This window comes from Abiotrophia defectiva ATCC 49176 (assembly GCF_037041345.1).
In the GTDB taxonomy this organism is placed as follows: domain Bacteria; phylum Bacillota; class Bacilli; order Lactobacillales; family Aerococcaceae; genus Abiotrophia.
In genome coordinates this window covers 1,763,947-1,821,617 of sequence record NZ_CP146287.1, presented here as the reverse complement: position 1 = coordinate 1,821,617, position 57,671 = coordinate 1,763,947, and the positions used below count along the sequence as shown (strand labels likewise).

Here is a 57,671-nt window from a genome sequence, read left to right as displayed (position 1 = left end):
GATAATGGCCTCCTGCTTGGCTTGGGGCAGGGCATAAAATTTAGGATTCATTGCTTTCTTGGCTCCTTTCATTAAGAAGTTAACTTCATTATAGACCCATTGACCGTTTTTGAGAAGGGGGTCAGAAACTTGTGTACCCTATCTACTAGTTCTACTAGTAGATAGGGTGTAAGGTGGGTAGAATTACGTGGTGAGATGGTAACAAAATGGAGGAAAACTTGATATATAGGGGATTTAGCTAGTGAAAGCGATTTTCCCATTATATCATATATGATATAATGGGAAAAAGGAGGTGCGTGTCATGGACGCACATTACAAGATTCCAGAAGACATTCTGGCCCTGGTAGAGGGCTTGCCCTACCAGCAAGCAGTCAAGGCAGTGGCAGCCTTAGAAATCATTGAGCGGGAGGGGTTGACACCCGCTGTGATTGAAAAATGGGGCCGAGGCAAAGGTCAGGCTAAGACACTGGTTATTCCTTTGGGTGAGACCAAAACAAGAAAGGAAGGTGAAGAGCATGTCACTCGAGTCCTTAAAGAATCGCTTAGCATCCCAATATCCTGATTTTACTTTAGATTTGGCGGAGGAAGCTGCCCGGCAGGAAGTGGCCCTGAAATTAGTGGCCTTGCGCCTAGAGCGAGGCTTAAGCCAAGCTCAGATGGCAGAAAAACTAGGCTTACGCCAAGCTAACCTATCAAGGCTAGAGAGTGGCCAAGCCAATCCGACAGTGGGGATGTTGGGGAGGATAGCGGAAGCTCTAGCGTGTAAACTTAAATTGTCTGTGGAAGAAGGAAATAGTAATCACAAAAAACACGCTAATAGTAATTAGCGTGTTACATGAATTGAAAATTATAAGGAGCTAGATTCAGAGCTTTCATTCGATAGTGCACTAGAATCAGAGGGAACTTCCGGTAGTTCGTCAACGAATTCAATTTTATAGTGATCTTTGATATCGGGGTCCATTTCTAGGAGTTCCTGGATAACTGTCTTGGCAGTATCTTTTGCATAACTTAGTATTTGACAATCATAAATAAGCTGTTCAATGTTAGTTTCCTGAGTCGCCATGAAACCTGAGATATCAGTAATTTTTATTGGATTAAATAGTCCAGCACGTTCATCTAAGGTCTCGACAGAATTATGGTCTACGGCATGAGATAGTACTTTTGCGTCAGGTAAGCGAATATAAATGGTATCATCAATAACGACAGACTGCATAGAATCGAGGTCAACACCAGCGTGGATAATCCCGTTATACTTCACAATGAATGATTTTTCTGTGAAAGGAATACCTACACCCCAAGCCACGTGATTGTTCTTGAACAAACCGGCATTGGTATAGAAGTACTTTTCAGTTGTTAGCTCTTTCGCTTTCTCAATGCGCGAACTTACAATTTGACTAGTGATGATTGGCTTCTTAGCACTTTCTACAGGAGCCGGTTGTGGCGTTGGTACGGGCTGTTTGTTCCAGTTTCCACCAGCTACAAAGCCAGAAATAAAAATTATAATCAAAAGTACAATGCGTAGGAGACGCCGACCAAAAGGTTTTTTAAAATAGACGACAGAATCACCAAGCCAATCCGGCAATGTAATGGTCTGCTTGCTAGACATGTAAAATTCCCCCTAAGAAATAATGATTTCATCACAAAGAGCAAGTGCTATCCTTTCACATTCGGATGCTAGAGAATGAATGGGCTGGAGAATAGATAGGCGTCATATAGCTTATTGACGCATATAGCTCTTCTGCTATCACCTATTATAATCAAAAATAAAATAAATACAAGCGCTTGAGTTGGATTGTGAGGGAATAATTTTATATATAGGGGTAGTTCAAGCACCCTAGATTTCTCGCCCCCCAATTCTAGGACTTCCCCCTAAAATTTCAGCTATACTCAACTTGTCAGGAGGTCATACACATGAATATGATGGAAGCTTTTAACCGGACGTTGGACTATCTGGACTCTACCCTGGATGGGGAGCTAGATGAGTTGCGGGTGGCGCGACTGTCGGGTTATCCTTATGCCATGTTCAGCCGGCTCTTCTCCATGCTGACGGGGACGTCACTGTCAGAGTATTTGCGGGAACGTCGCTTGACAGAGGCAGCGCTGGCCCTGCGCCAGTCTGAGGCCCGAATCATCGACATAGCTATCCAATATGGCTATGAATCAGCCGACGCCTTCGGGGCAGCTTTCAAGAAATTTCATGGTGCGACTCCGACACAAATTAGACAGGGTGCGCCTTTCCGCCTAGTCGGGCGGCTACAGTTGCGGCTGACCCTGCAAGGAGGAGATAGTATGAAAATCAATATCCAGAACAAGCCTGCCTTAACAGTGGCAGGGTTCAATGCCAATAATATCCCTAGCAGCCAGTGCCCTCAGATCTGGCAAGATCTCTACAGCAAATTCTCCCATGAGGACTTGGCTAGCTTAGGTAGGGGCCAAAGCCTGGGAGTCTGCCACGACATTGACACACCAGAACGCCTCAACTATATGGCCGGCTATGAGGTGACCGACCGAAGCAAGGCTCAAGAACTGGGGCTCGATATCTTGGAGGTAGCAGCCACTGAATATGCGGTGGTTGAATTGAATGGGCCAGTGCCGGACTGTATTCATGCAGGTTGGCGCTACCTCATGGAAGTCTTCTTCCCTGAGCAAGGCTTCCAACATTCGGGCGCGCCTGATTTCGAGGTTTATAGTGAAGGCAATATGGGGGCGCAAGACTACCGTATGGAACTCTGGGTGCCGATTGTCAAAGTCGATTAAGCCAGGACAGATTTAAACAGACGGGCGGACTGCTAATAGGCGTCCGTCTTTTGCTTGCGTCAGATTTTGTGAGTGCCTGTGCATTTTGGACAGGAGCCGGCAAGTGGACTATAATAGGAAGCATCATTAAATTAGAGAGGTGATCCCCTATGGATAGACTGAAGAATATGTTTCAATCCCTCAACCGTGATTGGTTAATCCGCCATTATTTATTTGGTTTTGCTTTTTACGCCTTCTTCGTCTTTACATCCGTCAGCCAAGTCGGGAGATTCGATGCTAAGCTGCTGATTTTACTGCCTTGTGCCTTGCTTTATCCCTTTGCCATGTTTGTCTATGAGAGTCTAGTCGACTTCATTGTCGGCGACAATGTCTTCTTCATCAGTGGCCTCTTAATGATAGCCTGGAAGATTTTTCGTTTTATCATTATCTGGTTCTTGGCGGTGCCAATTGGCTTGATTGGTTTCATTTATCTCTATTTTGTTTGCGGACGTCAATAATAGTTTGCTGTCTCAAGGCCCCGTCATTTTCGAGTGATGGGGCCTTTTGAAATGCCTTTTGTTACCCTGCAACAAAAGGGCTAAATAATCATTTGCTATGTATATTTGGGGCGACTTATGGTACACTATAAGTGATATGCAAAGAATCATCGAAGATTGAAATTAGGGAGTTATATATAATGAAGAAACTAGTCATCCGCGGAGGCAAGCCCCTCACAGGTGAAATTACCATTAACGGGGCCAAGAACTCTACAGTTGCCTTAATTCCAGCTGCTATTTTGGCTGATTCAGAAGTTGTTCTAGAAGGCGTGCCAGATATTGCTGACGTCTATTCTTTAATCGATATTTTGGAGGATTTCAATGTTAAGGCCTCTTTTAAGGATAATGTCTTAACCATTGATCCAAGTGATATTAAATCCATCCCAATGCCAAGTGGGAAAATTCAGAGCCTACGTGCCTCTTATTACTTTATGGGGGCGACTTTGTCGCGCTTTGGTGAAGGGGTCATCGGCTTACCTGGGGGCTGCTTCTTGGGACCTCGCCCAATCGACCAACACCTCAAGGCCTTCCGTTCCTTAGGGGCTAAGGTAGAGGACGACTTCGGTGTAGTGACTCTGACGACCGACCAAGAAGGCCTTGTTGGGGCACGTATCTACATGGACGTGGTCAGCGTAGGGGCAACCATCAACTGTATCTTGGCAGCCGTTAAGGCCAAGGGCAAGACCATTATTGAGAATGCTGCCCGCGAACCGGAAATTATTGATGTCGTTAACCTGCTTAACAAGATGGGGGCTAAGATTCGCGGTGCCGGTACTAGCGTCATCAGGGTAGAGGGCGTGGAGCATCTGCATGGCTGTACCCACACCATCATTCCGGACCGAATTGAAGCCGGGACCTATATTACGGCTGCCGTGGCAGCTGGCCAAGGGGTCCGCGTCAATAATGTCATTTTTGAACATATTGAAGGCTTCATTGCTAAGGTTGAAGAAATGGGCGCTCAATTGGAGATTGGTGAAGATTCCATCTACGTTCATCCAAGTCCAAACCTCCGCATGGTCAGCGTCAAGACCCAGCCTTATCCAGGTTTTGCCACTGACTTGCAACAACCGCTGACGCCACTCTTGGCGATTGCGGCAGGTAACGGGACTATCATCGACACCATCTACCCAGCCCGTGTCAAGCATATTCCTGAACTCAACCGCATGGGGGCCGATATCAAGGTCGAAGGGGCCATGATTCGGGTCAATGGGCCAGCCCAGCTGAGTGGGGCGCAAGTTAAGGCCAGTGACCTACGGGCAGGGGCCTGCCTAGTCATTGCCGGCTTGGTGGCGGATGGCGTAACCGAGATTACTGGCGTCGACCATATCTTACGTGGCTACTCTAATATCGTAGGCAAATTGCGCGATTTGGGTGCCGATATTGAAATGATTGAAGTAAGCGAGATGCAAGAGGCCTAAGGGCCTTTTGCTGTTTAGTGGAGGCTCTTAGCCATGAAAATACATAAAACCAATGCTATGCGACTACTCGACCAACACAAGGTGACCTATCAAGTACGAGACTACAGTCAGACGGGCGCCTTATCAGGCTTGGAAGTAGCAGAAACCTTGGGCCAGAATCCTGACCAGGTCTTCAAAACCCTGGTGACGGTCGGAAAATCAGGTGGCCATTATGTCTTTGTCATTCCCGTGGTGGCTAGCCTGGATTTGAAGAAGGCCGCGCGTGCCGTAGGCGAGAAGCATATCGCCATGATTAAGGAACGCGACCTCCTGCCCCTAACGGGTTATGTTCACGGCGGTTGCTCGCCCTTAGGCATGAAGAAGACCTTCCCAACCTATGTTCATGCTAGCGCCTGGGATTATCCTTCTATCATGGTTTCGGCTGGCAAGATTGGCCTGCAGTTAGAGCTAGATGTTCGGGATCTGGCTTCTGTCCTAGCTCTGAGCGCGGATGATTTAATTGAATAAGTCATGGTAAGCAGCAGTCCTCAGGGGCTTGCTGCTTTTGATTTTCAAAAAAACCTTGCTTTAGCATAGACGCAAGGGGCGTCTTGCGCTATAATAGAGTTAAGAAAACGTATACATAGCAGGAGGGGTCAACATGTCAGACTTAAACAAGCAACAACACGTGGTGACCGTCATTCAAGCTAATGGGCAAAGCGAATTTGAAAGTATTCCTATTGAAACCATTGAAGGGGATAGTCAATTGTGGCAGATGCTCGGCTTGAGTGCGGCCCAACTTACTTATTTCCTAGAAGATGAAATTCTAGAGAATCCCTTCATTGAACTAGACTATCCTAAGACCAAGCCCCAGCAAGCATCGGTTACCCTACAAGAACACAGTGCCATTATTGGGGTGGATCCGCAGATGCCGGAAGCACCGCGTAATCTGCCTATGTTTCTCTTCGAACAGATTATGATGTACCGCCATACCATCATTCGGGACGCCATGGTGCGCTTGATTGATTTATTAAATCCTCAAGGTTATCTGCCATATAGCTACCAGGAAGTGGCCAAACAACTAGGCATCGAACCCATTATTGCCTTGGATGCCATTACCCTCTTCCAACAATTGGAACCTGCCGGGATTGGGGCCTATGACTTACGCGAATGCTTGATGTTGCAGACCGAGCAAGATGCTCATGCCCCTAATGTGGCCTACTACCTCTTAGAAGAATATTTTGACCAACTCAAGTCAGAAGATTATCAAGCCATCGTGACGGCTACTGGCCTGCCGCTAGCAGATGTCCTGGCCTGCGTTAGCTACTATCAAACCTTGCGGACCAGTCCAGCCGACCTCTTCCAAGTGGAAGAAGAGGACCATCTATTAGATGATGTGACGGTTCTCCAAGACCAGGAAGGCATGAAGGTGCGTTATAACGCCCACTACTATCCAAAATTAATCTTCAATGAGCCTTACTATCAAGAGATGTTAGCGACCCAAGATCCTGAGGTCGTCGCCTTCTCCAAGCCACAGAAACTCATGTATGATCGTCTAGCCCGTAACTTGCGGGTGCGGGAGCAATTGATTCTGAAAGTCGCGCAAGCCATTGCAGCGGTTCAGCACGATTACTTTAGCCAACTTTCAGATTCTAAGGTGCCACTCTTGCTCAAGCAGGTGGCGGAGATTACGGGCTTGCCTGAACCAGTCGTCAACCTCTTGGTGTCTAACAAGAACATGGGCTTTGGCCAATATGTCCTGCCAATGACGGACTTTATCACAGTGGCGACACGGGAAGACCGAGATGGCTTCTCCGCTGAAAAGATTAAGCAAATTATTCATGAGATTCTACATGATGCGCCAGCTGACTTAAGTGACGAGGAGCTGGTGGAACGCTTAGAAGAACGTAAGATTATGATTAGTCCTTTCATGGTGCGTAACTACCGCCAAGCACTGGGCCATTAAAAGTAAACACCCGCTCTAGGCTTGACACTAGAGCGGGTGTTTTATATTAAATTGAAAAGCAAGATTTTAGGGCGAGTTGTGGTTAACCACAACTCACCCCAAAATCCTGATGCAACAAGAAATTGATAGCTTGTGCCACAACCATCGTCTCAATAGGATGTACGCTTAAATTTATGCTTGAAAACGCGATTTTGAAAATATCGTATTTTAGACAAAAAGAATCCCCCGACTTCCATCAAGGAGTCCGGGGGATTTTTACGAAGCTACTATTTAACTTCGGCGCGGTTGAAGAGTTTGACCGCAATCCAGAAGAAGAGAAGGAAGTAGGCCGAGGCGACGACTGGTGTCAAGTCGAAGTTTAGGTTGCCCCAGGTCAGCGGCTTTCCTACTTTTAGGAAGGTGAAGAAGAAGGCAAAAACCTTATCCGCACTCAGGAATTTTTGAACCACATTCCCCATGTTTTGGGTGTTAGTGGTTAAGAATGAATAAACACCGCTTATGATTTGGTTAATGAAAGTGAGCAGGAGATAAGTAAAAATCAGTGGGCCCTGGCCAGCGAAGAGGAAGGCAGGGATGCTTAAGAGGGCGATGTAGCCTAGGAAGAGAGGGATGCTAGGAATCAAATAGCTAGTGAAAAATCCGAGGATTTCATCACCCTTGAAAGTAGCTCCCGACATGCTGCCCCCGATTACGAGAGAAACTAGGCCCAAGCATAAAGCCAGTAAGAGGTAGAAGAGTCCTACCAGGATCTTGCTGAGGACTACAGAGCGACGGCGGTGACCATAGCTGATGGTGTTAATCAAGGTCCGGTTCTTAGTCTCATTGTTAAAGGTCAGGATCTGAGCCACGAAACAAAGAAGCAGAGGTATTTCCTTGAGGCCAATGATATAGAAGCTCAAAACTTGGCTACCCACAAACCCCTTTTGCAGTTCAGTGATTTCCTCAGCCCTTAGTCCGGCGAAAAGCATGATGGTGGCCAGATAGGCAATACCGAGTGTCGCCAAAAAGCTGAGTAGCAGCATAGTAAAAGGCGCCACCCGATGGCGGATTTGATAGAATTCTGCGCGTAATAGCTGGAACATCTTAGTTGCCTCCTTCTGTAAGATTCAAGAAGACGGATTCGAGGTCATTCTTGTGGCTACCCAGGAAGAGAAGTTCGAAGCCTTCATTTACTAGGCGTTTGGCAATTTCAGGTAGGGGCACTTCTAAGTCATAGATGGCAATTAGCTCTTTGCCATCTGCTGCCACCTTATCTTGGCCCAGCCATTGGCTTAAGAAGTCAAGGGCCTTGGCATTGTCGGTCGTTTGAACCTGATAATAGGTGCTAGCTTGATGAGCGAGTTCTTGAGAGCTAATGTCGGCCACCTTGCGGCCTTTGTTAACGAAGACGAAGCGACTTGCCAAGTGCTCCAATTCCGACAGGATATGGGAAGAAATTAAGATGGTCATGTTCTTTTCCCGGTTGAGTTTCAAGAGTAGCTCCCGCACATGGATAATCCCAGCAGGGTCCAAACCGTTAATAGGCTCGTCCAGAATCAAGAGGTCGGGATCATGTAAGAGGGTTAAGGCAATGGCCAAACGTTGCTTCATCCCCAGGGAGAAGTTCTTGACTTTCTTATTGCCGGTCTTGTCTAAGCCAACCAAGGCCAAAACTTCGTCGATACGGGCGCTGCGGTCTTTGACCTTGCGTTGCAGGGCATAATGAATCATATTCTCCTTAGCGCTCATGTTATCGACAAAGGCAGGGGCCTCAATCAAGGCGCCGACGAAGTGGCGGTTGGTTAAGAGGGCCTCGTAGTCTACCGAGCCAAAGAGCTGAATGTTCTTCTCAGATGCAGGGGTTAGGCCCACGATGCTACGTAGCAGGGTGGATTTACCAGCCCCGTTGGGTCCGATGATGCCGACGATTTCACCGCGCGAGACGGAGAGATCGAAGGAATCTAAGGCCCGTTGCTTCTTATAAATCTTAGTCAGCTGGCTTACTTCCAAGACAGACTCTAAGACGGATTCAGTCATGTAAATCTTCCTTTCTTAAAGGGAATCGCTATCTATAGTATAGCAAGGATGCCTCTTGATTCCAAGCCAGACGGGTAATAGGCGGGTGTGTCTGAAGCAAAAAGATAAAGATTACGGTTGACATCTAGTCAGAAAGGCGTATAATAAATTATGGAAAAAGTAACCATTACATATTTTCATAGGAGGAAGATTTAATGAAACGTAAATTATCTGCACTTTTAGCAAGCCTAGTATTAGTACTTGGCTTATTGGCACCATTGGCTCCTACTGTCTCAGCTGCTGGCAAGAAGAAGGTCATGACCACTTTCTATCCAGTTTACTACTTAGCTCAACGCATTGCCGGGGATAAGGCAGAGGTTTCCATGCTCTTAGAAGGCAACCAAGATGCCCATGACTACGAAATGAGCGCCCGCGACGCAGCCAAGGTTCAAACTAGTGACCTCTTTATCTACCAAGATGATGAGATGGAGCACTTTGTTGAAGACTTAACCAAACTCTTGGATACTGACAAGACCAAGGTTCAAAAGACAACCGAAGGCATTGAACTTCTCAAGGGTGATGCCGACCATGAAGACCACGACCATGAAGCGGAATCTGGTCAATCTGGGGAAGAGCATCATGAAGAGGGCGAAGAAGGCCATCACCATGAATTTGACCCACATACTTGGATGGACCCAATGACTTATGCTAAGCAAGCTGAAAATGTGAAGAAGGCTTTGGTTGCCTTAGACCCTGAAAATGCGTCTACCTATGAAGCCAATGCCGCTAGCTTAACAGAAGACCTTAAGAAATTAGACAAAGAATTTAAAGAAGGCACCGCTAAGCTGAGCGACAAGAACTTTGTGGTACAACACGCTGCCTTTGGCTACCTAGCGCATGCCTATGGTTTAGAACAACATGCCATTACGGGTATCTCTTCTACAGCAGAACCAAGTGCGGCTGCCCTAGCTAAGATGCAAGAATTTGTTAAGGAACACAAGACCAAGGTCATCTTCGTTGACCCATCCTTGGATGATGCCATTGCCAAGACCGTAGCATCTGCTACAGGTGCTGAGCTCCGTCCATTGCGTACCTTGGAAACTGTCAGCGCAGAAGAAATTGCGGCTGGCGCTGACTACTTCAGCCTCATGCGCGAAAACCTAGCTAATTTGACCAAGTAAGCTAGTCAAGATTAAGACACCTCAAGCAAGCGGTGGCATTGCCACTGCTTGCATTTTTTGTCCTAAGTGGTCTATAATAGGAGGGGTCAAGTGTAGCAATTACTATCCAATTAATTGCTAACTCTTCAATTTTTGTCCCAACTAGCAGGCGGGACCTTTTTAGCCAGCAAATTATCTGCCAAGGAGGCAAGTCATGACCCTAGTCAGTGTCAAAAACCTCTCCTTCTACTATGATCGGGAGAAGGTTCTCAATGAAGTAAACTTTGAAGTCAACCCCGGCGAGTTCGTCATTCTGACCGGAGAAAATGGGGCGGCCAAGTCCACCCTCTTGAAGAATATCCTAGGCCTACTTAAGCCAGCGTCAGGAACGGTCACGATTGCCAAGACTAATGCCCTAGGCAAGCCCTTGTCTATTGGCTATGTGCCACAGAACGTCAACTCTTTTAATGCCGGCTTCCCTAGCCGGGTTCAGGAGTTTGTCGAGTCCGGCCGCTATCCAAAGGGGCGTTGGTTCAAGCGTCTAGACGCCCATGACAAAGAACACGTGGATCGAGCCCTATCGGCTGTCGGCATGAGCCATTTGCGCCATAAGAAAATCGGAGAATTGTCAGGCGGTCAGAAGCAACGTATCTGCTTAGCGCGGGTCTTCGCCACTGATCCGGACTTCTTCGTCTTAGATGAGCCAACCACCGGTATGGATATTGAGTCCCGACGGGCCTTCTACCGGCTCTTACGCCATGCCTGTAAACATCACGGCAAGTCCATCCTCATGGTGACTCATGCCGACCAAGAAATTGAAGGTTTCTATACCCGAGAAATTAGACTAGTGAGAGAGGAGGGAACCCCATGGAGATGTTTCAGCTTGACTTCATCCAACGCGCACTCCTAGCAGGCCTGGCTATTTCCTGCATTACGCCTATTATCGGCCTCTTGCTGATTCTGAAGCGCCAATCCATGATGGCCGATACTTTGTCCCATATCTCCTTAGCGGGGGTAGCCTTGGGGATGATTCTACGGGTCAGTCCAACGGTGACCACTCTCCTAGTCGTCATTGTGGCTTCGGTCTTACTAGAATATTTGAGGCTCATTTACCGCGACTTCTCCGAGGTGTCGGTGGCTATTATGATGGCTGGTGGCATGTCAGTGGCCTTGGTGCTTATGAATCTTAACCGCAACGCCTCAAACTTTAAGATTGAGCAGTTCCTTTTCGGTTCTATTATTTTGATTTCACCTCAAGAGGTAATTCTCTTGGCCGTCCTAGCGGGCATTGTCCTAGCCCTCTACCTGCTCTTCCGTCGCCCTCTCTACGTTATGAGTTTTGATGAAGCGACGGCGCATACGGCGGGTCTGCCTGTCAAGTTCATGTCCATTCTACTGTCTGTCGTGACAGGGGTGGCCATTAGTGTCATGATGCCGATTGTGGGGGCCTTACTGGTCTCTGCCCTCATTGTAATCCCGGCCGCGACTGCCATTAAGCTGTCCTCAAGTTTCAGACAGACTATCTTGATTGGCTTTGTTATTAATGTGGTAGGGATTATCGCTGGTTTGATGGCCTCTTACCATCTAAATACGCCGCCAGGGGCTTCCATTACCTTAGGCTTCGTGATTTTATTTATCGTTATTTCTCTAGGTCAAGGCTTCCTTGGCTGGTGGCGAAATCGTACCTAGTTACACTTAATACTCCGATTGAGTCGTTGGATTCAATCGGATTTTTAGTTTTTTGATGAAATAGACAACAATGATTTGACAGTCAATAAACTATACAGAGAGTTATATATTGCGAGACTGGCGTGAGTGTTTTAGATATTTTATGAGCATATTTTTTATATAGATGCTCATGCTTAGCCTTTCTTAATGTCTAGACCTATATCGAGAAATTTCGTACGCAAGACGAATATTGTGAAAAATAACTATGGAAAATGTTCAAGTATCTGATATAATAGAGTCAAACCAAAAAGGAGTTGTGTATCATGGGTGTAGAAGCCAAGAAATTTAAACGCAATCATCGGATTGTTTTCATATGCCAGTACTTAATGGAACATCCCAATCAGCTAGTCACCTTGTCCTTCTTTGCAGATTACTTTGATTCTGCCAAGTCCTCGATCAGTGAAGATATCAACTTTGTACGCGACGTGTTTCAAGAGAATGATTTAGGGGATATTCGGACTGTAGCAGGGGTGTCCGGCGGCATTATCTTCTACCCCACCATTCAAGATCGTGACTTGAAGGATCTTTTTCAGCGTGTCGCTAAGAAAATGGAGTCCGGCAAGCGGGTCCTGCCTGGCAACTATATTTATATGGGCGATGTCTTGCAAGATTCTGACATTCTTAACCGTTTAGGTAAGTTGATTGCCTCTCGTTACCAACGTAGTGGCGTGGATGCTGTTATGACCATTGAGACCAAGGGGATTGGCTTGGCAGTCGCTGTTGCTCGCTATCTCAATGTCCCTCACGTGGTGGTGCGTCGTGACTCACGTGACGCTGAAGGGTCAACTATTTCTATTAGCTATCTATCTGGCTCTCTGCAAACCGTCAACAAGATGGAGCTATCCAAACTAGCCTTAGCGCCTAGAAGTAAGGTTTTGATTGTTGACGACTTCCTCCGCAATGGAGGGACTATTTTTGGTCTCTTGTCTATGCTGGATGAATTTGAGTGTCAGCTAGCCGGTGTCTGTGTCTTTGCGGAGAATACGGACCAAGAAAAGCAAAAATTGCCACCTCACGAGTCCTTGATGAAGATTCAAATGGTCTATAACCCAGAAATCGAACATTTTGAGCTCTATACGGAACCTGGCAGCTTCTTCACAGAAGGAGAGGCTTTCGAACCATTCACAACGTCTCTACACTAGAAAATAACAAATTGATAAAAAAAGATAATTCGATTGGATATCTGCGCCTGAAATCGGTATAATAGTATCGGTAGATTACGAAATCAACGTGCCATGTCGTACGTAGTAAGCAAAGGAGTATGATGAATGGAGAATCGGATGGCAGTCATTCTAGCTGCAGGGAAGGGCACACGCATGAAATCTTCCCTCTATAAGGTGCTACACCCCGTGTGTGGTTTGCCTATGGTAGCCCATGTGGTGCGAGCGGTTGAAGCCAGCGGTGTCAATCAAATCGTCACCATCGTGGGGCATGGAGCGGAAGCTGTACAAGCCTACTTGGGCGATAAGTCTAGCTATGCCTTACAGGCAGAACAACTAGGGACAGGCCACGCAGTCTTACAGGCAGAAGCTGCCTTGGGACATTTAGCGGGCAGCACTCTGGTGATTTGTGGTGATACACCGCTCTTAACTGCTGAGACTTTATCGGCCCTTTTTGACTATCATCAAGCGCAAGGGGCAGGGGCAACCATTTTGACCGCTGTTACCGAAGACGCGACAGGTTACGGACGGATTGTCCGTGACGCTGAGGGACAAGTTCTGAAGATTGTGGAACAGAAGGATGCCACAGAGCAAGAGGCGCTGATTCGTGAATTCAACACGGGGACCTATGTCTTCGACAATCAATTATTGTTTGATTGCCTCAAACGTGTCGGCAACGACAACGCCCAAGGCGAATACTACTTGCCGGATGTCATTGCTCTAGCCCGTCAAGCAGGGCGGACTGTAGCTGCTTACGTTATGGCAGATGAGACCGAAGCCATTGGGGTTAACGACCGAGTAGCCCTAGCGGAAGCGACCCAATCTATGCGCCGCCGCATTAATGAATATCATATGCGCCAAGGCGTGACCATGATAGATCCAGCTTCAACCTATATTGAAGCCGATGTGGTCATTGGTTCAGATACCATTTTGGAAGCTAATGTTAGCCTCAAGGGCCAAACCCGTATTGGGGCTCAGTGCCAAATCGGGGCCAATACTGAAATCCATGACAGCCAATTAGCGGATGGCGTATCTGTGACCCAATCCGTTATCGAGTCTTCGACGGTCGCCACTGGTGCTACTGTGGGACCATTTGCCCACTTGCGGCCAAATAGCCACCTAGGCCAAGATGTTCATATCGGCAACTTCGTCGAAGTTAAGAACTCTACTTTAGGGGCAGGTGTCAAGTCAGGCCACCTAACCTATATTGGCGATGCTGACCTAGGTCGTGATATCAATATCGGTTGCGGGACTATCTTCGTCAACTATGATGGTAAGAAGAAGCATCGTTCGACCATAGGTGACCAAGCCTTTATCGGCTGTAATGCTAACATTGTCTCACCAGTTAAGATTGGCGACCAAACCTTTATTGCGGCGGGTACCACCGTGACACGCGACGTGCCAGATCAAGCCTTGGCCATTTCCCGTGTCAAGCAAGACAACATTCCCAACTATTGGCAAAAATTTAGCAAAAAGTAATTTTTAGGAGGAACCATTGTGGGTAAACATTATAAAGATCCGAAGTTGAAGATTTTCTCTTTGAGTTCAAACCGTCCTTTGGCAGAGAAGATTGCAGAGGCAGTTGGTTTAGAACTAGGGAAAATTAGTATTTCGCGTTTTTCAGACGGTGAAGTCAAGGTCAACGTGGAAGAAAGTATTCGGGGGGCGCACGTCTACATCGTGCAGTCGACTTCTGACCCAGTCAACGACAACTTGATGGAACTCTTGATTATGATTGACGCTTTACGCCGGGCAAGTGCCAAGACTATTAACGTAGTCATGCCATACTACGGCTATGCGCGTCAAGAACGTAAGGCTCAGTCGCGTGAACCAATTACCGCTAAATTAGTTGCTAACATGATTACTATTGCCGGGGCAGACCGTGTCTTAACCTTAGACTTGCATGCACCGCAAATTCAAGGCTTCTTCGATATCCCAGTGGACCACTTAATTGGGGTGCCACTCTTGGCTGACTATTTCTTAGAAAAAGGCCTCTTCGGGGAAGATGTCGTGGTTGTTTCTCCTGACCACGGTGGGGTAGTGCGGGCTCGCAAACTGGCCGACTTCCTCAAGTCGCCGATTGCCATTATCGACAAACGCCGTCCGCGTCCTAATGTCTCTGAAGTCATGAACATTATCGGGGATGTGGCAGGCAAGAAATGTATCATTATCGATGACATGATTGATACCGCAGGGACCATTACCTTAGCGGCAGCCGCCCTCCTAGATAAGGGTGCTGATTCCGTCTATGCTTGCTGTACCCATGCTGTCCTATCTGGTCCAGCTGTCGAGCGCTTAGATGAATCTGAAATCAAAGAAGTCATCGTGACCGACTCTATCCAACAACCAGAAGGTCGCCACTTAGACAAACTCCAAACGATTTCTGTCGGCACTTTAGTCGGGGAAGCTATCAAGCGTATCCACGAAAACCGTTCAGTAAGTCCACTCTTCCAAGAAAAATTCAAGTTGGAAGATTTAAGCAAGGAAGACTAATCCTATTCCAGTCTAGAAAGGAAGAACCCCATGAAACAATTCTTCAAAAAAATGGCCGCTCTTTTAATGGCCCTGACCCTGATTTTCATCTCTTTACCTAAAGTACAAGCAGAAGATTTAGCAATCTCTGAACTTTTAGGCCGTAGCTATGAAGCCTACCGTGGCCTCAAGAGCTTCCACACCCAAGGGACGCTCAAGGCTGCCATTGATCGTCAGACCCAACATATGGACCTAGGCCAAGTGCAAGTCGATGGTTATGTCGATATCCAAAACCTAAACGTTGATCTGAATATGGTCATTGATTCAATTTTCCTGCCGCAATTCCGCAATATTCGTTGGGGTCTGAAGGATAATCAAACCTTCTATGAAATTGATGATCGCATCGCCCAAGTGGAAGATACTGGCGCGGAAAAAGCTGATTTTAAGAGAACTTTAGAGCGTGAAGGTTTCAACTTCCCTGCTAAAGACGAAGTCGTTAAGGCTTTGGCTCAACATGATGAGCTAATCAAGCAAATTTTCAAGCTCACTGAGACAGATAGCGAGTATGTACTTAGTCTTCGCGATGATATTGATGCCAAGAAACTCTTCGATGATAACAAGGCTGCTTTGGATGAATTTAAGCAACGAATCTATGATGAGATGGAAGAGCGTGGCGAAAAAGTGTCGCCAAGCTACAAGGCACAAGTTGACCGTTTCTACAGTGCTGAGACCTTAAGCAAGTTCTTGGAAAGCAAGCCGGTTTATGAAGTTCATTTTGCTAAGGATAGCTACCTGGTGACATCTTATAAGGTGGAAGTGACCTTGCGCTTCACAGACTTCCTAGATAGCAAAGAAGTTGAACAATTTGGTCTCTATAGCTTCTACTACAATGCAGAAATGACCTTCGACGGCTTCAACGAGAGCCGCGAGATTAGAGTGCCAGAAGAAAAATTACCTGGTTCAGAGTCTGAGTCAAGTCGCTTGACAGAATCAAGTGAAGACAGCTCTTCAAGTTCTGCTTCAGAATAAGGACAATTTTCTAGCAGCCCCTAGGGGCTGCTTTTTTGTAGACCCAAGGCCAGGGACGAACTTTCCTTGCTTTAGACCCTGTGTTTTGTTCGGAATAAAGGGCTTTTTCTCGGTCTAAAGTATGAAATTTATATGAAATCGAGGGCTTTTGGTTGTAATTTAAGCTGAGCGCGTTATAATAGGAACATGTAAAATCTTTTACGTAAAGGAGAATGATGATGAAATCCATCAAGAAATTTTTTGCTGTAACAGCTGTGGCTGCTACTGTATTCGCTACTACACCTGCTACAACTGCACATGCTGTAGGTTTGAATGAACTCTTCAGCAAAGCTGATGCAGCTTTGAAAACTGTGAAGTCTGTAGACTTAAAAGGTAACTTAACTGTTGCTTTCGACCAAAACGGGACTAAAGTTAACTTCGCTAACGTTAACTTTGAAACAGAGTTAGACTTAGAGAACGTTCAAGGTGAAGGTAAAGTTGAGATTGCAAGCCAATTGTCTCCATCTGCTCAGAAACAAGCTTTCCAATTGAAAGATGACACCTTATCAACTCAAACTGGCGATAAAGATTGGACAAAGGCAGACTACTCTGCGCAACGTAACCAATTCAAGACAGCTCTCCAAAACGCAATGAAAGAAGCATACAAGGATTTAACTCCTGAACAAGAAGCTACTTTAGGTCAATACTTTGAAATCAAAGAAGACGGCGAAGACTATGTTTACGCCCTCAAACAAGGCATCGACGGGAAGAAATTCTACGAAGATAACAAAGCAACCTTCGAACGCGTTAAGGAGCAAGCTTTAAAACAATCAGAAGCTAACGGTCAATCTGTATCTGATCAACAAAAAGCAACCTTCGACAAGCTTTTCAGCGCTGATACCATGGAAAAATTCTTTGCATCAAACCCTAAAGTAGAAATTCGTTACAACAAATCTACTTTCTTAGTTTCTAAGGTTACCCTTGATGTTAACTTGAAACCTGCTGACTTCTTACCAGCTCAATCAGCTCAAGGTGCACCAGGCAATATCGCTGTGCAAGCTAACTTAGAAGCTAAAGACTACAACCAACCAATCGAATTAGAAAACCACTAATCCGTAATGAAAGCACCCCTAGGGGTGCTTTTTTGTAGCTTGCTAACTGGTCGCTAGCAAAAAACGATGGTTATTCTACTGATGTCTGATTTATAGGAGGAAAGACTTGAAGTCTAAGCTCTAAAGTGTTAGCATAAAATTAACAGGAGTTTGACTAGTCAACTCCTGCAATGTAACTGAGACTAAGAGGAGGAATGAAAATGAAAAAATTAGTCAAAGTGTTAGTAGTCTTCTTGGCTTTCTTTAGCCAATTACCTTTCGCTGCAGCTCAAGATGCTGCCCCATCTTTCGCTGATTTGATGGCCCAAGCCAACGAAGCAGCACTCAAGTTGGAGACTTTCCACTTGGAATCTAGCCTGTCCGTTATTGGTACTACTAAGACTACACCACGTAGTTTAACGGCTAACCTAACAGGTGACGTGGATGTTAAGAATGCTGAACTCCAAGGTTCACTTGATTTACAATTGCCACCAACCACCAATGGCCAATTTGAGGCAGTGGTAAAAGGTGCCAAAGCCTTCTTCCGTGAAGGAGACAAAGACTGGCATGTATCAGATGTTTCCGTCAACAAACAAGAATTCCAAAAAGCTTATGCCAAGTTTTTAGAAGTAGCTAAGACAAATTCTGAGTTAGACAAAGAATTTAATACAGCTCTTTCTGAATTATTCAATGTGGAAGCAAAAGATGACGAGTATCAAGTTTCCCTCAAACAAAACATTGATGGTGCTAAGTTCTATCAAGATCACGAAGCCCTCTTCAAGAAATTGCAACAAGCGGCTCTAGACCAAGCTAAACAAGCAGGTCAAAACGTTAGCGAAGAAAGCTTCAGCAAGGTCTTCACTGCTGAGAACTTCAAGAAGTTCTTCGAATTGAACCCTAGCTTGGTAGTGAGCTATGATAAAGAAACTCACTTCATCAAAGCTTTCAACCTTGTCCTTCATGTAGACGTGGCTCAAGTAAATCCTAAATTGGCTGAGGGCGACGACGCACCACAAACAGTGGATGTGACTTTCTCTGTGACTGTAAGCAACCACAACCAACCAGTTGATATCAAGGAACCTGAAGCAGGGGCTGGCAATGCTAATTCCGCTTCATCTTCTGAAGAATAAGCAAGCAATAAGGCTAGGACTTGGTCCTAGCTTTTTCTTGTCTAGGATTTATTTTAGCATCAAAAGTGCTCAGGATTGCTTGTCCTCTAAGCCTTAAGGTATAATGAAGAGGTAGATGAATCCTGGAGGGATAATATGAATATCAAAGCAATTGCCAAGGAAGTCTTAGAATTCCTGGTTTACTTAATTATTATGGTAGCGGCGGTTTTCGCCTTGCGTCATTTTGTGGTGGAGTCCTTCCGTGTGGATGGACACTCGATGGACTATACTTTACAACATGATGAACGTCTCTTTATGTGGAAACTGGCTAAAATCGAACGTTTCGACGTGGTAGTTATTAAGGCGCCGAGCGACCCTAGCAAACGTTACATCAAAAGGGTCATTGGCGTGCCAGGTGACACCATTGAAGTGCGCGACGACAAACTTTACCTCAATGGCGTGGCTACTGACGAGCCATACTTAGCTGAGAAGGTGAAGGAGTACCAGGCAGCCAATCCAAATGGCAACTTCACGCAAAACTTCACCCTAGCTCAAGTTGCAGGAGCTAGCACAGTGCCAGAAGGTAAGTACTTCGTCTTGGGGGATAACCGTCAGAACTCACTAGACGGCCGTTCCTTTGGCTTTATTGATGCCAACACGGTCGAAGGGGAAGCCGATGTCAGCTATTGGCCTTTAAATCGCCTAGGCCTCTTGCAAAAGTATAAATTAAATGATGCGGGGCAAATTGTGAACCGCTAAGTGAGTCAGGTCCAGGGACGCAGTCCTGGACCTTTTTTCTTGCTAGGAGCCAGCAGAGGACAGCTTGACAAAGGGCTTAAAAATGCGTATATTTATAGCTGTAAATAGACTAGTACAGTCCCTATGGTTTTAGAGAGTGCGTCCTTGGCTGGAAGATGCATACCCTCTGGTGGCTTGGAACCTACTATTGAAGAGAACAAGTGGGTTGGCCTCCTTATCGGCTATAAGTTGGCCGGCGTCTATGTCGGCAAACAAGGTGGTACCGCGGAGTGACTGTGCTTCGTCCTTGATTAAGGATGGGGCACAGTCACGATTTTTTGTAAGGAGGTTTACCAGATGGTAACAAGACAAGAAGATTTCTCAAAATGGTATTTACAAACCATTCAACAAGCAGATTTAATGGACTACTCGCCAGTGCGAGGCTGTATGATTTTTAAACCAGATGGCTATGAAATCTGGGAACATATCCAAAAAGCCATGGATGCTCGTTTCAAGGAAGAGGGCATCCGTAATGCCTACTTCCCAATGTTAATTCCTGAATCATTCTTCAACAAGGAGAAGGATCACATCGAAGGCTTTAGCCCAGAATTACCATGGGTAACGGAAGCGGCCGGTGAGAAATTAGAAGAACGTTTGGCCTTACGTCCAACTTCTGAGACCATTATTGGGGATGCCTTCTCCAACTGGATCCAGTCCTACCGTGACCTACCACTCGAAATCAACCAATGGGCTAACGTGTTCCGTTGGGAGAAGAAGACCTTACCATTCTTGCGGACCTCTGAGTTCCTCTGGCAAGAAGGCCATACGGCCCACGCCGACGGTCAAGAAGCCTTAGAGCGCACCATGCGTATGCTCCAAATCTATAAGGAAGTCGTGGAAGGTGTCTTGGCTGTGCCAGTCGTAGACGGTGAGAAAACACCTTCTGAGCGCTTTGCCGGGGCTGTTAGCACCTTCTCCATTGAAGCCATGATGCAAGACGGCAAAGCCGTTCAAGCTGGGACTTCACACTACATGGGGACCAAGTTTGCGGAGGCTTTCGACATCCGTTACCTCAATACAGATAACGAGCACGTTTATGCCCACACTAGCTCATTCGGGGTATCCACTCGCTTGATTGGGGCTATGATTATGACTCACGGCGATGACAAGGGCTTGGTCTTGCCACCAGCAGTGGCCCCAACTCAAGTAGTCTTCGTTCCAGTAGGTCCATGGCAAAAGAACCCAGCCATTCTGGACAAAATCCATGAATTACAGGCACAACTTAAAGCTGCAGGTATCCGTTGCCGCGTAGACGACAGCAACAACTCGCCAGGTTTCAAATTCAATGAATGGGAACTTCGTGGGGTGCCAGTTCGGATTGAGTGTGGTCCACGCGACTTAGAAAATGCGCAAGTCATGATGAAGGCTCGCGACTTAGATGACAAAGTAGCCGTACCATTTGACAACTTCTTGGCTAGCGTTCAAGCGGAATTGGCTAGCATGCAAGGACGACTCTTAGAAAAGGCGCGCCAAATGAACCAAGCCAACTACTATACAGACATCAATAGCTTAGATGAGCTCAAAGCCCACATCGAAAGCAAGCGGGCAGCTGGCCAAGTGCCTGGTTGGGTGTTAGCAGGTTGGGATGGCACTGAAGAGAGCGAAGCCAAGATTAAGGAAGAAACTGGCTTCACCACGCGTAACATTCCATTTGCAGGTCAAGTGCCAGAGAAAGCAACCTGTATCGTGACAGGCCAACCGGCTAAACACACCGTATGGTTGGCGCGGGCCTACTAAGAAAGAAGGAAGCTAAGATGGAGGCTAAGTTTTGCCGCGAATCACGAGCGGTGCAAACCCACCGTATTCTACCTTTCCATTGTAATATGCACCAAACCCTCTATGGCGGTCAGCTCATGGAATTCATTGATAACTGTGCCAGTATTACAGTGTCCCGCCATACGCGCAGTCTCTGTGTGACGGCCTCGATGGACCAGCTCAACTTTATCCGGCCTCTGCACTTGTCTGACTCCGTCTGTGTGGAAACCATTGTCACAGGTACCGGCCGTACCTCGGTCGAAGTCTTTGCCAAGGTAGTAGGGGAACGCCTTGAGACGGGGGAACGTTATTTAGCAGCGACGGCCTTCTTGACCTTTGTGGCCATCGATGAGACGGGGGCTTCGGTTGAGGTCGCCCCTATTCAGCCAGAGGGCCCAGAGGAAATCTTCGTCTGCGCAGGCTACCCAGAACGCCAGGCCAAACGCATGGCCGAACGCAAAGCATCGGCTCAATTCCAGTCAGGCCTCAACTTGGATTTTCCCTGGGATATCCACTAAGGCCTGTCTGACGCCAGGTGCTAGCTTTTCTAGTTAAGGGCCAAATTTATTCTTTACATTTGGCAGAGAATTAGGTATGATATTAGTGTTGCACCGAGTGCAGACAAATAACTCTAGACTAGCAAATAGCCTAGGGCAGAAAGGAAGTTCATAAATGAGACCAGATATTCATCCAAACTACCAACCAGTTGTCTTCATGGACACTACTACTGGTTACAAATTCTTGTCAGGTTCAACGAAAACTTCTAACGAAACGGTTGAGTGGGAAGATGGCAACACTTACCCATTAATCCGCGTGGAAATTTCGTCTGATTCACATCCATTCTACACTGGGCGTCAAAAATTCACCCAAGCAGATGGTCGTGTGGACCGCTTCAACAAGAAGTACGGCTTCAACAAATAAGCCACTATTCTATCCACAGAAGACTAAGAGCCCCTCGGGGCTCTTTTTTGATTTTACTTAACAATCTTTCGCAAAGCGTGACAAGACAAGGTTTTTGGCTTATAATAGAGGACGAGACTAAAATTCGAAAGGATGTTTTTTTATGAGTACATTATGGACTGTTTTAGGGATTATTGCTGGGATTGTGGTCCTATTAGTAGTCTTCTGGGCATCTGTCTACAACCGTTTAGTTCGTTTACGTAACTGGTCTGAAGAGAGCTTCAGCCAAGTAGACGTGCAACTCCAACGTCGTAACGACTTAATTCCAAACTTAGTGGAAACAGTCAAAGGTTACTCTAAACACGAGAGTGAAACCTTAGATGCCGTAGTGAAGGCACGTCAACAAATCGTCAACTTGCCAATGGATGCAACACCTGAGCAAAAGAACGAATTATCAAACCAATTGACAGGCGCTTTATCTCGTTTATTGGCTGTAGCAGAAGCTTATCCTGAGCTCAAAGCTAACCAAAACTACTTGGACTTACAACGGAGCTTGGAAGAAACTGAAGACTTGATTGCCAAAGCACGTCAAATCTACAACTCAAGCATCGGCCAATACAACACTGGGATCCAAACCTTCCCTAACAGCTTGGTAGCTGGCTTAAGTGGTTTTGCACCAAAAGCTTACCTACAAGCACCAGCTGAAGCGAAAGAAGCACCAAAAGTAAGCTTCTAAGTCTAAACTTGCTCCCATTATATTATTGACTTACTAGCTAGCATGGAAAGGAGGCATGAGATGAAACGGGTTAACCTCTATGTGCATTATGACTCGGTTACCAACTATATGATGACCCGGGCCCTAAGTCTGACTAGTGACGACTTTAGTGCACAGAATTTACCTAATAACTTGATTTTGGCAGAAGCACCGGCTAATTTTGGTCGCTTTGATGTGCAGACCAACTTCAAGATTTTGCGGGGACGGTCAGAAGTCTTACGGTATATGGAGACAGTCCAAGCCCAGAAGCTGCGGATGTCTAACTGGATTGACTTCGAATCCATTGAACTCATGCATCAATTGACTCCTCAGGAAATTGCGGAATTACTTTACCTCTTCCACTCTTCCAATGTCCTACGCTCGGCTTTCTTCTATAAGTTGCAGAACAACTTTGTCTATCTCACTTTACCTAATGGGCTCAACAAGCTCTTCTATCGGCATATTCAAGACTTCTACCCGCGCTTTGCTCGGAATATGACCGAACGCATGACGGAGCTAGTCAATGAGAATAAGAATCTTTTCTTCTCTAAGCGCCAGACCGTATCTCTTTTGCCTGCGCACGTAGCTGAGGAATTGGCTCCCTTATTTGCTAATGGTATTAAAGTAGACTTTGTGCAAGCTCACTACCTAAATGGAAAATGGTTAGTTCCCCTATTTGTCATTGAAGATGAATTGACCTTGCTCTCCCAGAATCAGAATTTGGCTGAGCAGATTGGGGAGATTGTCTATGATACTAGTGCCAGCCATTGGCGCCTAGTATTGAATATCTAAAATTGATGGAGGAACTTTACATGAAAATCGTCTTACTCTATGGTGGGCAGAGTGCTGAACATGATATTTCCTTGATTTCAGCACATAATATTATGCAGTCCATCATGTACAATTACTATGAAGTACAACCAGTTTATATTACCAAGCAAGGAGACTGGCTCAAGGGGGCGCCTTTATCAGGTCCGCTTAGCCACTCTAATCAACTTGCCCTAAGCGCTGGTCCGCAAGCATGTTGGGCTGAGGGGCCAGAGGGTCAATCAGTCGGGACCTTAATTCAACCTGGCGACATTAAGGAAGCAGATACCATTGTCTTTCCTATCTTACATGGGCCTAACGGCGAAGATGGGACCATCCAAGGTTTCTTGGAAGTCTTGGGTATGCCTTATGTCGGGGCTGGCGTGACTGCTAGCGCCTGCGGTATGGACAAGGTCATTTCCAAACAACTTTTCCACCAAGCTGGCTTACCACAAGTGCCATACGTGGCCTTTGATTCTCGTGAATGGGCTCAGTCCCCTGAGGAATGGATGAATCGCTGCGAGGGCAACTTGCTCTATCCGCTCTTTGTAAAGCCTGCTAACATGGGCTCTAGCGTGGGGATTTCTAAAGCCACCACAACCGAAGAGCTGCGTGCAGCCGTAGAGAAAGCCCTGCAATTTGACCGTCGCATCGTGGTGGAACAAGGGATTTCTGCTCAAGAATGCGAAGTAGCAGTTCTAGGCAACGATGACGCACACGCTAGTGTAGTCGGCCGTCTGGTTAAGACCGCTGATTTCTATGACTACGATGAAAAGTATGTCAACAACACAGTTGAAATGGAGATTCCGGCTCAATTGCCAGACGCCATTAGTGACAAGATTCAAGAATATGCCCTACGCGCCTACCGCGCATTGGATGGCAAGGGCTTGTCGAGGGTTGACTTCTTTGTGACGGCTAGCCACGATATCTATATTAATGAAATTAACACCATGCCAGGCTTTACCCCTTACAGCATGTATCCTTGTCTTTGGGAAGCGACCGGGCTTAATACCCGTGACTTGATTGAAGAGCTCTTGCAGTTAGCGCTTAAGAGCTTCGAAGACAAGCAAGCTTATAAACAAGTAAGTCGTTAAAGACAAAACCACATGGCGCAGGCTGTGTGGTTTTTGATAGCATTAGAAAAGCGAAGTGCAGAAGCACTTCGCTTTTTCTTAGGCATTGAGGGCCTGAATAATGTCCGCAATTAAATCTTGCGGGTCTTCAATCCCTACGGATACTCGTAGTAAGTCGGCTGTTAAACCATAAGACTCGCGAATGTCTTGCGGGATGTCGGCATGGGTTTGGGTGGTTGGATAGGTGATGAAGCTTTCGACACCCCCTAAGCTCTCCGCAAAGGTGAAGACCTTGAGAGCGCGTAAGAAGCTGTCTACCTTGCTGGCATCTTGAATCTTAATGGACATCATGGCACCGCGACCAGGGTAGAGTACTTCTTTGATTTGCGGGTGTTGGCTTAGGGCTTGGGCTAGGGCCTGGGCATTGGCTTCTTGCCGGTCTAGTCGCAGGGACAGGGTTTTAAGTGAGCGGATAAAGAGCCAACAGTCAAAAGGTGACAAGGTTGGGCCTGTTGTGTTGGACAACCAGACTAGTTGCTCGCCCAAGCTAGCATCCTTGGCCACCACCACACCAGCCAAGATGTCGTTATGGCCAGTCAGGTATTTGGTGCCTGAATGAATGACTAGGTCAGCCCCTAATTCTAGGGGACGTTGACGTAGGGGCGTCAAGAAGGTGTTGTCCACGATAAGGCGTGTTTGGTGGTGTTGACAGAGTTGGGCCACAGCCGCCAAATCAATTTCCTGCATTAGCGGGTTGGTAGGTGTCTCGACGAAGACAGCAGCTACTTGATCGCTAATTAAGGAGGTCAAGTCTTCAAAATCTTGGAAATAAGTAAATTGATAGAAGCCTTGCGCTTGGAGCTTATCGAAGTAGCGGAAGCTGCCCCCATATACGTCTCGTGTTACCAGGAATTGACTGCCAGCTGGGAAGAGGCCCAGGACTAGTTGGATGGCACTCATACCAGAAGAGGTCACCACTGCTTGGGCGCCACCTTCAAGGGCAGCCAGGCCTTCTTCTAAGACCGTACGAGTGGGGTTTTTGGTTCGGGTATAGTCAAAGCCTGTACTTTGGCCCAAACCTGGATGGGCGTAGGCGGTAGACAGGTGAATAGGCAGGGAGACTGCGCCAGTCTGTTGGTCTTGTCGGTTGCCCAGTTGGGCTAGTTGAGTGTCACGATGGGTCATCAGGGTCAACTCCTTTATGGATTAATAGGTCAAAGAAAAAGCCCGACGCACAGGAAAAGGCCTGCGCGCCGGGACGAATCTTCGTGGTACCACCCGATTTTGTACTTGCCTCACAGCAAGCACCTTGGTAAGTCTAAGACTTGGCAGTAACGTTGCGAACGTCTCACTGGCTGAAAAACAGTGAAATTCTCAGAGGCCATCTTGGGTCAAGGTGGCCACCCCTTTGCAGCAACTAGGGCTCTCTATAGACCGTGGCTTGACTTACTCATCTCGTCATCGAAGTAGTATTTGCCTCAGTGTAACACGAAAGCAGAAGCCTGTCAACAGAGCCATTTTGTCCTGAGTTGACTAATATGACTGTCATGGGCTTTAATCATATTATTACCTCTCGGTGGCAATTCTTGACCTTGAACCACTAGGTGCTATCCAGTATAATAGAGACTATATTGGTGACCAATTGGACTGAAAGGGAGGAACTATAATGGCGCAAAAAAATACAAAAAAATCTTGGGTTTTGCTTCAGCTAGGCTATTTAGTCTTGTGTCTTTTAGTCGGCGCTGCAGTTGGCTTGCTGATTGGGCACTTCTTCGGTTCTTCACTGGCCAATCAGATACGTCATGTGTCCATTACCTATTTGCTGGCGACCTTTATAGTGAGCACGATTTTACATATTATTATTCATGAAGGGGGCCACTTGCTTGGTGGCCTGCTGACGGGTTATAAATTTGTTAGTTTCCGGGTCATGGATTTAAAATTAGAAAAAACAGAGTCAGGTGGCTTTAAGTTTCGCTGGCAACATGTGGCCGGAACAGGTGGCCAGTGTTTGATGCGCCCACCACGCTATCAAAGTCAACATTTTCCCTTTAGGCTCTACTTAGCGGGTGGATTTCTGGCCAATATTTTGACTAGTGTCTTGGCCTATTGGCTATGGCCTAATATCTATGTCTTTGTCTTTGCTAGTCTAGGGATTTTAATGGGCCTGACTAACGCCATTCCCATGAGTTTTAATGATGGCAAAAACTTACTTTTATTGAGCAAAAGTGAATTAAACCGCCTGGTCTTCTTCCTAATGTTAGAGGATAATTACTGGGCCAATCGTGGTAAGTCTTATGATGAGAAATATCGCTATCTACGGCGTGTTACTATTAATGAGACGAACTTCTTGACTGATGCTACGATTTTTTATGACTTAGAGCAACTAGTGGATCAGGGTCAGTTCGAAGAAGTCTATATCCTGTCTAAGAAAATCTACCAGGAACGGGAGGATATGGTGACGCCCTATCGTCAGGAAATCTTGCGTCTCTTACTTTTTGCGGCTAGCCTGCAACATCCGGAAGCCCCCCTGATTACGACCTTACTGGAAGATCCACTCTTAGTGGCCATGCTGAAAACCAAGCGACCAGAAAATTCAACGGCCCAGGCCGCCTATCACTGGCGGGTCAAGGGTGATGTGGTAACGGCTCTGGAGCATTTGGCGCAAGCTAAGAAACGACTACCTCGTGCCCATAATCTTAGAGCCCAGGAGCAGGAAGCTCGCATTATTGATTACCTGGAAGAGAAAATCCAGGCAGAACAAACCAGCAATAATTAAGAACCTCAAGAATCGGCTACTAAACCGATTCTTGAGGTTTTTGGTTAAGTCAGAATACAGGACTAAAAAAACGGACGTTTACATATAGTAGGCGCTTTTTGTTCGGAAAAGCTTTACTTTGAGCAGGATAATCGCTATATTTAGATTAAACAATTTGAAAGGAGTGACAGTATGAACTGGTTCATATTAATTGGTATTGTTATTATTGTCCTTGGTTTTTCGCTTAAGTTGGATACCATGGCGGTCTTAATTGTAGCAGCCCTATCCACAGCCTTGGTGGCTGGTATTAACTGGCAAGAGGCGCTAATTCTCTTGGGGGAGAACTTCGTCAAGAACCGTTTGGTCACCATCTTCTTGATTCCAATTCCTATGATTGCTATGGTAGAGCGCTTCGGCCTGCGTCAACAAGCCCAGCATCTGATTAGTAAGCTCAAGGGCTTGACGGCACCTATTTTGCTGTATACCTATGTCTTGATTCGTGAGGTGTCCCTAGCCTTCCATATCCCTCTGGGTGGACATGTTCAGTTCGTTCGCCCCTTGATTTATCCTATGACCGACGCCACTGTGCGAGAAAAATGCGGCGATGATTTAAGCGATGAGGAGGTTGACGCTATTAAGGGTAAATGTGCGGCCGTAGAAAATATCGCCAACTTCTACTCTCAAAATATCTTTGTCGGTTCTTCAGGGGTCTTGCTGATTATTTCTACTTTAACTGAAGCAGGTTATGATGCGGCGGCAACAGATGTTGCCAACACAGCTCTGACTGTAGGGATTGCTAGCTTAATCGTGGTAGCACTCTATATGGCATACTGGCAGCAAAGTCTGAATAGAAGGGGGAGAAAATAATGGAAATCACTGCAGTACGTGATCTGATTTTAGAATTCGCTTATTACATTGCGGGGGTAATCTTCTTCCTGTCAGCCTTCTATGTTTATCGCTCAGATAGTAAGACTCGATTGGGGGCTACCATCTTCTGGAGTCTCTTAGGGGTTATTTTTGCCTTTGGGTCTTACTTGCCACCATTTATAGTAGGGGTTCTGTTAGTAGTCATGGCGATTTTAACTGTAACTAAGCAAGTGACTACTCCTAGTCTTCATACGGTGTCCGATGCTGTGAAGGAGGAACGTGCTAAGCGCTATGGCTTATGGATTTTCTTGCCTTCTCTGACCTTGGCCTTAGTTGCCGTCTTGTTAGTTTACAATGTTAAAGGTTTAGGGGGGCAAGCGCCTTTAGTAATTGGTGGCTTAATTTCCTTGGCGGTTGCTTTGATTATGTTACGTCCTAAGCCAAAAGAAGTCTATGATGGGACCACTCAGATGACGCTACAAATGGGGGTAACCATCATTCTGCCTCAATTACTTGCTGCTCTGGGAGTTATCTTTACCAAGGCACAAGTAGGGACCTTGATTTCGACAGCTGTAGCCTCAGTGGTGCCAGCGGAGAATCGTTTGTTAGGTGTAGTAGCCTATGTTTTAGGGATGGTAATTTTCACCATGATTATGGGGAATGCCTTCGCAGCCTTCACAGTAATTACGGCAGGTATTGGGATTCCGTTTGTTTTCGCTTTGGGAGCTAATCCGGTGGTAGCCGGCACCTTAGCTATGACAGCGGGCTATTGTGGGACCTTGATGACACCGATGGCAGCTAATTTTAACTCTATGCCTGCTTCTCTCTTAGAAATGAAAGACCCGAATGGCGTCATCAAGCAGCAAATTCCTGTTGCGCTTGTCATGATTGTCTTGCACATTGCCTTGATTTACTTTATGGCATATTAGAATAGGAGATGAACTTATGAAAATTTTAGTAACAGGTTTCGACCCTTTTGGCGGAGAAGCCATTAACCCCGCCTGGGAAGCCGTTAGTCGCTTACCTAAGGAAATTGAGGGTGCTGAGATTGTGACGGTTCAGATTCCAACCGTTTTTGGTGATTCGGCTAAGCGTCTCTTTGAAGCAGTTGAGCAGCACCAACCCCATGCGGTGGTCTGCGTCGGTCAAGCGGGCGGTCGCTTTGGCATTACGCCTGAACGGGTAGCCATTAACGTGGATGATGCGCGAATCGCTGATAACAAGGGCCAACAACCTCTGGATACAGTCATTCAAGCTGACGGGGCGCCAGCCTACTTTACGACCTTGCCGGTTAAGGCCATGGTAGAGGCAGTTAAGGCAGCGGGCTTGCCTGCTAGCTTATCTAACACGGCTGGGACCTTTGTCTGCAACCATATTATGTATCAGAATCTCTATTATCTGGCTAAGCATCATCCTAATACTCAAGGGGGCTTCATTCATGTCCCTTATGTGACGGAACAAGTGGTAGACAAGCCGGGTCAAGCCTCTATGGCTTTAGCTGATATTGTTAAGGGTCTGACTGTCTGCTTAGAGACCCTTGTAGCCTACCAGGGCAAGACGGATGTTCGAGTTGTGGGCGGCGAAACCCATTAATAACAAATAAAACTGAAGCCAACCCAGGGGTTAGGCTTCAGTTTTTTTGTCTGAACTTGCTTCTGTTTCCTTAATGATATAAATTGGACGCCGTTTGGTTTCCATAAAGATTTTACCGATATAGTTACCGATAATCCCTAAAGAAAGGAGTTGGATACCGGAGAAGAAGAGGATGATGGAGACAATCGAAGGCCAACCAGCCACTCGGTCGCCGAAGAGAAGGGCTCGTACGATAATAACAACTAAGAAAAAGGCTGAAATTAGGCAGGTGATGGTCCCCATAATGGAGGCTAAGGTTAAAGGAGCCTCGGAGAAGTTAATAATGCCATCAATGGAGTAACGTAGCAATTGGAAGAAGTTCCAACTGGTTTGCCCAGCTACCCGGTCACGGTTCTCAAATTCTAGGTAGACCGTATCAAAGCCCACCCAGCTGAACAAGCCTTTGGAGAAGCGATTGTACTCGGATAACTCCAAAATGGCATCGACCATTTGGCGAGTCATTAGGCGATAGTCGCGGGCCCCATCTACGATTTCGGTCTGGCTAATGCGATTGATGATTTTGTAGAAGAGACGGGCGAAAAAACTACGAATGGGTGGCTCACCCTTGCGGGTAGTCCGTCTAGTCCCGACGCAGTCTACCTCTTTGCTTTGGATAAGTTCAAACATCTGTGGAAGTAGCTCCGGTGGATCTTGTAGGTCAGCATCCATTAAGGTGATGTAGTCACCACGACAGGCTTTGAGTCCAGCAAAAATGGCGGCTTCTTTACCGAAATTACGAGAAAAGGAGAGGTATCTCACTCTGTCAGGATGCTCTTGATGTAAGTTACGTAGGACAGTTAGGGTCTCATCCTTTGAGCCGTCGTTAACAAAAATATATTCTGTTTGGCAGCCAAGGCCTGTGATCACTTCTTCGGTCGCAGCAAAGAAATATGGGATGGCATCTGCTTCGTTGTAGCAGGGCACAATAATAGATAACATGCTGATTCCTCCTATCCTATCTCGTGATTATTATAGCACAGAGACCTTACTAATGCGAGGTTTGTGGCGAAAGCCAGCGCCTGGTCCTTGTATCAAGTGATGACAAAAATGCCTGAGGAGAAATTATCTTAGCTCAAATGAAATAGCTTACAAACAGTTCAAAATATGCTAAAATAAAGTTGGCATCCATTCGATGATGGATAGCGAATAGAATATCGCCCCACTAGGGGTGTTAGGGGAGTCTTACAGATGAAAGAACCAATCCTGGTCATTATGGCAGCCGGAATGGGCAGTCGTTATGGTGGCCTCAAACAGCTTGATTCAGTCGGACCAAGAGGGGAGGTTATGCTGGATTATTCGCTCTATGATGCGAAAGAAGCAGGCTTTAAGAAGGTTATTTTTATCATTAAACCCGACATGGCTGAGCGTTTTAAGGCCCAAGTTGGCGACCGTATAGCACAATATATGACAGTAGAATATGTCTATCAGAAATTAGAAGATTTACCGGCGGGTTTTGCCGTGCCAACTAGCCGAACCAAGCCTTGGGGGACCGCCCATGCGGTTTGGTGTGCGCGAGACCTGATTGATGCACCTTTTGCGGTTATTAATGCCGATGATTTCTATGGCCGGCATGCCTTCCAATCGGTCTATAATTATTTGGTTAAAATGCAGACCTATCGTAATCCGCGTTATAGTATGGTGGGCTATCCACTCAAGAAAACGATCTCGGCTAACGGGGCGGTTTCGCGGGGCCTTTGCCAAATTAATGAGTCAGGCTACTTAGTTGAAATCGAAGAGCAGACTCAGATTGAAGCCTATCCAGAAGGGATTCACTATACGCAAGACGGCTTAAACTGGGTGGATGTAGACCCAGAAACCATTGTGTCCATGAACCTCTGGGGCTTCCCCGAAGCTTTCATCCAAGTTATTGAAGGCTATCTACCAGAGTTCTTGGAGAAGGGCCTTCGGACTAAGCCTGATAAATGTGAGTACTACCTACCAAGTGTAGTTCGCAAGCAAATTAAGTCTGACCAAGCCAGAGTCAAGATTTTAGAAACCCAATCCCAGTGGTTTGGGGTCACCTATCAAGAAGACAAACCTTTAGTGGTAGAAGCCATTGAAAGTTTGACTCAGTCAGGTGTTTACCCAAGCCCCTTGTGGCCAGAAGTTTAGGATAGTAGCAAAAGGAGTGAAGCATATGTCAACCGTTCTAGCGACCGATTCGCCGGCCTACTTGGCCTATCAAGCTTATGATTTACCAGGGAACTTGCTTGCCCTAGAGCCCTTAGGCAACGGCCTGATTAATAAAACCTACCGCATCCAACAAGGCAATCATCAAGGCTGGCAAGGGGAGTATGTCCTCCAAGAAATCAACCAGTCTATCTTTCCAGATGTTCCCGGGCTTATGCAGAATATCTTGGCCGTGACAGATTACATGAAGGGAATTATCAGTCGTCGTGGTGGCGACCCCGAGCGGGAAACCTTGACGGTGGTGCTTAATCGTGAGGTCTTACCATATACGCGCTTGGAAGATGGGACCTATTGGCGCATCTATGAGTTTATTAAGGACAGCTTCAGCATTGAACAAGTCACCAATGAGGACGAGTTCTATCGGGCTGGCCAAGCCTTTGGGGCTTTTGCCGCTGATTTAGATGATTTTGATGCTAGCCAACTGACTGAAGTTATTCCCAAATTTCATGATACGCGTCATCGCTATGCTCAGTTTGAAGAAGCCGTCGCCCAAGACCGTGCGGGACGTGTGGCGGAGGTTCAGGAATGGGTTGATTTTGTACGAGCTCGCAAATCTGATTGCTACCTGCTCTATGACTTGTTAGACGCAGGCCAATTACCTCTGCGCGTGACCCACAATGATACCAAGCTCAATAATATTCTTATGGATGCTGGAACTGGCCAGGCTCTCTGTATTGTGGACTTGGATACCATTATGCCAGGTCTAGTGCTCTTCGATTATGGGGATGCTATTCGCTTTGGGGCCAACCATAATGCGGAGGACGAGGCGGATTTGAGCAAGGTCCAATTTGATGCCCATTTATTTGAGGTTTATACCCGAGGCTTTTTGAAGGGGATGGGGAATCGCCTAACTACCTTAGAAATTGAATTGCTGCCTTGGGGAGCACGGGTCATTACCTTGGAGCAGGGGATTCGATTCCTGACCGACTACCTCAATGGCGACGTCTATTACGGCACCAGCCGTCCAGGCCAGAATTTGGATCGGACAGCTACCCAGTTGACCTTAGTGGCTCAGATGGAAGCTCAATGGCCTGAACTCAAAGCCATTGTAGCGCGCGCGGCTCAAAGTCGCTAATAACAAATAAATGAGACTCAAAAATGCCGACTCAGTCGGCATTTTTTCTTGGCATTGAATAAGTCAAAAAAGTTGTTGTGGCTTTAAGTAGATTTTAAGTAAGCATCCTATACTTAAACTATCAACTAAAACAAAAGAGTTGACGAAAGGATGATTAAGATGAAAAAACTACATAAAATTGCCGCACTCACTAGTTCTGCTTTTATCTTAGCGCAAGCCAGTCTCATGACGCTTACGCTTAATACCCCACTTGTTCAAGTTCAGGCAGCACCACCTCAAGCACCTCCAGGTGGAGGCGGAGGATTTGGTGGATCTGGCACCGTTAATCAAGGGACAACTGCTACTGAGCTTACCGAGGACGGCACTGTGACCGATACTCAGTATAGCTCTACTGGTGATGATGAGAATGCACTCAGAGTAACCAATGCCAAAGTGACCTTAACCGGCATCAAAGTGGATAAGACAGCAGGAGCAAGCTCTAACACAGAAGACGGTGACTTCTACGGGATGAATGCCGGCTTACTAGCAACAGACGGTGCCACCGTGACCATCAAAGATGCGACCGTTAATACTAGCGCTCAAAACGGTAATGGGATTTTCTCCTATGGCCAAGGCACGACGGTGAATGTAGCGGATACGAAAATTACAACTACGGCTGACAACTCTGGTGGGATTCAGACGACAGGGGGGGCAACTATGAATGCGACCAACTTGACCGTCGAGACGGCCGGGAACTCAGCAGCAGCTGTCCGGTCAGACCGGGGTGGCGGCACAGTAGTGGTTGATGGCGGGACCTATACTTCTAAAGGTTACAATTCACCAGCCATTTACTCAACGGCCAATATTACAGCTAAAAATGGGACCTTCACAGCTCAGAACTCTGAAGCCCTCGTAATCGAAGGTCAAAACTCTATTACCTTAGAGAATGCGACAGTGGAAGGCAATATGAGTGATACCAAAGGCAGCAGCTCTGATACCAATGTCCACAATGTCATGATTTACCAGTCTATGTCTGGGGATGCGGAAGTCGGTAAGGCCACCTTCACCATGACGGATGGCAACTTGATTAGCAACAATGGCGATTTAATCTATGTCACCAACACGCATGCTGACATTAACTTAAGCAATGTCACCATCAAAAACCTGGATACAGAAGGTCGTCTCTTAGCTGTCTTAGGGAATGATGCCAGCCACGGTTGGGGGACTGCCGGCGCCAATGGCGCTAACGTCACCATGACAACCCAAAATCAAACTTTGGAAGGTGCAATTGAGGTCGATACCATCTCTACCTTGAATTTGACCTTAGGCAAAGGCACCAACTTTACCGGCACCATCAAAATCGTCGATAACGCAGATGGTGGTAAGGCGGTTGCGGATAATGCAGTGGTTACAGTAGAAGAAGGGGCAACTTGGAACTTAACTGGGGATGTTACCTTGACTAGCTTAACCAATAAAGGCACTATCAACTTCAATGGCCACACCATCACCTTAGCAGACGGGACGGTCCTAAAATAAGCGCAAAAAGCAGCCCTCCCACTTAGGGGAGGGCTCTTGCTGTGTTTGGAGGTTTATTTGGCTGACTGGTCATCAAGTCTGGTTAAATCATAAGGTGTTTGTTGATAAACCAAGTTCAACCAATTATGGAAGAAGAGATAAGCGCTAGATCGCCAACGATGTTGGGGCGGTAAATCCGCTTGGTCTTGCGGATAGTAGTTCAGAGGTAGGCAAACTTGGGGATTAGAACCGAGGTCTCGTCGATATTCCTGATCTAAGGTTAAGGCGTCGTATTCCATATGACCCGTGACAAAAATCTGACGATTGTCCTTAGAGGCAGCCAATAGGGTGCCTGTTTCAGGTGCAGTGGCCAGTACATCTAACTCTGGGTGCTGGGCCAGTCTAGCTTCATCGATGCCCGTGTGACGTGATTGTGGCGCCAAGAAAGAGTCGTCCATTCCTCGTGTTAGGGGATGGTGACGTTGGGTCAATTCATGACTAAAAATACCAAAGAGCTTAATAGGTAGGCTATGTTTAGTGATGCCATAGTCGGTATAGAGCCTTGCTTGCGCCCCCCAGCAGATATGGAGGCAAGAAAAGACATGGTTTTTAGACCAGTCGAAGATGCTTTGGAGTTCCGACCAGTAGGTGACGTCTTCGAAGTCAAGGTGCTCTACTGGAGCTCCCGTCACGATTAAGCCGTCATAATAGCGGTCCTGGATTTGATTAAATTGGTAGTAGAATTTCTCCAAGTGCGAGGCATTGGTGTGGCTGGACTTACGGCTCGACATCTGGAGGAAGTCAACTTCAATTTGCAGAGGTTGGCTACCTAGAAGGCGTAGAAATTGAAGTTCAGTTTCTTCTTTTTTGGGCATGAGGTTGAGGAGCAAAATTTTAAGCGGGCGAATATCCTGGCGCTGTGCTGTCTGCTCTTCCATGACCTGGATACCTTCATGAAGTAATTCTTGTTTGGCGGGTAGGCCATCAGCAATACGAATAGGCAAAGGGCAACCTCCTTACGCGATAACTCCTATCAAGTAAAGGAGCTTTTCTCTTATTGTAAGGGCTAAAGCGGGCAAGGGTCAATCATCTGGCTATATTGATTTTATAGGAGTATCTATAGTTTTTAACTATAAATATGTAGGATAAATAAAAAATATAGGGTATAAATAGCTATTTATCTTATAAAAGGCGAAAGAAAACATATAAAATAGGTGCTATTATTAAGTTGGAAATAAAAAATAAGAATACATTTAGAGAATATTCTAAGAAAGTTCAGCTTATTCCGAATATTTAGTGAAACGAATCTCTATTTATTTAGGAAAAGATTATGAAAATCAATGTATTGACCAAATATCATTGACGTGATATAATTATTTCGAATTCGAGATAACTAAGTGCTTTAAGCGACTGCTTTTAGAACAGAGGGGAAGTAGTTCTTTTACTATGAGTCATTTCGAATTTAAGATGAGTGTGACAACGGGTGATATCAATTACTTCAATCACTTGTTTGGTAGAAACCTAAATCTTTAGCTACTTATGGTTCTTTTTCTCGCCTGATGGCGAGATCGGCTAACAGAAACTAATTTTGTCAAGCAACTGCGGCGCGTTGTAAATGGTGACAAAATATGTGAGTAGGCGAGAGAGGCGGGACAAGTGATAGCCACTAATTGGTAGTTGCAATGAATAGTGAACTCACTATTCGGATGGAGTGGAGACTTTCTCCCGTTGTTCACATTATCTGAGGTTGCCTTTTGAAAAGGCGGAAGATACCTCGCCTTGGCACCTATCGTAGACCACTAAGATTGAGGGATCTTGGTCAGATAGTCAAGGTACCATAGCTAGCAACAGGCTAGCGCAACCTTTTTAATTATTGGTTACTATTGATGATAGATGGCTCAGTTAGTGCTTTTCCCTTTAGGGGAAGGTAAAAGTACAGTTGGGTGGAGCATCTTCAGTCAAATAGGAAGTTTAGGGGCTTACCGATTACTTTTCTATTTTGACGCGTCTATCATTATGAGAAAAGCGTGTTGACTTGGGGAAGTCAACACGCTTATTCTTTATTATTGAGTTTTAAGGAAATGGATATACTTGTTTCCCCAGGCCCCCAATTGTTGAAGCACTAAACGAAATTCCATGCCGATAGCGGATAGTTGATATTCTACCTTAGGTGGAATCTGTGGATAGGCTTTGCGAATAATGATGCCATCTTCTTCCAACTGACGTAATTGTTTGGTGAGGGTCGCTTGAGTGATTCCAGATAATTCACGGTGGAGAACATTAAAGCGTTTAGGACCTTGCTCGAGGGCGTGGAGGATGAGAATACTCCATTTGCCAGAGAGAACTTTTTGGGTAACAACAAAGGGGCAAGTAGGGAGTTTGTCACTGCTGAAGCGTGCCATATCTATTAAGTCCTTTACATAATTATTTTTGATACTTAATACAGTGTATAAAGTTATATTTAAAAGGTCAAGTATAAATATTTCTCTTGTTTAAAAAAACAAGACTTGTTATAATGGGACCTTAAGAAAAAATAGGAGGAGGTTGGCCAATGCATCAAGAATTAGCTTTGAAAGTGGTTGTGGGACTTATGCGGACCAGTGGCCAACTGACACAATTTTTAAAGAATGACGTCAGCAGTTACGGGCTTAATTCGACAGAGTTTGGTGTTTTAGAATTGCTCTGGTCTAAAGGAGAGTACCCTGTACAGCAAATTGCTAAGAAGATTCTGATTTCTTCCTCCTCGACAACCTATGTCATTAATCAGCTAGAAAAAAAGGGGCTTGTTCAACGGAGAATTGATACTAAGGATAGACGGGTAGCTTATATTGGCCTAAGTCCATCAGGTTTTGATTTGATGCGAGAGATTTTTCCTGTTCACGTAGCCAAACTTGATAAAGTATTTGGTAACTTAAGCGAAGCGGAGTTGCAAGGGCTTAGCACCCTACTCAAGAAGATAAATTTCGATCTACCATAGGTGATTTCCATCCGTTTTTAATAAAGTAGCGCTGTTCTGCCAGAAGAACAGCGCTACTTTTATATTTCAAGAAAGGACTGCTTTACTTAGTCATGCCCCACCCAGAAAGATGGGGCGTGTGTGTGCTACTCATAAGCCTATAGTTTGTCGCAAAAGGTCTATATTTTGTACAGTCAGGGTCATGCTATAATAAGGGTGAGGTGATGACGATGAAAGTAAGATTTCCAGTAGATTTTTGGTGGGGTGGGGCAACTTCTGGCCCACAAAATGAAGGGCGATTCCATAAGCCCCATGTCAATGTATTCGATTATCATTATGATACCAAGCCGGAAGATTTCTTCCGCTATGTGGGGCCAGATGTAGCCTCCGATTTCTACCATTTATATGAGTCAGATATCGCCCTATTCAAGGACTTAGGGTTTAATAGTTTGCGGACCTCCATTCAATGGACCCGCTTGATTGATGATTTAGAGGAAGGAAGCTTGAATCCAGAAGGGGTAGCTTACTATAACCGGGTCATTGATACCCTCTTGGCTGCCGGCATTCGGCCGATTATCAATCTTCACCACTTTGATTTACCAATCGAACTCTATGAGCGTTACGGTGGTTGGGAGTCCAAGCATGTCGTAGAGCTTTTTGTGAAATTTGCGCGCCGGGCCTTTGAATGTTTCGGCGATCGTGTAACCGACTGGATGACCTTCAATGAGCCTATGGTAGTCGTAGAAGGCCAGTATCTCTATGGTTTCCACTATCCTATGTTAGTAGATGGCAAGAAGGCGGTGCAAGTAGCCTATAACCTACAATTAGCCTCTGCCAAGGCCATTCAAGCCTACCGCCAAATCAATCAAAATACGCAAGGTCGGGTCACCATTGCTCTTAACCTAACGCCGGCTTATCCAGCTAGCCAATCCGAAGAAGATTTGGCAGCAGCACATTTTGCCAACTTATTTGTCAACCGCCTCTTCTTAGATGCTTCAGTTAAGGGACATTTTCCTGAGGAATTAGTGGCCATTCTGGCTAAAGACGGAGTCTTGTGGGAAGCGACGCCAGAAGAGCTAGCCATTATCCGCGACAATCGTGTGGATTATATCGGGGTTAACTACTACCACCCTCATCGGGTTAAGGCTCCCGAGATTTCGCCTAACAGCTTAACTGTTGACTGGATGCCACAACGCTACTTTAACGACTATCAAATGCCAGGCCGTCGTATGAACGTGGACAAGGGCTGGGAAATCTATCCGCAAGCTCTCTATGATATTGCTAAGAACCTTCAAGACAATTATGATAATATCCCTTGGTTCGTCTCCGAGAATGGGATTGGCGTCTCGCGCGAGGAGCGCTATCTGGATCAGACAGGGATTATCCAGGATCAGTATCGGATTCAGTTCTTCAGTGAGCACCTCTACTGGCTCAACCGAGCTATGCAAGAAGGGGCCAACTGCTTTGGTTACCATGTCTGGACGCCAGTCGATGGTTGGTCCTGGCTCAATGCCTACAAGAACCGCTATGGCTTAATTTCTAACGATATTCATACCCAGACCCGGACCGTCAAACAATCCGGCTGGTGGTTCAAAGATTTAACTGCTAATCATGGATTTGAATGGGAGGAAATGACATGACCGAGCAACTACTAGTATGTGATGTCGGGGGGACGAGCGTTAAGTACGGCATCTTTGATGGGCAGGTTTTGAGCCATCAAGGGAAGTTTCCAACGCCCGCGACTTGGGAGGAATTCCAGTCCGAGCTTGCTAAACTCCGCCAAGAATTGGACGTGTCTATCAAAGGAATTGGCTTTTCCGTGCCAGGGACCGTCTTGCCGGACAAGGGCCTTATCGAAGGCATTAGTGCCGTCCCTTATATCCATCATCGGCCTTTTGTTCAAGAAATGACCCAAGCTTTCCAAGTGCCTATCACCATTGAAAATGACGCCAACTGTGCGGCGGTAGCTGAAGTTCATTCAGGAGCTGCTCAGGGAACCCAAGCCGCCGCCCTCCTAGTCTTAGGGTCTGGCATTGGGGGTGCCCTGGTCTTAAATGGCCAGCTCTACCGGGGCCCAGGAGGCTTTGCCGGTGAGTTTGGTTATGGCATGGTCGACTTTAGTCGCCGGGTTAGTCCAACCATGAGCCCGGTCAATGTGGCGCGGCGCTATAACGGGTCGAGTGACTTCAAGGCCCTCTTGGAATTGGCGAAGCAAGGCTATCCAGAAGCTAAGGAAGCCGTCGATCAAATGATAGATGATTTGGCCCTCTTGATTCATAATCTCTATGTCTTCATGGATTTGCCACTTATTTTGATTGGGGGCGCCTTGTCGGGCAATCAGGACTTCAGTCGGCTACTAGAAGATCGGGTCAAGACCTTCTTAGCAGCGTCTGAAGTTCCCCATCATCCTCAGGTACGTTCTTGTGCCCATCAAGCAGATGCTAATCTGATTGGGGCAGGGGTAACCTGGTTGGCAGCAGCAGAACTTAGTGAGTAGCCTGGCTTCCAAGGAGTCAAACTCATTTAGCTTATATTTCAGGCATGACTGAAGTCATGCCTTTTTTACTTTGATCTGACGCGACCATAAAGTCTAGTAAAATATCTGCTTAATTTAAGAGCGAGAGAGGGCCTTAAAAAGTACAAGTTAGTTGCTAGAGTCTCGGGCGAAATAACTATTTGCCTATACGGGTTTAGTGCACAATGTATGATTTAATACCTATAATTTTTAATAAATTACCTATGATTTGAGGATAGGAAGCTCAAGGAGAATGGCGTATAATACAAACTGTAAACGTTAACAGAAAAGAGGAGTGACAATGGAAGCAGCGAAAAAAGCTAAAAGCTCCAAAAAACGACGCAAATGGAAACAAAATATACCCTTGCTCATTATGACTTTACCGGGGCTGATTTGGCTCATTTTTTTCTACTATATTCCAGTACTGGGGAACGTGGTGGCCTTTAAGCAGTTCCGTTTCTCCAAGGGGGGATTTGTTCAGTCCATCCTCGACAGTAAATGGGTAGGGTTCGCCAACTTTAACTACCTATTTTCAAGTTCTAAGGCCTATCTCATTACCCGAAACACCGTCTTATACAACCTAGCATTCATTATTATTGGCCTTATCTTCGCTGTTATGTTCGCGATTATTCTTAGCCAATTACGTAGTAAGCTTTTGGTTAAGACCATTCAAACCTCCATGCTCTTACCTTATTTCTTGTCATGGGTTATCATCAGTATCTTCGTCTTGACCTTCCTGTCTACGGACCGCGGGCTATTGAACCAAATGTTAGGGGATATGGGCATGAAGGCCGACACTAACTGGTATACAACGCCTGACATGTGGCCACCATTCCTTGTCTTCATGGGGATTTGGAAAGGGATTGGTTATTCCTCCATTATCTACTTCGCGACCATTGTGGGGATTGACCGGACCTACTATGAAGCCGCCCAAATGGATGGCGCTAGCAAGTGGGACCAAATTCGCCACGTTGTGATTCCGCATTTGGTACCAATGATGATTATTCTAGTTATCTTGGGGATTGGGAACATCTTCCGGGCCGACTTCGGTCTCTTCTACCAAGTGCCACTTCAATCTGGTCCACTTAAGAATGTGACGTCCGTCTTAGATACCTATATCTATGATGGTTTGAAAAACGCAGGGAACCTGGGGATGACCACCGCAGCCGGGCTTTATCAGTCCTTCGTAGGTTTCATCTTGTTGCTGTCAGCTAACTTGATTGTGCGCAAGATTGATCCAGATTCTGCTTTATTCTAGGAGGTGCCACCATGACTCAGACCAAGAAAAAACTGGGTAAGGTATCGGTGGATACCTTCGGCCCCAAAGCTAACTTCTTCTTCAGTCTTCTGATGATCTTGGTTGGTTTGACGGGTGTCTTTCCCTTCATCTTTGTTATCATCTTATCGCTGACCGATGAAAACTCCATTGTGCGGAACGGCTATCGCTTGATTCCGGATGCCTGGTCTACGGCAGGTTATGAGTATCTCTTTACCCAAAGTTCTACCATCGTCAATGCCTTTATGGTGACGGTCTTCGTGACCGTGGTCGGGACCTTGATTAACGTAACAGTTACGTCGACTTATGCCTATGCCTTATCACGACCTTACTTCATCTTCCGCCGCTTCTTCCTCTTCATCATTTTGGTGACCATGTTGGTAGGGGCTGGGATGGTGCCAAGCTATATCGTGATGACTTCCTTACTCAAGCTAAGAAACTCTATCTGGGCCTTGATTTTGCCAATGGCCTTGAGCCCCTTCAACGTCATCATCATGCGGACCTTCTTCCGCAAGTCTATTCCTGAATCTATCATTGAATCCGCTCGGATTGACGGGGCAGGCGAATTTCGGATTTTCCGCCAAATCGTCCTACCACTTGCCATTCCAGGGATTGCAACCATTTCCCTCTTTGCGGCCATTGGTTTCTGGAACGACTGGTTTAGCGCTTTGCTTTACTTAGATGATCAAAACCTCTTCCCACTGCAATATGTCTTGATGCAAATCCAGGCCAATATTGACTATATCGTTAAAAATGCTGCCCAAGGGGCTTCGGCCGTATCGGGCGTCTCGATTCCGCGGGAAGCAACGCGTATGGCCATGGTGGTTATCTCAACCTTGCCAATTGCCTTAAGCTATCCTTTCTTCCAGAAATACTTCATTTCTGGTTTAACCATCGGTGGCGTCAAAGAATAGACGTGACCACTCCATTCTTACAGGTAATAACAATATAAAAATTTTAGGAGGAATCCACAATGAAAATGAAACGTCTTGTACGTAATATGGCTATGTCTGCTTTAGCAGCAGTATCAGTAGCTTCTGTCTTTACTCCAGCTGTTAAAGCTGAAGAGCCAACTACTATCACCATGTACCAAATCGGGACACCACCTGATAACTTGGATCAACTTTTGGCTAAAGTTAACGAAGCTTTCGTTCGTGACTTAAACCTTAAACTTGAAATCCGCTACCTAGGTTGGGGTGAGTACGATGACAAGATGAACGTGATGACCAACTCAGGTGAAAAATACGACATCGCACGTGCTTCTGGCTACATCCAGAATGCTTCAAAAGGCGCTTATGCTGACTTGACTGACTTAATCAAAGAACACGCTCAAGACTCCTTCAAGTACTTAGATGAAGCTTATATCAAAGGGAACACAGTTGACGGCAAGATGTATGCTTTCCCAGTAAACGGGAACGTTTATGCGCAAGAGTTCTACACCTTCAACCCAACCTTCTTGAAGAAATATAACCTCAAATTAGACGGTATCAAAGAACTCAAAGATGTAGAACCTCTCTTACAAACCATCAAAGACAAAGAACCTGGCGTAGCACCTTTAGCTGCAGGTCGTGGCTGGCGTGTAGGGCATGACTTTGACTATGTCATTGGCGATGCTGTACCACTCGGGGTTTACCTCAAAGGCGATACTGCTAAAATCGTGAACCCTTATGAAGAAACAGATGCCTTCATTCCAGAAATCAAGGTAATGCACGAATTCTACAAGAAAGGCTTCGTACCTAAAGACGCCGCAACTTCTGACCAAGGTTACCCATTAGATGCTGATACTTGGTTCATGCGTCGTGAAACAGTAGGGCCACGTGACTACGGTAACTACTTACTCCGTGCTGTTTCTGGTAAAGACTTAGAAATCGTGCCTCACGGCGACACCATTATCAAGACTAACGCTCAAGCACGTATGTCAAACTTCGTTATCGCTCAAAACTCTGATCACGTTGAAGAGTCAGTTAAATTGCTTAACTACATCAACTCTAAACCAGAAATCATGAACACCTTGGTTTATGGTCTAGAAGGCGAGAACTGGGAAAAAGTTGGCGAAGACAAGATCAAACTCTTGCCTAAGTACAACGAAGGTGCAACTCACATGTCTGCATGGAACACAGGGAACGCTGCCTTGCTTTACAAAGATGAACGCATCACACCAGAACAATTGGCTGCTTCTGAAAAAGGCTTGAAAGAAGCAACAGAGTCTCCACTCTTAGGTTTCAACTTCAACCAAGAACCTGTAGCGGACGAAATTGCTAACGTCAACAACGTCGTCAACGAATATGTTGCAGGTCTCCACACTGGTACTGTTGACCCTGAAAAAGTCTTACCTGAATTCAACAAAGCTTTGAAAGACGCAGGGATTGATAAGATCAAGGAAGAAATGCAACGTCAATACGACGAATTCTTGAAAAACAAAAACTAATGCCTAATGAATGAGGCGAGGCTGGGACTCAGTTCCAGCCTCTTGTTGTTAAAAGACGGCTCAATCCTTGCGGCTCGAAAGCAGAAGGCGGGAGCTTTTGCACTCCCTCATATCAAAGATTGAGGATTGAAAGAAAGGAAGAAAAGAGATGTCAGCTCCTTACCAAACCATTGATACCCGTTGGGGGACGCGGAATAGTCACCGCTTAGGTCAGGGCAACACCCTGCCTTATACTGGGGTGCCCTTTGGCATGAACCATTTTGTTTTGGAGACCCGGCCTGGGGAACCACGCTTTTTCCATCCGGAAGATGGGACTGCCTTTGGGATTCGTTTGACCCACCAACCCAGTCCCTGGATGGGGGACTTTGCCTGGGTGACTTGGCAGGTGGCCTGCTTAACGGATAAGGAGTGGGGTCAACTTAAGAGTCCGTTGTCGGCTGAGGCCAGTCGAGAATTGGCTAGCTCGGGCTATCGCGGTGATCTAGCTCAATTTCGACCAGGCTTTTTGTCCTACCAACGTTTGCGGGACGGCTTGCAGGTGGCTTGTTGTCCAACGAGGGATGGGGCCAGCCTTAAGGTGACACCTGACCGGCGCTATCCTAAGGGGCATTGGGTCATGAGCTTAGTTCTGTCCCAAAGTGGCTGGTATGAGCTAGAATGTCGTCAATTAACCTTCTATACTAATCAACTAGTAGGTTCTAAGTACAGCCACTATGGTCAATACAGTCGCATGCAAGCACCTGAAGGTGTATCCTTCAAGCTTTGCCAGGTGGTAAATTTGGGAGCGGGGCTTCAGCAACTTTGGCTAGAGTTGGATGGCATTGAAGCTGTCCTAAGCCAGTTCTTGCACTTGGAATGGGTGACCTCTTATATTAGCCCAGCCCAGCTGGAGCTTAATTATCGGCAATCCAATTTCTTCGGCCAGTCCTGGGATCAGCAGTGCGCTCAGACGGTGGCCGCATGGGAAGACTATCTTAGCCGTTTGACAGTTAGTCACAGAGAGAGCAAGTTAGTCGATCGTTTATATCACTGTCTCTATCGGACGGCCACCTTTCCTCAGGCGGCCTATGAGTGGTCGGAGACCGGGGAGCCTATCCACCAATCGCCTTATACGGGTAAGTTGGAGCCTGGCTACTTCTTCACCAACAATGGCTACTGGGACACCTTCCGGACTAACTACCCACTCTATGCCTTAATTGTGCCTGAAATGGTGCCACTCTTCCTAGAAGGCATTCTAGCTGTCGCCCGAGAAGATGGTTTCTTGCCTAAATGGCTGTCTCCTGATGAACGGGGGCTCATGCCAGGGACCTTGGTGGATGCGGTCATTGCGGATGCCATCGTTAAGGACCTAGTCCCATCGGAGTTAGCCCAGGAGCTTTATCAGGCCATGCTTTATACGGCTGAGACAGAGAGTGTTCATCCCTTAGAAGGTCGCCAGGGAGCGGGTGACTATCGTCGTTTGGGCTATTTGCCAGCAAGCTATGGAGAGTCGGTTAATAAAAGTTTGGACTACGCCTATAGTGACTTCTGTATTAGTCAGGTAGCTCAGGCTTTAGGTGATTCCGAGCGAGCCAAGTATTACCGCCAGCAATCACTCAACTACCGCCAGCTTTTCGATCAAGAGACTGGCCTAATGCGGGCCAAGGATCAAGCAGGCCACTTCTTAGACGGTTTTGTTAGCCAAACCTGGGGTGGTCCTTATACCGAGGGCTCTGCTTGGCAGCAGTCTTTCGCAGTCTATCATAATTTAGCTGACTTAGTGGCCCTACATGGCGGAGATGCTGCCTTCTATCAGCAGCTGCGGGCCTTAGTTAATCAACCTGCCAGCTACCGGGTGGATGGCTATGGCTATGAAATTCATGAAATGTTAGAAATGGCCCGTCGCGACTGGGGCCAGCTAGCCCTGTCCAATCAGCCCAGCTTCCATCTGCCTTACTTGCCAATCTATGCTGGCTACCCTCATATGGCCCATCAATTGCTTAAATCGCTCATGCTAGAGGCCTTTAAGTTGGAAGAAGAGGGCTACATTGGTGACGAGGACAACGGCTCCTTATCAGCCTGGTTTGTTTTGAGTTCTCTTGGAATTTATGCCGTGACACCAGGGACTAATCAATATGTCTTAGGGATCAGCATCTGGGACCAGGCCAGTCTCAACCTAAGTGAAGGACGGGGCTTCCAATGGACTACTCTGAATCCTAGCCAGGTACTCAATGTAGTTTTGAGCCGCCAATTAAATGGCCAAGATTATGATGCTCATTTCCTGACTTATGAGGATATCATGGCGGGTGGCCAATTAGAGCAAGAGCTAGGCTTCCTGCCGTCACTGAAGCCAACGGAGCCATCTTTAAGACCGTTTTCTCTAGCGCTAAATGGCCAAAGGGAGTATAATAGTCTTGATTGTAAGATAGAGGAGGAAGCGCATGGAAACTAAACTTGTTGAGATGATGATGCGAGTCTACTATTGGATGAAGGTGGCTGCCTTTTTCTGGTTAGGTTGGTTGGCTGGCTTGGGCATTTTTGGCACTATGGCCAGTCTGACAGCTTTAACTGAAGCCCACCAAAGCGCTAAGTGGCGGGCAGACCTGCTGACTTTCTCTGGCTTTTGGGATAGCTATAAGGCCAACCGTCGTGATAGCTGGGGCCTTAATCTCTTCTATTCCCTCTTGTCTGTTTTCCTGTGCTGGTTAATTTTTATTACGTCTCAAATGAGGGGCATGATTTTCTTGGTGGCCCTTGTCATCCAAGTGACCGTTTTAGTCTTAGTGAACCTAGCTTTAGTGGCAGAGAGTCAAATGCGGGTTGTCTATCAGGGGGAAGCCAGCCAATTCATTAAGTTTAGCTTCTTCCAACTTTTGGTGACGCCACGTCCCAATCTTCTGACCTTGGTTTATAGTTTGGTTATTATCTGGGTGGTGATGACCTTCCCGGCCTTGGCCTTTATCTTCGCGGTCCCTCTCTGGGTGACTAGCTTGTCGTCCTTCTATTTGAGAGAGTGGCGTCGGCAAGGAGTGATTCCGCATGAGCCAGAAGAATCCCAATCGCTTTAGTCGGCTCTTACGCTACTATGCGACCCTGATTTTGGTCTTAGTTTTTCTGCTGCCTCTAGTAGCGGTCTACTTGCTCTATCAACATAATATTAATAATGCCCTAGCTGAGCTCAATCTCATGCACTACCATATTCAGACAGAACTCAGTCAGGCTGACCAAGATACTCAGAAAATCGCGCAAAAACTGACTGAGTCAACCAAGCAGATTGAAGCCTTGCGCCATTATGCCAATTATAGCTACCAGGAGTCGCTAGAGAGCTTTCTAATGAATCGTCAGTACAATCTCTACTTGCCTGATAAGCTCTATCGACTTCATCGGGAGTTTCAGGATATTACCTCGATTCTTATCCATGTCGATAATGCCAAAGAACTGATTGTCTCTACCGCGGACAACACACGTGGGCGTAAGATGATGCCGTCTGATATAAGTAAAGAAGAGGGCAAAGAAATTGGCTTTGACCGCCCTTTATTTGACTTGCGTTCTGGTCATAGTTTGGGGCAGGTACAAGTCAACTATCATGCCGATCGTTTCTTCCAAGGGGTGGCTGAGTCGCCACTCTTAACAAAGGCTCAAACTGTCGTCGTCGATGCCAAGCTAAAACGCATGCTCCTAGAACGTGGCAAGCTGAGTCAAGACAAGCTACAAGCAGTCATCAAAGGAGAAAACGTGCCTTCTGGCTACCTGATCAGCCGCATGGAGACGGGCGAAGATTTACTAATCATCAGCCTTCTGCCTAAGTCGATCATCTGGCAACGGGTTATGGGTCCAGTATTAGTGATTACCTTGATTACCATACTTGTGGCAGTCATCCTCTTGGCCTTGCTTTATCGTTTCTTCGGGGCCTATTCCAATCAGGTTCATGATATGGTCACGACCCTCAAGCGAATTGGAGAAGGGCAATTTTACTATCGTATTCGGGAAACGGATAAGCAGGATGAACTGCGGGAAATTACCCACTCCATTAATACCATGTTAGACCAGTATCAGGTTAACATACAGGAACTCTATTCCATGGAAGCCCGCGAGCACGAAGCTATTCTCAAGGCTTTGCAGTCGCAAATCAATCCGCATTTTATGTATAACACCCTAGAGTTTATTCGCATGAGTGCCTTGACTGAGGGGGCAGATGAATTGGCCGATATCGTCTATGATTTCGCTGCCTTATTAAGAAATAACATTAGCGATGAGAAGGAGACGACCTTGGAGCGTGAGCTTTCCTTCTGTCGTAAATACATCCACCTCTACCAAGTGCGGTATCCTAACAAATTGCAGGTGGATATTGAGATGACATCAGAATGTCAAGCTTTCGTCTTGCCTAAGTTTACCTTGCAACCATTGATTGAAAACTATTTTGTGCATGGCGTGGATTTCGCTAGAAGTGATAATCACTTAGTCATCAAAGCCTGGGTGGAAGGCGTGGCCGACCAAGCTAGCCTGACTAGCAGGCTCTGGATTGAAGTTTCTGATAATGGGAGAGGTATGTCCCCAGAAACCCTCAGCGCCTTAAATCAAGGATTAAGAGAGGGAGCTCGACCCATTGAACCGAATAGCCGGCAGTCAATTGGAATCTTTAATGTGGCTGAGCGACTCCATCATTATTTTGGTGGCGAGGCTACTTTATCTTATCAAATAAATGAAGAAGGAGGTGTCCGTGTATGGCTCAAGTGTCCTTTCAACCCACCCCACTCAGGGTCCTGATTGTGGACGATGAGTACATGATTGTCAAAGGCTTAGAACGCCTGATCCGCTGGCAAGAACTAGGTCTGCAACTTGCAGGGACAGCTGGTAATGGCCAGGAAGCCTTGGACTTAATGAGTCACCAAGCGGTGGATATTGTCATCACCGATGTCAATATGCCTAACGTGACGGGGATTGATTTTATTAGTCAAGCCAAGGAGCTAGGCCAGGACTTTGTCTTCATTTTTGTGTCAGGCTATCAGGAATTTGAGTACGTTAAGCGAGGTATGGAATTAGGGGCCAAGAATTATCTGCTTAAGCCTATCGACAAGGTAGAACTCCATCGGGTGCTTAGCCAAGTAGCCCAAGAAATTCGGGATAAGCGAGCCCTAGATCAGGTTATTTCGGACCATGAGCAAGCTCAACTGACTAGTTGGTTAGAGACAGGCCAAGGGAGCTTACCTCTTCGTTACCAGGATGTCACTGCCCCCAACTGGCAGTGGGTTTTGGCACAAAAAACTTGTCAGCCCCAATTGTTGGCTACGGGCGGTTGGTCTATTATGGTGCTAGGTGACTGGCTACTAGGGATTATGCCCCAGTCGGGTTCTAGTCAAAAACTTCAAGACAGTGGGATGCAAATTCAGTCTGGGCTGAGCTTGACCAATATTCATCACAAGCTTCAAAGCTTCCTTCAGGCTGAAAGTCGACGGCTTTTCTATGAATGGGAGTGGGATGAAGAGCGAGCTAGGCAAATCTTTTGGCAGGATGAGAGTGACGCTTCCCAAACAAATCCTACGACCGTTAAGTTAGTCGATCAATTAGTGGGTCATCTCTATGAAGCCATCGATAATCAGAATAGCATTAAACTGGATGCGGACTTAGATAGCTTCTTGGCCTTTTGTCAGGAGCAGGAACTAGCGCCTCAGGAAGTGGTGCAATTAACGGCCTTGATTCGGCATTACTTTGATATTAAATCTAACCAGCATACCCCAACCAGTCTCCTAGATGAAGGGGCCAATCAGCCTCTGACTTTTGCCTCGCTAAGCCAACACCTCAAGGAAAGTTTGGATTTAGGTGGACGTGAGAAGCGTCACCACCTCTATCCGCCAATAGTCAATGAAGTCTTGGCGGCTATCTATGAACGCTATAACGAGAATATCTCCATGAAGAGTTTGGCCGATGACCTCCATGTCAATGTCATGTACTTGGGCCAACTCTTCAAGCGTGAGGTCGGTATGACTCTGTCCCGCTATATCAATCAATATCGTCTAGCCATCGCCAAGGATTTACTGATTGCGTCTAAGCTGTCGGTGGCCCAGATTGCGGTCAAGGTTGGCTATCAGAATCAAGCCTATTTTTATCGGGTCTTTAAACAATCTGAGGGTGTCAGTCCTAAAGAGTATCGCCAACGCTATCATGATCATCTTAAGGCTCAGGAAGATAAGCAAACGACACGGTAAGGGTTAGCCTTGCCGTGTTTTTATTTAGGACAGGGACAGAGTCCTATGGGCTAACTGGAGCTCTTTTTAGCGAAAATACATTGTATTTTGACCCAATCAAGAGTAAAATAGTACTGATACAAAAGAATGCAAATCTATAGAAAAGGTGGCAGTATGATTTTGAATAAAGATATAGCCGGCTATGTAATAGACATCGTTGAAAGATTAAATCGGGGGCAGAAACAATTTTTCTGGGCCATCAGTGACTTAATAAGTTTTATTGTAGCCATTGTGGTATCCTATGTCCTCTTCTATACTTTGATTAACCCTAATCCCTTTGACTACATTGTGTATGTGGGGTTAACTTTTGCAATTTACCAAGTCTTAACCCATCTTATGGGCTTGGCAGCAAGTATGAGCCGCTACAATTCCCTAGATGAATTTATGAAGCTCTTTTCCACCATCGCCATTTCCAGTGTGGTGGGCTATGGCATTAGCTATGTCTTCTTGCCTCAGTTTTCAGTTCGTTTCTTGGTTCTCTTCATTCTCTTGAGTACCTTCTTGGTCTTTGCACCACGTTTGATTTGGCAGCTCTTATACTCCCAACGTGATCGCGGCCAGGAGGTGGCGACCAGTCGCCGGATTTTCCTAATTGGGGCTGGGGACGGAGGCGCGGCCTTCATGAACAGCTATCAACCTCAAACCAGTGATTTGGACATTGTGGGGATATTGGATAACGACCTCAATAAGAAGGGGCAACAGCTAAGTGGCGTGCCGGTCTTAGGTCGTTACGATGACTTAGCCAGCCTAGCCAAAGAATATGATATTGATGAAGTCATTGTGGCTATTCCCTCTCTTGAACCGCGCGAATATGAACGTATCCTCGAAATGTGTAACGAGGCGGGCTTAACCGTCTATAAAATGCCTAAGGTTGAAGATGTTATTCAAGGGGCTGGCCCACAACGCAATGAGATTAAGAAAATTGACATTGTAGACCTCTTGGGTCGTAAGGAAATCCGCCTGGATGAGTCATGCCTGGACCAAGAGTTAAGCCATAAAACCATCTTAGTGACCGGGGCAGGTGGCTCAATCGGGAGCGAAATCTGTCGCCAAGTCAGTCGCTTCAAGCCTAAACGGGTCATTCTCTTAGGTCATGGCGAAAACTCCATTTATCTGATTTACCATGAATTAATTAAGAGTCATCCAGAAATTGAATATGTGCCCGTTATTGCAGATATTCAAGATTACCCACGCTTATTACAAGTCTTCCAGGATTATCAACCAGCTATCGTCTATCATGCAGCAGCTCATAAGCATGTGCCGATGATGGAGCGTAACCCTAAGGAAGCCCTCAAGAATAATATCCACGGGACCTATAATGTAGCCAAAGCAGTCGACCAAGCCGGTGTACCTAAGATGGTCATGATCTCGACAGATAAGGCGGTCAACCCACCTAACGTGATGGGGGCAACCAAGCGTGTGGCCGAACTGATTGTGACAGGCTTCAATAAGACCAGTCAATCTACCTATTGTGCCGTTCGCTTCGGTAATGTCTTAGGTAGCCGAGGCAGTGTCATTCCAGTCTTCGAACGACAAATTGCTGCAGGTGGCCCGCTGACGGTGACCGATTTCCGCATGACCCGTTACTTTATGACCATTCCGGAAGCTAGCCGCTTAGTCATTCATGCCGGAGCATATGCCCGCGACGGCGAAGTCTTCATCTTAGATATGGGTGAACCTGTTAAGATTTATGACTTAGCTAAGAAAATGGTCCTGCTTAGTGGTCATACTGAAAAAGAAATCCCAATTGTTGAAGTAGGCATTCGTCCGGGTGAGAAACTCTATGAAGAGCTCTTGGTGGCATCAGAATTTGTAGATAACCAAGTACATGATCAAATCTTCGTAGGCAAGGTAAATACCATGCCGCTGGCTACCATTGAAGCTAAGATGGCAGAATTCGACACCTTAGAAGGCGATGTGCTCAAGGAAGCCATCATTGGTTTCGCCAATCAAACCACTCAAGCTGACTAGGAGGCTCCCTAGATGAAATCAAAACTCCAGCATTTGCTTTTAATGGTCGTCTTGGCCCTAGTGGCCAGTCTGTGGCAAGGGCCTCAAGTTCAGGCAACGCCAGATTCTGAGCCTATGTCTTTCCTCTTTCTAGGAATTGACACGGGGGAATTGGGCCGGACAGAACAAGGGCGTTCCGATACCATCATGGTGATGACCCTGAACCCTAGCCATAAAACCTTACGCCTCGTTAGTCTACCGCGAGACACCTATGTCAATATTGAGGGCTACGAGGGCATGGATAAGCTCAACCACGCCTATGCCTATGGTGGTGCGGAGTTATCCAAACTAACCGTCGAGCACTTACTAGGCGTCCCCATCCAACACTATCTAGCGCTTAATATGAAGGGGCTAGAAGATTTGGTGGATTTAGTGGGCGGCGTAGAAGTAGTGCCACCTGAAACATTTACCATTGATGGCTATGAATTTTACCAAGACACGCCGGTTTATTTAGATGGCCGGACAGCCCTCTACTATGTGCGAGATCGCTTCTCTTCAAGCGGTGACTATGCCCGCCAAGCCCGTCAACGACAAGTGCTTGAAGCCCTGATGCATAAGGCGCAAGATGCTTCTTTTAAGCTAGATCCTTTGAAAGTTGCGTCACTTATGACATCTGTCTCGACTGACTTGTCCCTGGATCAATTGATGGGCCTCTTCAACCAGTATCGTCAGGCCGATTTACAACTTGAACTTGGTCAGTTACAGGGGCAGGGCCAAACCATTAATGGTGTTTACTACGATATCCCTGATCAAGCCTCTCTAGCTGAATTGCGCACGACCTTGCTATCTGATCTAAAAGAATAGGAGACTCCTCATGAAGAAAATTAGAAAAGCTGTCATTCCTGCGGCAGGCTATGGAACAGGCTTCTTGCCAGCAACTAAAGCCTTTGCCAAGGAAATGCTCCCGATTGTAGATAAGCCTATTATTCAGTTTATTGTGGAAGAAGCTATTGCGTCTGGTATCGAGGAAATCTTGATTATTACGGGTAGAACCAAACGTCCCATTGAGGACCATTTTGACTCCAATATTGAATTGGAAGACAACCTCCGCTCAAAAGGCAAGGCTGATTTGCTTAAATTAGTAGAGGGGACTACCCAGGCTAATCTCTTCTTCGTTCGCCAATCTTATCCAAAGGGCTTAGGGGATGCGATTTTAGCGGCTAAGGCCTTTGTGGCGGATGAGCCTTTTGTAGTGATGCTAGGCGATAATATCATGACGGGTGAAAAACCTGTCACTCGCCAACTCATGGACCTTTATCAAGAGACCCAGACGGCCAATGTAGCCATTATGGAGGTTTCTGATGAGGAAGCTGAACAAATGGGGATTGTTGAATTAGGCAAAGAAGTATCCAGTCAAGTCGGCTTGCCTGTTCATCACATTGACAATATGGTGGAAAAACCAAAGGCTAGCGAACTCAAGAGTCACATGGCTATTGCAGGACGTTATGTCTTGCCACCTGAAATCTTCAATCTCTTGGAAGACCTACCTGTAGGTAAGGAAGACGAGGTTCAGTTGACGGATGCCCTTAATAAGCTCAATCAGACCCAGCGAGTGCTAGCGGTCCAATGCCAAGGCAACCGACATGATGTCGGCAACAAAATGGGTTACATGCGCTATATGGTTGAATATGGTCTAAACCATCCTGAAACGGAATTAGGTCTAAAGGCCTACATCAAGCGTTTGGCAATAGAACTAGATAAATGATAACAAAGGCTGGGATAAGAGTCCCGGCCTTTTTTTGGTGTCAGTGCGATGAATGTGACTAGCCCCTTGTTGAAAGGGTTTGTAGTTTATGATATTATTGCTAAACATTTTGCGCACTTTCTTTCATCTTATAGATGAAAAACAATAAGTATCAATTTTCATTGTGATAAGCATAGAATTTTTAGGTAAGAGGTGCTATAATGGGTTAATGTTGTTACTAAGCCCTTGGCTTTTCCTGTAAGGAGGATATCCTGTTGTGACCACGAAAGATCGTGATTTGAAAAAATTTTTAATATGTATGGTTGACTTGATGGGTGTCATATTAGTAGGCCTATTTTTAACCCAGAGTAGTTCACCTCGATTCCATATTGATATAGAAGATGTTAATACCATGCTGCTGATCCATATAGCGGCTTTTTATGTGTCAAGCCAGTTTAACTCCTTGTTTGATAGGGGTTATCTAGAGCAACTCAAATCAGTCATTATCTATTCTTTGTATTTTCTTGTTGGTATTACCATGATGGTCTTTATGTCAAAAAGTCATTTCTATATTCCTCGGACTGCATCCCTGGTTTTTGTCGCTTTGAATGGACTTTTGGTTTTTGCTATTCATTCGAGTATTAAGTACTATTACCAACACCTCTATCCAACTCTCAAATATTCACGTAAGGTTCTGTTAGTTACTACTTCCGATCGATTAGATATCATCGCTGAACGATTTAAGGTAAGTCAAGGTTGGGGTGGTCAGATTAGTGCGATTGCCCTACTAGATGCTCCTCAAGAAATTGCTTTGCCTGATATTTTTAAAGGTAAGCATCTAGTCACGGTTGATGAAATGGAATGCTATGCTAGGCAAAATGTTGTTGATGAGGTTTTCCTCAATTTGTCCCGTGATTTCGATGAGCAGATTTCAGACTACCTTTTGCTCTTCCAATCCATGGGAATTATAGTAAGCCTTAATATTTCGGCCTTCGAGATTCCTCTCAATTCGGATCGCCGAGTTCGCAAGTTAGGTAAATTTAGTGTCTTGACTTTCTCTACTAAATTCTATGATTACGAGTGGATGGTAATTAAGCGACTACTGGACGTCCTAGGTGCCTTAGTTGGCCTTGTCCTGACCTTCTTAATAGGGTTAGTGCTAGTGCCTTTGATTAAGCTAGAATCCAAGGGGCCAGCTATCTTCGCCCAAAACCGTGTAGGTCGTAATGGTCGGGTCTTTAAGTTCTATAAATTCCGTTCCATGTACGCTGATGCTGAAGAGCGCAAGAAGGAATTGGAACAATACAATCAGATGAAGGGTCTCATGTTCAAGTTAGAAGATGACCCACGTATCACCAAGATCGGTCGCTTTATTCGTCGGACCAGTTTAGATGAGCTGCCGCAGTTCTATAATGTTCTGATTGGTGACATGAGTCTAATCGGCACCCGGCCACCGACTGAGAGTGAGTTCAAAGCCTATTCTGCTGGCCATAAAAAACGTCTTAAGTTACGACCCGGTATTACCGGCCTCTGGCAAGTAAGTGGCCGTAGTGATATTACTGACTTTGAGGAAGTCGTGCGGTTAGACGCCGAATATATCGATAACTGGTCCTTGTGGCTAGATGTCAAAATTCTCATTAAAACCATACAAATTGTCCTGCTTGGTAAGGGCGCTCGCTAAGTTGCGAGAGGAAAAGATCAGCTGTTGCTGGTCTTTTTCTTTTAGAATAGATAGTCATACAGGTAGCTCGTGTTCTTGCTAGTTTCAGTTGACAAGATTATCTGGGAGCTTATCTATACAAAAATTTTCTCCCTTGCCCAACTTATGGTATAATAAGTCGAATACAAGAGAAAGGTGAGGAGAAGATGTTAGAATGGTTTAATCAATTCTTAGCGGATAAGCCCTTGGTTCGAATCCTAGATATCGCCATTGTCTGGTATATTATCTATCGTGTCTTACTCTATGCACGTAATACTCGAGCAATGAACTTGCTAAAAGGGGTCGGCATGATTCTGGCCGCAAAATTTATTGCCTCTATTGTTGGCCTGCAGACCATTGACTGGTTGCTACAACAAATCATTTCCTGGGGTGTGGTGGCCGTGGTCATCCTCTTCCAACCAGAATTGCGTAGAGCTCTAGAATCAATTGGCCGTACGGTTAGTTCTCGCTCACGAAAGGGATTGGAGCATGATCCGACTGCTCGATTGATTCAAGACTTAGACAAGAGTATTTGGTACATGTCGCGGCGGAAAATCGGGGCGCTGATTTCCATCGAACGAGAAAATAGTCTGAATGAATACATCCAAACAGGGATTCCTATGGATTCAGCTATTTCCCATCAGCTCTTAGTTAATATCTTCATCCCCAATACGCCACTTCATGATGGGGCCGTTATTATCGCGGGCCATCGCGTGGCAGCTGCTGCCTGCTATCTGCCTTTATCTGGTAGTCAGGCCATTCCTAAGGAATTAGGGACGCGCCATCGGGCGGCTATTGGTCTGTCAGAAGTAACAGATGCGGTGACCTTGATTGTCTCGGAAGAGACAGGTGGGGTTAGCTTAGCCATGAGAGACCATTTGCACCGGGATGTAGATTCTAAGGAGCTCAAGGAGCTCTTAAAACGATATTTAAGTAGAGACGACCAAGGCGATAATGCTGAGTCTAATCGTAACCGCCTGGTTAATGAGCTCTTGTCATTCTTTAACAAGCAGAAAGGTGGTGCCGCATGAATAAGTTTTGGAATAGTCGTTGGTACGACAATAAATGGTTCTTGCGGATTGCTTCTCTAGTTTTTGCGGTCTTCCTCTATGGTATGGTACAGGCAAGTAGCCCCTCAGTGACTAGCCTATCTAATTTGCAACAAGTAGTCAGTGTGGATACAACCGAAACCATCTCCAACGTCCCAGTCAAATTAGGTAAGCATGACGATGATATCTTTGTCAGCCAACTGCAAGAAACCGTGACCGTTACCCTAACGGGTCCTAAGAATATCGTCTCTTCCCTAGCTAGTGGCAATTTAGTTGTCCAAACCGAAGATTTAACCGGTATTGAGACAGGGCAACAAACCCTCAAATTAGAAATTCCAGGCTTGCCAGACAGTGTCAAATATCAGATTAACCCATCGCGGGTAGTCGTCCAGGTTGCAAGACGTAAGACCTTGACTGTACCAGTAGAATACGAAATCGAAGAAGGTACCATTGCCTCTGGTATGGAAGTTGGAAATGTGACGCTCAATCCAAGTCAAGTTGAGTTGACGGGCAATGAGGAAAATATCAATAAGGTGAAACGCGCCTACATCCGCATCAGCAATACAACTGCTCACAACCGGACCTTTACCGGTAAGTTCAAACTCCAGGTAGTGGATGCTGACAACAAACTCTTGGACGTCAATGCCAATGTTAGCGAAGTAGAAGCACACGTTGAGCTTAACGCACAACAGCGTAAGACGGTTAACTTAGTGGTGGCCGCGCAAGGCGAATCCAATAGCTATCGTTACCAATATCAACTGGTTGATGCTAGTCAAATTGCCCTTCAAGGATCGGCTTCAGTATTAGAAAACATCCGTAATATTAAGGTCAATGTAGACGTCAGCAACTTGACCTCTAGTGCCACACTCAAAGGTCAGTTAGAACTGCCAGAGGGTGTCACCGCCAATCTTTCAGGCCCCGTTTCAGTTGCTGTGACGGTCACCCCAATTACAACGGATACCAGTGATACTACCAGTAGCACACCTGCCGCTAGCTCCAGCAGTGCGGTGGAAGAAGCCCCAACAACCCCCAATCAAAATGGTGGCAACGCCAATCCAGGTGTGACAGAAGACAATAACGCCAATCCTGGCGCTCAAGGTGTCGAATAAGCATCGAGCACCTTTAGATTAGCTCATAATAAGAAGGAGAAAACAAACACAATGGGAAAATACTTTGGAACTGACGGCGTTCGCGGCGTCGCTAATACGGAATTAACACCGGAGTTAGCCTTTAAACTAGGCCGGTGCGGGGGTTACGTTTTAATGCAACATGCACCAGAACAGGCGCATCCACGCGTCTTGGTGGCACGCGACACCCGGATTTCCGGTCAATTACTAGAACAAGCTTTAGT

The 57,671-nt window shown here is 46.2% G+C and carries 55 protein-coding genes (2 of these 55 only partly in view); 47 read left to right on the top strand and 8 right to left on the bottom strand.

The window, feature by feature from the left end; translation table 11 throughout:
- Window positions 1–51: the 5' end (the start) of a TetR/AcrR family transcriptional regulator gene (locus V7R82_RS08505; RefSeq protein ID WP_291427381.1), read on the bottom strand. It extends 558 nt beyond the left edge of the window; the window shows 51 of its 609 coding nt (coding positions 1–51); its start codon is at window positions 49–51; its stop codon lies off the left edge, out of view.
- A gap of 250 nt (window positions 52–301) precedes the next feature.
- Here V7R82_RS08505 and V7R82_RS08500 point away from each other — a divergent pair, with 250 nt between their 5' ends.
- Complete coding sequence (locus V7R82_RS08500; protein ID WP_314237308.1) at window positions 302–562, top strand: hypothetical protein; 261 nt, start codon at window positions 302–304, stop codon at window positions 560–562.
- Window positions 516–827: a helix-turn-helix transcriptional regulator gene (locus tag V7R82_RS08495; protein WP_338542542.1), complete on the top strand. Its 312-nt coding sequence runs from the start codon at window positions 516–518 to the stop codon at window positions 825–827. Before V7R82_RS08500 ends, V7R82_RS08495 begins: the two co-directional genes overlap by 47 nt.
- Window positions 828–847: 20 nt before the next feature.
- On the opposite strand, the gene V7R82_RS08490 is transcribed toward V7R82_RS08495, so the two are convergent.
- Window positions 848–1,606 (bottom strand): DUF4230 domain-containing protein, encoded by a 759-nt coding sequence (locus V7R82_RS08490; RefSeq protein WP_338542540.1) that lies wholly within the window; start codon window positions 1,604–1,606, stop codon window positions 848–850.
- 305 nt (window positions 1,607–1,911) lie between these two features.
- On the opposite strand from V7R82_RS08490, the gene V7R82_RS08485 reads away from it, so the two are divergent.
- From V7R82_RS08485 to V7R82_RS08465, 5 genes are all read left to right on the top strand, one after another.
- Window positions 1,912–2,757: an AraC family transcriptional regulator gene (locus V7R82_RS08485; RefSeq protein WP_338542538.1), complete on the top strand. Its 846-nt coding sequence runs from the start codon at window positions 1,912–1,914 to the stop codon at window positions 2,755–2,757.
- A 149-nt stretch (window positions 2,758–2,906) separates the two neighbouring features.
- On the top strand, window positions 2,907–3,254 hold the full coding sequence (locus tag V7R82_RS08480; RefSeq protein ID WP_338542536.1) for a hypothetical protein: 348 nt from the start codon (window positions 2,907–2,909) through the stop codon (window positions 3,252–3,254).
- A gap of 179 nt (window positions 3,255–3,433) precedes the next feature.
- On the top strand, window positions 3,434–4,711 hold the full coding sequence (locus V7R82_RS08475) for a UDP-N-acetylglucosamine 1-carboxyvinyltransferase (protein WP_291427375.1): 1,278 nt from the start codon (window positions 3,434–3,436) through the stop codon (window positions 4,709–4,711).
- A gap of 33 nt (window positions 4,712–4,744) precedes the next feature.
- Window positions 4,745–5,218, top strand: coding sequence for a Cys-tRNA(Pro) deacylase (gene ybaK, locus V7R82_RS08470; RefSeq protein ID WP_338542534.1), 474 nt, complete (start codon window positions 4,745–4,747; stop codon window positions 5,216–5,218).
- A gap of 133 nt (window positions 5,219–5,351) precedes the next feature.
- Entirely contained in the window at window positions 5,352–6,656 is a 1,305-nt protein-coding gene (locus V7R82_RS08465; RefSeq protein ID WP_314942385.1) for an RNA polymerase subunit sigma-54, read from the top strand.
- Between the two features lie 266 nt (window positions 6,657–6,922).
- On the opposite strand, the gene V7R82_RS08460 is transcribed toward V7R82_RS08465, so the two are convergent.
- Together V7R82_RS08460 and V7R82_RS08455 are read right to left on the bottom strand one after the other, a co-directional pair.
- Window positions 6,923–7,738: an ABC transporter permease gene (locus V7R82_RS08460; RefSeq protein ID WP_338542532.1), complete on the bottom strand. Its 816-nt coding sequence runs from the start codon at window positions 7,736–7,738 to the stop codon at window positions 6,923–6,925.
- 1 nt (window position 7,739) lies between these two features.
- On the bottom strand, window positions 7,740–8,672 hold the full coding sequence (locus V7R82_RS08455) for an ABC transporter ATP-binding protein (RefSeq protein ID WP_314942389.1): 933 nt from the start codon (window positions 8,670–8,672) through the stop codon (window positions 7,740–7,742).
- Between the two features lie 194 nt (window positions 8,673–8,866).
- On the opposite strand from V7R82_RS08455, the gene V7R82_RS08450 reads away from it, so the two are divergent.
- From V7R82_RS08450 to V7R82_RS08375, 16 genes are all read left to right on the top strand, one after another.
- Window positions 8,867–9,832, top strand: a complete 966-nt coding sequence (locus V7R82_RS08450; protein WP_314064819.1) for a metal ABC transporter solute-binding protein, Zn/Mn family — start codon at window positions 8,867–8,869, stop codon at window positions 9,830–9,832.
- Window positions 9,833–10,025: 193 nt separating this feature from the next.
- Window positions 10,026–10,721, top strand: a complete 696-nt coding sequence (locus tag V7R82_RS08445) for a metal ABC transporter ATP-binding protein (RefSeq protein ID WP_023391323.1) — start codon at window positions 10,026–10,028, stop codon at window positions 10,719–10,721.
- Window positions 10,679–11,500: a metal ABC transporter permease gene (locus V7R82_RS08440; RefSeq protein ID WP_291453719.1), complete on the top strand. Its 822-nt coding sequence runs from the start codon at window positions 10,679–10,681 to the stop codon at window positions 11,498–11,500. Before V7R82_RS08445 ends, V7R82_RS08440 begins: the two co-directional genes overlap by 43 nt.
- A 302-nt stretch (window positions 11,501–11,802) precedes the next feature.
- Window positions 11,803–12,681, top strand: coding sequence for a pur operon repressor (purR, locus tag V7R82_RS08435; RefSeq protein ID WP_070756209.1), 879 nt, complete (start codon window positions 11,803–11,805; stop codon window positions 12,679–12,681).
- A gap of 126 nt (window positions 12,682–12,807) precedes the next feature.
- On the top strand, window positions 12,808–14,178 hold the full coding sequence (gene glmU, locus V7R82_RS08430; RefSeq protein WP_291453720.1) for a bifunctional UDP-N-acetylglucosamine diphosphorylase/glucosamine-1-phosphate N-acetyltransferase GlmU: 1,371 nt from the start codon (window positions 12,808–12,810) through the stop codon (window positions 14,176–14,178).
- A gap of 18 nt (window positions 14,179–14,196) precedes the next feature.
- Entirely contained in the window at window positions 14,197–15,192 is a 996-nt protein-coding gene (locus tag V7R82_RS08425) for a ribose-phosphate diphosphokinase (protein WP_291427367.1), read from the top strand.
- A 30-nt stretch (window positions 15,193–15,222) separates the two neighbouring features.
- The gene (locus V7R82_RS08420) at window positions 15,223–16,200 is read left to right on the top strand and encodes a hypothetical protein (RefSeq protein ID WP_311469112.1); all 978 of its coding nucleotides are present in this window, start codon (window positions 15,223–15,225) and stop codon (window positions 16,198–16,200) included.
- Between the two features lie 218 nt (window positions 16,201–16,418).
- Window positions 16,419–17,291 carry a hypothetical protein gene (locus V7R82_RS08415; RefSeq protein ID WP_291427365.1) on the top strand — a complete coding sequence of 291 codons (873 nt, stop codon included), beginning with the start codon at window positions 16,419–16,421 and terminating at the stop codon, window positions 17,289–17,291.
- 200 nt (window positions 17,292–17,491) lie between these two features.
- The gene (locus tag V7R82_RS08410) at window positions 17,492–18,400 is read left to right on the top strand and encodes a hypothetical protein (protein ID WP_070756214.1); all 909 of its coding nucleotides are present in this window, start codon (window positions 17,492–17,494) and stop codon (window positions 18,398–18,400) included.
- A gap of 135 nt (window positions 18,401–18,535) precedes the next feature.
- Window positions 18,536–19,138 (top strand): signal peptidase I, encoded by a 603-nt coding sequence (gene lepB, locus V7R82_RS08405; protein ID WP_023391315.1) that lies wholly within the window; start codon window positions 18,536–18,538, stop codon window positions 19,136–19,138.
- Window positions 19,139–19,474: 336 nt separating this feature from the next.
- Entirely contained in the window at window positions 19,475–20,914 is a 1,440-nt protein-coding gene (gene proS, locus V7R82_RS08400) for a proline--tRNA ligase (RefSeq protein ID WP_338542521.1), read from the top strand.
- A 17-nt stretch (window positions 20,915–20,931) separates the two neighbouring features.
- A complete protein-coding gene (locus V7R82_RS08395) occupies window positions 20,932–21,450 on the top strand; it encodes an acyl-CoA thioesterase (protein ID WP_035363979.1) in 519 nt (172 codons plus the stop codon).
- 154 nt (window positions 21,451–21,604) lie between these two features.
- Window positions 21,605–21,853, top strand: a complete 249-nt coding sequence (locus V7R82_RS08390; protein ID WP_023391311.1) for a type B 50S ribosomal protein L31 — start codon at window positions 21,605–21,607, stop codon at window positions 21,851–21,853.
- Between the two features lie 142 nt (window positions 21,854–21,995).
- Window positions 21,996–22,568 (top strand): LemA family protein, encoded by a 573-nt coding sequence (locus V7R82_RS08385; protein WP_070756217.1) that lies wholly within the window; start codon window positions 21,996–21,998, stop codon window positions 22,566–22,568.
- 60 nt (window positions 22,569–22,628) lie between these two features.
- Window positions 22,629–23,378: a hypothetical protein gene (locus tag V7R82_RS08380; protein ID WP_070756218.1), complete on the top strand. Its 750-nt coding sequence runs from the start codon at window positions 22,629–22,631 to the stop codon at window positions 23,376–23,378.
- Window positions 23,379–23,398: 20 nt separating this feature from the next.
- Complete coding sequence (locus tag V7R82_RS08375) at window positions 23,399–24,487, top strand: D-alanine--D-alanine ligase (RefSeq protein ID WP_338542517.1); 1,089 nt, start codon at window positions 23,399–23,401, stop codon at window positions 24,485–24,487.
- Between the two features lie 78 nt (window positions 24,488–24,565).
- Here the strand turns inward: V7R82_RS08375 and V7R82_RS08370 are convergent, their stop codons facing one another.
- A complete protein-coding gene (locus V7R82_RS08370) occupies window positions 24,566–25,651 on the bottom strand; it encodes an aminotransferase class I/II-fold pyridoxal phosphate-dependent enzyme (protein ID WP_338542515.1) in 1,086 nt (361 codons plus the stop codon).
- A 481-nt stretch (window positions 25,652–26,132) separates the two neighbouring features.
- On the opposite strand from V7R82_RS08370, the gene V7R82_RS08365 reads away from it, so the two are divergent.
- The 4 genes from V7R82_RS08365 to pcp all read left to right on the top strand — a co-directional run bounded on the left by V7R82_RS08365 (window position 26,133) and on the right by pcp (window position 29,681).
- Window positions 26,133–27,242 carry a hypothetical protein gene (locus tag V7R82_RS08365; protein WP_338542513.1) on the top strand — a complete coding sequence of 370 codons (1,110 nt, stop codon included), beginning with the start codon at window positions 26,133–26,135 and terminating at the stop codon, window positions 27,240–27,242.
- A gap of 171 nt (window positions 27,243–27,413) precedes the next feature.
- Window positions 27,414–28,088, top strand: a complete 675-nt coding sequence (locus tag V7R82_RS08360; RefSeq protein ID WP_070756223.1) for a 5-oxoproline transporter, DUF969 family subunit — start codon at window positions 27,414–27,416, stop codon at window positions 28,086–28,088.
- 5 nt (window positions 28,089–28,093) lie between these two features.
- A complete protein-coding gene (locus tag V7R82_RS08355) occupies window positions 28,094–29,017 on the top strand; it encodes a DUF979 domain-containing protein (RefSeq protein ID WP_143227688.1) in 924 nt (307 codons plus the stop codon).
- A 16-nt stretch (window positions 29,018–29,033) separates the two neighbouring features.
- Window positions 29,034–29,681 carry a pyroglutamyl-peptidase I gene (gene pcp / locus V7R82_RS08350; RefSeq protein ID WP_291453727.1) on the top strand — a complete coding sequence of 216 codons (648 nt, stop codon included), beginning with the start codon at window positions 29,034–29,036 and terminating at the stop codon, window positions 29,679–29,681.
- Between the two features lie 30 nt (window positions 29,682–29,711).
- On the opposite strand, the gene V7R82_RS08345 is transcribed toward pcp, so the two are convergent.
- Entirely contained in the window at window positions 29,712–30,659 is a 948-nt protein-coding gene (locus tag V7R82_RS08345; RefSeq protein WP_338542510.1) for a glycosyltransferase family 2 protein, read from the bottom strand.
- Between the two features lie 249 nt (window positions 30,660–30,908).
- Between V7R82_RS08345 and V7R82_RS08340 the strand changes: the two genes are divergently transcribed.
- From V7R82_RS08340 to V7R82_RS08330, 3 genes are all read left to right on the top strand, one after another.
- The gene (locus V7R82_RS08340) at window positions 30,909–31,832 is read left to right on the top strand and encodes a nucleotidyltransferase family protein (RefSeq protein ID WP_338542508.1); all 924 of its coding nucleotides are present in this window, start codon (window positions 30,909–30,911) and stop codon (window positions 31,830–31,832) included.
- A 25-nt stretch (window positions 31,833–31,857) separates the two neighbouring features.
- Window positions 31,858–32,985 carry an aminoglycoside phosphotransferase family protein gene (locus V7R82_RS08335; RefSeq protein WP_338542506.1) on the top strand — a complete coding sequence of 376 codons (1,128 nt, stop codon included), beginning with the start codon at window positions 31,858–31,860 and terminating at the stop codon, window positions 32,983–32,985.
- Window positions 32,986–33,144: 159 nt separating this feature from the next.
- A complete protein-coding gene (locus V7R82_RS08330) occupies window positions 33,145–34,500 on the top strand; it encodes a hypothetical protein (protein ID WP_338542504.1) in 1,356 nt (451 codons plus the stop codon).
- A gap of 53 nt (window positions 34,501–34,553) precedes the next feature.
- Here V7R82_RS08330 and V7R82_RS08325 read toward each other — a convergent pair whose 3' ends face one another.
- Window positions 34,554–35,483 (bottom strand): homoserine O-succinyltransferase, encoded by a 930-nt coding sequence (locus tag V7R82_RS08325; protein WP_070756230.1) that lies wholly within the window; start codon window positions 35,481–35,483, stop codon window positions 34,554–34,556.
- A 1,059-nt stretch (window positions 35,484–36,542) separates the two neighbouring features.
- On the bottom strand, window positions 36,543–36,881 hold the full coding sequence (locus tag V7R82_RS08320) for a winged helix-turn-helix transcriptional regulator (RefSeq protein WP_070756231.1): 339 nt from the start codon (window positions 36,879–36,881) through the stop codon (window positions 36,543–36,545).
- A 149-nt stretch (window positions 36,882–37,030) separates the two neighbouring features.
- Between V7R82_RS08320 and V7R82_RS08315 the strand changes: the two genes are divergently transcribed.
- The 17 genes from V7R82_RS08315 to glmM all read left to right on the top strand — a co-directional run.
- Entirely contained in the window at window positions 37,031–37,456 is a 426-nt protein-coding gene (locus tag V7R82_RS08315; protein WP_291430757.1) for a MarR family winged helix-turn-helix transcriptional regulator, read from the top strand.
- 209 nt (window positions 37,457–37,665) lie between these two features.
- Window positions 37,666–39,075, top strand: coding sequence for a glycoside hydrolase family 1 protein (locus V7R82_RS08310; protein WP_338542500.1), 1,410 nt, complete (start codon window positions 37,666–37,668; stop codon window positions 39,073–39,075).
- Entirely contained in the window at window positions 39,072–39,932 is an 861-nt protein-coding gene (locus tag V7R82_RS08305; RefSeq protein ID WP_338542498.1) for an ROK family protein, read from the top strand. Before V7R82_RS08310 ends, V7R82_RS08305 begins: the two co-directional genes overlap by 4 nt.
- A 319-nt stretch (window positions 39,933–40,251) precedes the next feature.
- Window positions 40,252–41,208, top strand: coding sequence for an ABC transporter permease (locus V7R82_RS08300; RefSeq protein ID WP_023391291.1), 957 nt, complete (start codon window positions 40,252–40,254; stop codon window positions 41,206–41,208).
- Between the two features lie 11 nt (window positions 41,209–41,219).
- Complete coding sequence (locus tag V7R82_RS08295; protein ID WP_291427353.1) at window positions 41,220–42,140, top strand: carbohydrate ABC transporter permease; 921 nt, start codon at window positions 41,220–41,222, stop codon at window positions 42,138–42,140.
- 59 nt (window positions 42,141–42,199) lie between these two features.
- Window positions 42,200–43,654: an ABC transporter substrate-binding protein gene (locus V7R82_RS08290; RefSeq protein WP_311467357.1), complete on the top strand. Its 1,455-nt coding sequence runs from the start codon at window positions 42,200–42,202 to the stop codon at window positions 43,652–43,654.
- Window positions 43,655–43,802: 148 nt separating this feature from the next.
- The gene (locus V7R82_RS08285; protein ID WP_338542494.1) at window positions 43,803–46,085 is read left to right on the top strand and encodes a GH92 family glycosyl hydrolase; all 2,283 of its coding nucleotides are present in this window, start codon (window positions 43,803–43,805) and stop codon (window positions 46,083–46,085) included.
- On the top strand, window positions 46,075–46,701 hold the full coding sequence (locus V7R82_RS08280) for a DUF624 domain-containing protein (protein ID WP_338542492.1): 627 nt from the start codon (window positions 46,075–46,077) through the stop codon (window positions 46,699–46,701). The genes V7R82_RS08285 and V7R82_RS08280 overlap by 11 nt, the downstream gene beginning before the upstream one ends.
- Window positions 46,673–48,400, top strand: coding sequence for a sensor histidine kinase (locus V7R82_RS08275; RefSeq protein ID WP_338542490.1), 1,728 nt, complete (start codon window positions 46,673–46,675; stop codon window positions 48,398–48,400). Before V7R82_RS08280 ends, V7R82_RS08275 begins: the two co-directional genes overlap by 29 nt.
- Complete coding sequence (locus tag V7R82_RS08270; protein ID WP_338542489.1) at window positions 48,358–49,839, top strand: response regulator transcription factor; 1,482 nt, start codon at window positions 48,358–48,360, stop codon at window positions 49,837–49,839. Before V7R82_RS08275 ends, V7R82_RS08270 begins: the two co-directional genes overlap by 43 nt.
- A 159-nt stretch (window positions 49,840–49,998) precedes the next feature.
- Window positions 49,999–51,849, top strand: a complete 1,851-nt coding sequence (locus V7R82_RS08265; protein WP_070756385.1) for a polysaccharide biosynthesis protein — start codon at window positions 49,999–50,001, stop codon at window positions 51,847–51,849.
- Window positions 51,850–51,861: 12 nt separating this feature from the next.
- Window positions 51,862–52,692, top strand: coding sequence for an LCP family protein (locus V7R82_RS08260; RefSeq protein ID WP_291430251.1), 831 nt, complete (start codon window positions 51,862–51,864; stop codon window positions 52,690–52,692).
- 10 nt (window positions 52,693–52,702) lie between these two features.
- Complete coding sequence (gene galU / locus V7R82_RS08255; protein WP_070756241.1) at window positions 52,703–53,593, top strand: UTP--glucose-1-phosphate uridylyltransferase GalU; 891 nt, start codon at window positions 52,703–52,705, stop codon at window positions 53,591–53,593.
- A gap of 298 nt (window positions 53,594–53,891) precedes the next feature.
- Complete coding sequence (locus V7R82_RS08250; protein ID WP_338543770.1) at window positions 53,892–55,253, top strand: sugar transferase; 1,362 nt, start codon at window positions 53,892–53,894, stop codon at window positions 55,251–55,253.
- 185 nt (window positions 55,254–55,438) lie between these two features.
- Window positions 55,439–56,302, top strand: coding sequence for a diadenylate cyclase CdaA (gene cdaA / locus V7R82_RS08245; RefSeq protein ID WP_291430249.1), 864 nt, complete (start codon window positions 55,439–55,441; stop codon window positions 56,300–56,302).
- Window positions 56,299–57,429, top strand: a complete 1,131-nt coding sequence (locus tag V7R82_RS08240) for a CdaR family protein (protein WP_338542483.1) — start codon at window positions 56,299–56,301, stop codon at window positions 57,427–57,429. Before cdaA ends, V7R82_RS08240 begins: the two co-directional genes overlap by 4 nt.
- 51 nt (window positions 57,430–57,480) lie before the next feature.
- Window positions 57,481–57,671 carry the start of a phosphoglucosamine mutase gene (glmM, locus tag V7R82_RS08235; protein WP_070756244.1) on the top strand. Its footprint extends 1,165 nt past the window's final position, so 191 of the gene's 1,356 nt are visible here — the first part of the coding sequence; it begins with the start codon at window positions 57,481–57,483; its stop codon lies beyond the right edge, outside the window.

What these genes read in the sequence shown, in the direction of transcription:
- V7R82_RS08270 (WP_338542489.1), top strand. Translation starts at nt 48,358, where the DNA reads ATGGCTCAAGTGTCCTTTCAACCCACCCCACTCAGGGTCCTGATTGTG.
- V7R82_RS08410 (WP_070756214.1), top strand. Translation starts at nt 17,492, where the DNA reads ATGAAAAAATTAGTCAAAGTGTTAGTAGTCTTCTTGGCTTTCTTTAGC.
- V7R82_RS08330 (WP_338542504.1), top strand. Translation starts at nt 33,145, where the DNA reads ATGAAAAAACTACATAAAATTGCCGCACTCACTAGTTCTGCTTTTATC.
- lepB (WP_023391315.1), top strand. Translation starts at nt 18,536, where the DNA reads ATGAATATCAAAGCAATTGCCAAGGAAGTCTTAGAATTCCTGGTTTAC.
- V7R82_RS08490 (WP_338542540.1), bottom strand. Translation starts at nt 1,606, where the DNA reads ATGTCTAGCAAGCAGACCATTACATTGCCGGATTGGCTTGGTGATTCT.
- V7R82_RS08480 (WP_338542536.1), top strand. Translation starts at nt 2,907, where the DNA reads ATGGATAGACTGAAGAATATGTTTCAATCCCTCAACCGTGATTGGTTA.
- V7R82_RS08295 (WP_291427353.1), top strand. Translation starts at nt 41,220, where the DNA reads ATGACTCAGACCAAGAAAAAACTGGGTAAGGTATCGGTGGATACCTTC.
- V7R82_RS08300 (WP_023391291.1), top strand. Translation starts at nt 40,252, where the DNA reads ATGGAAGCAGCGAAAAAAGCTAAAAGCTCCAAAAAACGACGCAAATGG.
- V7R82_RS08495 (WP_338542542.1), top strand. Translation starts at nt 516, where the DNA reads ATGTCACTCGAGTCCTTAAAGAATCGCTTAGCATCCCAATATCCTGAT.
- V7R82_RS08485 (WP_338542538.1), top strand. Translation starts at nt 1,912, where the DNA reads ATGAATATGATGGAAGCTTTTAACCGGACGTTGGACTATCTGGACTCT.
- purR (WP_070756209.1), top strand. Translation starts at nt 11,803, where the DNA reads ATGGGTGTAGAAGCCAAGAAATTTAAACGCAATCATCGGATTGTTTTC.
- V7R82_RS08440 (WP_291453719.1), top strand. Translation starts at nt 10,679, where the DNA reads ATGGAGATGTTTCAGCTTGACTTCATCCAACGCGCACTCCTAGCAGGC.
- V7R82_RS08275 (WP_338542490.1), top strand. Translation starts at nt 46,673, where the DNA reads ATGAGCCAGAAGAATCCCAATCGCTTTAGTCGGCTCTTACGCTACTAT.
- V7R82_RS08365 (WP_338542513.1), top strand. Translation starts at nt 26,133, where the DNA reads ATGGCGCAAAAAAATACAAAAAAATCTTGGGTTTTGCTTCAGCTAGGC.
- V7R82_RS08320 (WP_070756231.1), bottom strand. Translation starts at nt 36,881, where the DNA reads ATGGCACGCTTCAGCAGTGACAAACTCCCTACTTGCCCCTTTGTTGTT.
- V7R82_RS08415 (WP_291427365.1), top strand. Translation starts at nt 16,419, where the DNA reads ATGAAATCCATCAAGAAATTTTTTGCTGTAACAGCTGTGGCTGCTACT.
- V7R82_RS08260 (WP_291430251.1), top strand. Translation starts at nt 51,862, where the DNA reads ATGAAATCAAAACTCCAGCATTTGCTTTTAATGGTCGTCTTGGCCCTA.
- V7R82_RS08285 (WP_338542494.1), top strand. Translation starts at nt 43,803, where the DNA reads ATGTCAGCTCCTTACCAAACCATTGATACCCGTTGGGGGACGCGGAAT.
- V7R82_RS08280 (WP_338542492.1), top strand. Translation starts at nt 46,075, where the DNA reads ATGGAAACTAAACTTGTTGAGATGATGATGCGAGTCTACTATTGGATG.
- V7R82_RS08500 (WP_314237308.1), top strand. Translation starts at nt 302, where the DNA reads ATGGACGCACATTACAAGATTCCAGAAGACATTCTGGCCCTGGTAGAG.
- V7R82_RS08445 (WP_023391323.1), top strand. Translation starts at nt 10,026, where the DNA reads ATGACCCTAGTCAGTGTCAAAAACCTCTCCTTCTACTATGATCGGGAG.
- V7R82_RS08455 (WP_314942389.1), bottom strand. Translation starts at nt 8,672, where the DNA reads ATGACTGAATCCGTCTTAGAGTCTGTCTTGGAAGTAAGCCAGCTGACT.
- V7R82_RS08310 (WP_338542500.1), top strand. Translation starts at nt 37,666, where the DNA reads ATGAAAGTAAGATTTCCAGTAGATTTTTGGTGGGGTGGGGCAACTTCT.
- V7R82_RS08460 (WP_338542532.1), bottom strand. Translation starts at nt 7,738, where the DNA reads ATGTTCCAGCTATTACGCGCAGAATTCTATCAAATCCGCCATCGGGTG.
- pcp (WP_291453727.1), top strand. Translation starts at nt 29,034, where the DNA reads ATGAAAATTTTAGTAACAGGTTTCGACCCTTTTGGCGGAGAAGCCATT.
- glmU (WP_291453720.1), top strand. Translation starts at nt 12,808, where the DNA reads ATGGAGAATCGGATGGCAGTCATTCTAGCTGCAGGGAAGGGCACACGC.
- V7R82_RS08380 (WP_070756218.1), top strand. Translation starts at nt 22,629, where the DNA reads ATGAAACGGGTTAACCTCTATGTGCATTATGACTCGGTTACCAACTAT.
- V7R82_RS08465 (WP_314942385.1), top strand. Translation starts at nt 5,352, where the DNA reads ATGTCAGACTTAAACAAGCAACAACACGTGGTGACCGTCATTCAAGCT.
- V7R82_RS08475 (WP_291427375.1), top strand. Translation starts at nt 3,434, where the DNA reads ATGAAGAAACTAGTCATCCGCGGAGGCAAGCCCCTCACAGGTGAAATT.
- V7R82_RS08345 (WP_338542510.1), bottom strand. Translation starts at nt 30,659, where the DNA reads ATGTTATCTATTATTGTGCCCTGCTACAACGAAGCAGATGCCATCCCA.
- V7R82_RS08370 (WP_338542515.1), bottom strand. Translation starts at nt 25,651, where the DNA reads ATGACCCATCGTGACACTCAACTAGCCCAACTGGGCAACCGACAAGAC.
- V7R82_RS08250 (WP_338543770.1), top strand. Translation starts at nt 53,892, where the DNA reads ATGGTTGACTTGATGGGTGTCATATTAGTAGGCCTATTTTTAACCCAG.
- V7R82_RS08305 (WP_338542498.1), top strand. Translation starts at nt 39,072, where the DNA reads ATGACCGAGCAACTACTAGTATGTGATGTCGGGGGGACGAGCGTTAAG.
- V7R82_RS08375 (WP_338542517.1), top strand. Translation starts at nt 23,399, where the DNA reads ATGAAAATCGTCTTACTCTATGGTGGGCAGAGTGCTGAACATGATATT.
- V7R82_RS08420 (WP_311469112.1), top strand. Translation starts at nt 15,223, where the DNA reads ATGAAACAATTCTTCAAAAAAATGGCCGCTCTTTTAATGGCCCTGACC.
- V7R82_RS08450 (WP_314064819.1), top strand. Translation starts at nt 8,867, where the DNA reads ATGAAACGTAAATTATCTGCACTTTTAGCAAGCCTAGTATTAGTACTT.
- proS (WP_338542521.1), top strand. Translation starts at nt 19,475, where the DNA reads ATGGTAACAAGACAAGAAGATTTCTCAAAATGGTATTTACAAACCATT.
- V7R82_RS08315 (WP_291430757.1), top strand. Translation starts at nt 37,031, where the DNA reads ATGCATCAAGAATTAGCTTTGAAAGTGGTTGTGGGACTTATGCGGACC.
- V7R82_RS08335 (WP_338542506.1), top strand. Translation starts at nt 31,858, where the DNA reads ATGTCAACCGTTCTAGCGACCGATTCGCCGGCCTACTTGGCCTATCAA.
- galU (WP_070756241.1), top strand. Translation starts at nt 52,703, where the DNA reads ATGAAGAAAATTAGAAAAGCTGTCATTCCTGCGGCAGGCTATGGAACA.
- V7R82_RS08340 (WP_338542508.1), top strand. Translation starts at nt 30,909, where the DNA reads ATGAAAGAACCAATCCTGGTCATTATGGCAGCCGGAATGGGCAGTCGT.
- V7R82_RS08395 (WP_035363979.1), top strand. Translation starts at nt 20,932, where the DNA reads ATGGAGGCTAAGTTTTGCCGCGAATCACGAGCGGTGCAAACCCACCGT.
- V7R82_RS08385 (WP_070756217.1), top strand. Translation starts at nt 21,996, where the DNA reads ATGAGTACATTATGGACTGTTTTAGGGATTATTGCTGGGATTGTGGTC.
- V7R82_RS08290 (WP_311467357.1), top strand. Translation starts at nt 42,200, where the DNA reads ATGAAAATGAAACGTCTTGTACGTAATATGGCTATGTCTGCTTTAGCA.
- V7R82_RS08240 (WP_338542483.1), top strand. Translation starts at nt 56,299, where the DNA reads ATGAATAAGTTTTGGAATAGTCGTTGGTACGACAATAAATGGTTCTTG.
- V7R82_RS08360 (WP_070756223.1), top strand. Translation starts at nt 27,414, where the DNA reads ATGAACTGGTTCATATTAATTGGTATTGTTATTATTGTCCTTGGTTTT.
- ybaK (WP_338542534.1), top strand. Translation starts at nt 4,745, where the DNA reads ATGAAAATACATAAAACCAATGCTATGCGACTACTCGACCAACACAAG.
- V7R82_RS08390 (WP_023391311.1), top strand. Translation starts at nt 21,605, where the DNA reads ATGAGACCAGATATTCATCCAAACTACCAACCAGTTGTCTTCATGGAC.
- cdaA (WP_291430249.1), top strand. Translation starts at nt 55,439, where the DNA reads ATGTTAGAATGGTTTAATCAATTCTTAGCGGATAAGCCCTTGGTTCGA.